Source organism: Alcaligenes sp. Marseille-Q7550 (assembly GCF_965112015.1).
The window spans coordinates 1,816,419-1,873,055 of sequence record NZ_CBCOPU010000001.1 but is presented as its reverse complement, the minus strand read 5'-3'; the positions used below and the strand labels follow the sequence as shown (position 1 = coordinate 1,873,055).

The following is a 56,637-nucleotide window of genomic DNA, read 5'->3' as shown; positions in this document are numbered from 1 at the left end:
GTCCTTCAGTACGACGCCGAGCCGGCACGCGCGCGCTGTCCCGCCCTGTTCGGTGTTGAACTGCAAGTTGCCGATGACTCCCAGAGGGCATGTCCCCAGATCCTTGCGCGTCAGCATCAGTTCCAGCTTGGGCTGGCCCTCCGCCAAAACAGACGGTTTGAGAGCGTGGCTAGTCATGAAGATCTTTCTCGGAAAAAATCAGGCGCTCCTGCCGAAGGCCCGTAACAGAAACGCTGATGACCGGCGCCGCAGCAGGCACGGCCGCTTTCGTCGCATAACTTGAGTAACCGGCGCACGCCGGCTGTTCCGTCATACGCTGGCTCAACCTGTCACAGGATCGGGCCAGGCCGGATCGTCGGATGCCTGAGCGCTCGCAAGATTAGGCCCGGCTGTCTTTCTCTTCATGCAGACGGGCGGCCAACGATTGTTGGATGACATTCAATATTTCGCGGGCGAGGTTTGCTTCATCCGGTTTACCCTCGCCCAGAACCGTCAGGCACTCTTCCAGCCTTTCATGCTGAGCAAGCGGCAGCAGCGGCTGCAACTGCGCATCGGACAAGGACTGGAGCAAAATACCCAGCTTGTGCCCGACACCGGACCCTGAATCCACCTTCTTGCCGGACTTGGGCGCGGTCTCGTTTACAGTGATCAGGTTCACCTGCCCTGCCAATCTGAACAGTTCCTGCCTCAGTTTCTGCCTATCCAGGGGTTTGCAAGAAAGCTGCGCGGCAATCCGGCTCAACGACTGCTTCGCATTGGCCATGGTCAAGCGCTGAACCGCGTCATGCAGGATCAGATTCAGCAGCAGGGACGCCTGCTTGCGGGAGGGATGACTTATATCGGACGAAATCCGATCCAGCACCGCTTCGCGGGCTGCCTGGCTGCCGGCCGCGCCAAACACCAGAGCCTCGAGATCTGCAGGCGTCAAGTCATCCAGATAGCTGGACAGGCAATACCGCCATCCCTTTAGATTGGCCAAATCGCCGCCAGCCAGAACGCCCAGCCGCGCCAGCTCCTGGGCGATTCTGCGCTGGCCTTTGACATCACTTGCCCGAGCCGTCAGGCTGCCCAGCAGATTGCCGATATGGCGGCTATTTTTGCGGATCTGGTTCAGACTCTCGCGCGGCATCCGTGCTCGCTTGGACGAGCTGATGAGCCGAAATGCCCTCGAGGACAAAGAACGGCGCAGATCCGACAGCCACACGCCGACAGCGGTGGCCCGCCTCGTCCCGCCCTGCTTTGCATTGAACTGCAAATTGCCGATAGTCCCCAGAGGACAAGACCCCAGGTCTTTGCGCTCCAGCGCCGGCTCCTGCTTCTGCTGGCTATTCACAAGCGTTGCTGTATGAAGGTGACAAGTGGTCATGGTCATCTTTTCCGAAAAGGGGAGAACATCTAGCTCGCACGCCGTCTGTCGGATGCGTGCAAATCAACGGCGGCCATCGACCCGCGGATGTGATCCAGCGTGGCTATGGCCTGCTGTCGCTCCGGGCTGTCTTCGAGCAGCGACAGGGCCTGCCGGCCCGTGTCCAGCGCTCCGGATCGCAATTGGATCAGCAGCGCCTTTGACTGCTCCTTGGGCAAGGACTGAAGAAGACGGGCCAATTCATAGCCATCGCTCAATTCCGCGCTCGCCGCCCCGCTGCCCTTTACGTCCGCGGACAACTGGATCAGCAAGCCCTTCAGCGTCTGTCCGTCTGTCGGCGCTGCCGACAACTGTTCCGCCAACTGCCACAATGCGTCCCTGGCGCAGTCTTTGGCCAGTCGCTGATCCAGGTGCGCCACAATCTGGCTCAGCACCTGGGACGCCTGGATCCGCAACTTCTCAGGCGAAATCTGTTTCAACACCGCCAGGCGGGCTTCCAGGCTGCCCAGCACCCCGCAGCGCAAAGCCTTGATAGCTGAATCGTCCAGCTCGTCCATGTAAGTGGACAGGCAATATCGTCCCCCACACAGCTTGTTCAGATCGCCTTGCGACCGCCTGCCCAGGTCCGCCAGCCTTTGGGAGGCTTGAAAGTGCGCCTTGGCATCTTCTGCCGGAGCGGTCAAGCTGCCCAACAGATTGCCGATGCGACGGCTGTTCTCGCGCGCCATGACCAAGGCATTACGCTGCGCCCGCGCTTGCCCGAACGGGCGGGTGAGAAAAAATGCCAGATTGGCTCGCAGGCTGGCCAGCAGGCAGCGCGCGCCCGACAGCAATGCGCCGCCGGCACGCCGCATGCCAGCCGGCTCCGCTTTGAACTGCAGGTTGCCGACGGCGCCCAAGGGGCGAGAAGCCAGATCCGCTCTTTCCAGCACCAGATCTTGCTTCTGCGTCTGCAGGCTCGCTATCAATACAGGAAGGCTGAGAATTTGAATGGCCATTGGGATTCCTCTAGAAAAACTCAGCCCATCATGCCAAATGCGGGTTCAGAAACCCTGATTGTCTTGGCAGCGGTTGCCAGCGCATCCAGCGAATCGCGAATCTGTTCCAGCGTGTTGTAGGGCACCTCATCATCGAGCTCCGACAGTGCCTCCAGGCCGCCCTTCACGAGCGTTTTCTCGTTCACCAGAGTCAGCAGCGGCTGCAAATGCTCCCGGGGCAGGGATTGAAAATGGCTGCGCAGCATGTCCTCCAGGGGCGAGCCGTCCTCCGCCTTGCCGGCCGCAGGAGGCACCTCTTTGGCCAATCTGATCAGCGGCTTTTTCAGGTCCTGCCCGCTCATTGAAGGATCGGACAACTGCTTGACGATTTCCAGCAAAAGCGTCTGCACGGTTTGGGCCGAACGCTGATCCAGTTCCATCTGGACCTGATTCAGAATCTGGGATGCCTGCTTGCGCAGCTTGTCATCGTCAGGCGAAACCCGATGCAGTACGAGCACTTGCGCGCCCGGACTGCTCAGTATCCCATTGCGCAAAGCCTGGAGATCCGCATTGCTCAATTCGCCCAGATAAGTGGATAGGCAGTACCGCCCCCCCGGCAGTTCGGTCAAGTCGCCCCGCGATCGCTCGGCCAGCTTCGCCAGCGCTTCAGCAACTCTGTCCCAGCCCTTGCGGTTGTGCGCAGGGGCAGTCAGGCCGCCCAGCAGATTACCGATGTGACGGCTGTTGTTGCGAGCCTGAACCAGATAGCTGTGCCGCGCTTGCTCTTCCTCGGTCGCGCGGACCAGCTTGTATTTAAGCTCGACGCATAGATTGATCAAAGACTTCTTTACTGAGGAGAAAAATACGCCCATTTGGCTGGCGCGCGGCGTTCCGCCCTGGGCCGCCTTGAACTGCAGGTTGCCCACGACGCCTAAAGGACAAGATCCTACATTTTTCCGTTCGAGCTCCAGGTCCAATTTCTGCTGGTTGCTTCTCAAGATGGGAGGATTAAAATTAATAATAGACATGATAGAATTCTTTAAAAGCCTCGACTTTCGCGACGTCGAGGTAGTTCAAACAATGCAACACTTGGACTGCTTTGATCTTGTACGCATGCGACCACACACGCGGGGTGAACTGAACCATTGCGCGCTTGGCATGTTTTGGTTTTGCGGTCGCGCATAAGCCTTTGTCGTCCGCCGGCGCTTCTTCATCGCGCTCAGGTCGAAACCGCCGTTATCTCAACGCTTGAGTAACCAAAATTTTCCAGACGTTCCTTTTTTGGTTCAGCGGTTTGTACGGAGGCTTAGCCGGCCCGGCCCTTTTCACTGTTCGCCAAAGCCGTCAGTCTGCCCAGCAGATTGCCGACGCGGCGGCTGTTGTGGCGAGCCTGGGCCAGGTTAAAAGCGTCAAAGGCTTGACTCGCTGTTTTTTGGAAAATAGCCCACGAAGACCAGCGATGCACGGATCCGATGCAGCATGACGAGCGCCTGCTGTTGCGCCGCGCCATCATCGCTCTCCCAAAGGGCCTTTATGCCCAGATCGAGCACCCCAAGCTCCAACAGGCGCTGCAGCCCCCGCAATTGATTATCGGGCAAAGAATAGAGATAGTCGTCCAGATGGCAGTCGCCGTATTCGATACGGCTCGCTTCCCAGCTTGCCTTGAACTGCTCCAGGCCTCTGGCCAACCTGATCAGCGGCGTCTTCAGTGCATCTCCGTCCACCGGACCGACGCTCAGCAGCCGCCCCACGTCCTTCCCGTCCACCGAACCTAGGAACAGCAAGTCCTCCAGTTTGCGTCCATCCAAGGAATTGACCTCCAGTTGCTCCTTCAGCTTGCCTTTGTCCATGAGGCAGGTGCACAGCCGATAAGCGATCTGACCCAGGGGCTCTTGCACAACCTTCTCATTGAATCGCTCATGCACGTCCTCCGCAATTCGGCCCAGCACCCTGGCGGCCTGGTCGCGCAACTCGCCCTTGGGTATCTTCTTCAGCACGGCTTTGCGGGCGTCGGGGCACGCCAGTATGCCGTTGCGCAGAGCGATGAGATCGGCATCACTCATTTCAGTCAGATACCTGGTCAAGGACTCTCGCCCTCCACGCAGACCGGACAAATCGCCCTTCGACCGCTTGCCCAGCCGCGCCAGAGCCTGAGCGGCTCTGCTCTGGCCCTTGGCATCGTTCGCCGAGGCCGTCAGGCGGCCCAGCAGATTGCCGACGCAACTGCTGTTGATGCGAGCCTGGGCCAGATCCGCGCGCCGCGTCCGCGCTTGCCGGGACGGGCAAGCAAGACGAAATGCCAGGCAGGACAAGAAGCGGCCGATGCCCAAGAACAACTCCTGGACCAAACTGGCGCGCGGTGTGCCGCCCTGCTTTGCATTGAACTGCAGATTGCCGACAAGACCCAGAGGACAAGGCTTCAGGTGCTTGCGCTCCAGCCTTTGCCCGTGGGCCGTCGTGTCTGCCAAACCTGCCGTGGCAGGTATCCCTAGAGCCTGGCTCGACATCGCTATTTTCCCTGTAAGAACTAAACTTAAATACCAAGACCGGATTCAGCGCTTCACAGGACGGTAACCCGCACATCATGGGCAAGGTCCAGCCCGTTGGAAACACGCTCGTTGTGCGCGGCCCCGATAGAGCGGCGAAGCCGTCATCCGCGATTCATCGCTGTACTTGCGGACTGCGGCCGGTGCTCCTGTTGCAGAACATACAAATAGTTGTTCAGGTGGAGGTCGCCGTCCGAAACCCAGCCCTCTCCTTGGCCTGCATTGAGCTGAGCCAGACCGGCATCCAGATCGGCCATTGCCTTTTCCAGTTTCTGCCTGTTCTGCGTCATGTCCTGCCCCTCAAATGAAGTGGTGGACAGCAGCTTGACGAGCTGCATGAAAGCCGCTCGCGTCTTGTTCTTGGCTGGCTGCTGATGCACGGCCGTCCCGATCTGTTTCAAGATGTCGGAAGCCTGGCCACGCAGGCGCTCGGACGAAATCCTCGCCAGCACCGCGCCGCGGGCCTTGGTACTGCCTAACACCCCGTTGCGCAAGGCCTGCAGGTCTGCGCCGCTCAATTCATCCAGGTATTTGGACAGGCAGTACTCTCCTCCCAACAGGCCGGACAGATCTCCCGCCGACGCCTCGGCCAATTGCGTCAGTTTCTGAGCGATCCTGGATTGGGCCTTGGCATCGTCTGCCGCAGCCGTCAACCTGCCCAGCAAGTCGCCGATGCGGCGGCTGTTCTCGCGTACCTGGATCCTGTCGGCGCGCTGCGTCCGCGCTTTCGAGGACATGCAAGTAAGAAAAAATGCCAGGTTGGCCACCAGACGGCGTGCGTTCGACAACATCACGCCGACGCGGCTGGCGCCGATCGATCCGCCGTGTCTTGCCTTGAACTGCAGATTGCCTATGGTCCCCAGAGGGCTGGTCCCCAAGTCCCTGCGCTCCAACTTGACGTCAGCGTCCGCCAGGACAATAGTGTTGAAAGCTTGAATACCCATGATGATCCTCCCCAAGCAAACAATGACCACTGGCCGACCCGTACGCACGACGCATCGCGGTGGCAGTCTTCTTCTTTTCATCGAAAGCGCAGCAGCCGATATGTCAAAGCTTGGGTAACGGACGAACTCCTGTAGTTCCTGCGCCCGCAGCTTCAACGCGCCTTGACTCCGCCAAATGAAAAATCCCCGAGACCTGGAGCAAGCTCCAAGCTTCGGGGACAGTTCGGTTACCATGCGCCCGTATGCACGAAAACAGATGCTTTCAGTATCCAGGCGGCTTGCCGGCTACCTTACTTCTGCTGATGCGCCACGTAGGGAAGAATCAACTCTTGAATAGAATTCAGCGTTGCCGAGACATCCTCTTTTTCGTCCGTCTTGACCTTCTCCAGAGCGGCCAGACACTCATTCAGTTTTTCCGGGTCTGTTAAGCCCAGCAGTTTCTCCCATGTAGCATCAGGCATGAACGGAAGATAGCTGTCCAAGATGTCGAAAGCAGGCGCGCCGTGCACCTCCTTTTTAGCCAGGCTCGAGTTTTCGTACACGCCCGCGTTTAACAGCAACAGCTGCTCTTTCAGTTTCTGCCCATCGATGGGGCTATTCGACAGCAGCTCGGCGATCTCGTCAAAAGGCTTCTTCGCGAAGTCTTCGACCAAGCGCAGAATCAGGGCCGGCCTGATCCGGTCCAGCAGCTCAGATGCTGGGGCACGCAGCTCAGGCGGAAGCTCTTCAATTAATTGAATCTGACTCAAATCGGAGGCCAGCGCCTCTTTAAGCAGCGCCTTGCAGTCTTCAATGCTCAATCGGTGTATGCAACTCAACAGAAAATCCTGCCCCATCCATCGTGCTGCCGTCTTTTCGGCGGACCGCTTGCTCAACCACTCAAGCGCGTTGATGGCTTCGGTCCGAAGGTCCAGATCGGTGGATCGGCCCCTCAAACCGTTCAGCAGATTGCCCACGTGCAGTCTACCTTGCGCAATCAAAGCCAGCTCCTGGTGCAGACGGCGCAACATCACTGACGCATTACCCACCTCATTCGTGCCTGGCTGGTCCGTACCTACATCGTCCACAATCACCTTGCTCTTGACAGCATTGGGCAGCGCCGCCAGACATTCATTCAGAGCGCTCGCCTCCGCCAGAGGCAGCAGCGCCTTCAGCAGTTCCTCGGGCAAAGACGGGAACAATTTGGACTTCAGCATGTCGCCATGTGGCGTGCTGTCCAGCCTGATCAGCAGTTCTTCCAGTTTCCGTCCATCGATTGGACGCGTGGCCAGCAACTGGGCGATCTGCGTCAAAGACATATGCACGGTTTGGGCAAATTGCGGTTCCAGGGCCTCTGTAATCCGATCCAGCGCATTATAGAGAGACTCCCCATAGAGAGGGTGGTCCGCGCTAACTTCATCCAGAGCGTCATAGCATGCATTCGTTTTATCCCGGTGACCCAGAGTCAGCAGCGCCTCCAACTGCGCTTTGGGCAAAGAAGGGAGATAACGCTCCAGCATGGCGATGGCTGGCGAGCGTTCCAGCTCGAGCAGCGCCGCCTCCAGTTTTCGCCCGTCTACGGGAGAGGCGGACAGCAGTCCGGCGATCTGCGTCAAAGGCGCATGTACCGTCTGGACCAGTCGCGGTTCCATGACGTTCGCAATCTGATTCAGTACGTTGACGGCGAGCTTCTCATCCCCCGTACCGCCGGCCAGCGCGTTCAGGCACTCATTCCGCTTCTCCTGCAGCCCCAAAGTCAGCAATGCCTCCAGCTGCGCCTTGGGCAAAGAAGCGAGATAACGCTCCAGCATGGTGATGGCCGGCGGCGAGCTTTCCAGCTCCAGCAGAGCCTCCTCCAGTTTCTGGCCGTCTATGGGAGAAGCGGACAGGAGCCCGGCGATCTGCCCCAAAGATTCTTGCACGGCTTGAGTCAGTTGCATTTTCACGGCAACCTGAAGCCGAGCCAGAGCTTTGCGCGCAGGATCCTCTTGATGCGTCCCCAACTCGAGCAGAGCACGGAGGGGCGCAGTCTGCTTTTTAGGCAGCTCCAAGGTCCGCAGCGACCGCAGCTGTTCCTTGGGCAAAGTAGCCAGATAATGCTCCAGCTCCAGGATATTGCTGGCTGGCGAGCTATCCAGCTCGATAAGCGCCGCCTCCAGTTTTCGCCCGTCCATGGGAGAGGCGGACAGCAGTTCGGCAATCTGCGCCAAAGGTGCATGTACCGATTGAGTCAACTGCGGCTGCAGGGCATTGGCAATCTCGTCCAGCACTTTGCGGGCAGACTGCGGGCCCTCCTTGGCCCCGGCATGGACCAGAGCGCGATGACACTCATACCGTTTTCCCGGCACCCCCAGGGGCAGCAGCGCTTGCAACTGCCTCTTGGGCAACGATTGAAGATAGCGGCCCAGATTGGCGCTGATGGAGAACGAGCTGTCGACCTTGAGCAGCGCCGCCTCCAGTCTGCTCCCGTCTATGGGAGAGGAGGACAGCAGCTCGGCGACCTGCGCCAAAGGTGCATGTACGGTTTGGGCCACTCGCGGCTCCATGGCGTCCGCAAGCAGATTCAGCGCCTTGCCGGCAGGCCCATCAGCCGCCTTGTCCTTGGCCAGAACATCCAGGCACTCCTTCCGTTTGTCCGGGTGTCCCAAGAGCAGCAGTACTTCCTGCTGGGCCTTGGACACGCTGTTGAAATAGGCATCCAGCAGTTCGCCCTCATGCTTCATCGAACTTGCGTCTCTGCTGGCCTTGAACTGTTCCAGGCCCCTGCCCAACCTGATCAGCGGCTCTTTCAGCAACCGTCCGTCCACCGGGCTGTCGGCCAGCACCCCGGCAATTTTCGCCAAGGGCGCCCCTACGACTTGCAGTTCAAACTGCCGCTCCACAGCCTTTTGGACCTGATTCAGCATGGCTTCCGCCTTCGTACGCGACTCACCGTCCGGAATCAGATCAAGCACAGCTTTACGAGCGACTTGGCAACGTGCCGCTCCGTTGTAAAGAGCAATGAGATCGGCATCGCTCAATTCCTTCACATACCTGGACAGGGACTCCTGCCCTCCCGGCAGGCCGGACAGATCGCTCTTGGTCTGACCGGCCAGCAGCATCAGCTGCTTGGCGACCGTGGAGCGAGCCTTGGCGTCGTTTGCCGGAGCAGTCAGGATGCCCAGCAAATTGCCGACGTGACGGCTGGCGTCGCGGGCCTCATTCACGTAAGCGCGCCGTGTCCGCGCTGCCGGACAGTTGCAAGTTGCAAAAAACACCAGATTGGCCACTGTACGGCGTATTTGCGACAGCAGCACGCCGACGCGGCTGGCCCGCTTCGTCCCCCCCTGCGCTGCTTTGAACTGCAGGTTGCCGACCGTGCCCAGAGGGCACGATCCCAAATCTTTGCGCTCCAGCGTTTGCTGCTGATTTTTACCGGTTGAGAGGCTATAGGCTAGAGTAGCCATGATCATCTTCCATGAAAAGTTGGACCCGGAAAATAGAACCGGGATCAGGAACATCGAGCGCCCACGCCATTGCTGCATTCGCCTCGCCGGACTGGCACGCTCGCCGTTATCGCAAAACATGAGTAACTGTCAAGCTCCTGATGTTCCTTCACTTCTGGATGCAATAACCTGCCGGCGCGGCCATAAAAAAAACCCCGGATTCCGGCGCCATGGCCAGGATCCGGGGGACGTTGCAATATCGGAAATCAGCGTCAGCCCTGCTTCTGATGATGCGCCGCATCAGCAAGCAGCGCCTGGTGGATATGGATCAGCATTGCCGAGGCGTCACCAAATTCGACCGCCTCGATGTTCTCCATGGCCGCCAGGCACTCGTCCAGTTTTGCCGGTCGGGCCAAAAGCAAAAGCTCCTGCAAAATCTCCGCAGGCAGGGACGGAAGGCAGTTGTCCAGCATCTCATAAGCACGAGTGCCGTCCCAATCTCCTCTGACCAGGCTCGTGTTGGCATATACGTCCATATCCAGGCTTTCCAGTTGCCGCCTCAGCTGCCGTCCGTCAATGGGGCTGGCGGACAGCAGGCCGGCAATCTGTTTGAGAAACGCCGGCGCAAAATCCTCAGCCAATCGCTGAATCAAGGCCCTCCTGATCTGTTCCAACACGTGAGCTCCCCGGCCGCGCAACTCATCATCGTCAGGCAATGCCATGCTCAGCAATGCTTCACGGCCCATGTCGCTGCCCAGAGGGCCCATGCGCGCAAAAACGCGTTCCGTGGCGCTCAAGCTGCCGATACGCTTCAACAAGAACGCTGGCCCCATCCACAAGTCGGCCAGCTCGCTGTCCAACTGTCCGGCCAGCAACGATAGATCGTTTGCGGCTGCGTGCCGGCCATCCGTCATGGGCGCCGCGTCGCTCAGGCTGGCCAGCAGATTATCGACATGATGCCTATTCTGTTCGATATGAACCAAGCGGCCATGGATGCGATCCAGCAGGCCCGAGACTCCTTCCTGCTCGTCCGTGATGCCGGCCTTCAGCAAGGACGCCCGGCACTCATCCCGAGCCTCCTTGTGCGCCAGAGGCAGCAGAGCCTCCACCACATCCTCGGGCAAGGACAGGAGATGGCGATCCAGCTCGCCAATGAGCAGGCTGTCCAGCTTGCGCAATGATTCTTCCAGCTTGCGCCCATCTATTGAACGGGCGGTCAGCAATCCGGCAATCTGCGCCAAAGAGCCATGTGCGCTTTGAGCCCGTTGCGACTCCAAGGCGTCCATGATTTTATCCAGGGCGTCACGGGCAGGTCCTCTGTCCGCATCGATCTCGGCCAGCGCCGCCAGGCATTCCTCCACTGTGTCCCGGCGTCCCAGGATCAACAAGGACTTCAGCTGCTCCTCGGGCAAAGACGGCAGATAGCGGTCCAACACAATGCCGGCCGGCGAGCTACCCAACTTGAGCAGAGCCGCTTCCAGTTGCCGCCCGTCCATCGGACGGGCGGACAGCAGCTCGGCGATCTGCGCCAGAGGCGCCTGCACAGATCGGGTCAGGCGTGAATGCAGCGCCTGCGCAAATTGATCGAGTGCGTTGAAGGAAGATCCCTTGTCCGTCTTGGCCTCGCCCAGAGCGTATACCAATTCATCGCATTTTTCCGGCAAGCCCAGGGTAAGCAGCTCCTCCCACTGCTTCTTGGACAAGGGCCCGAAATAGATGTCCAGCGGATCGCTCTCATGCTTCAACGGGCTCGTCGCCAAGCTGGCCTTGAATTGCTCAAAGCCTTTGGCCATGCCTCTCAACGACTGCTGCAGCGTGTGCCGATCTACCGGCGTGTCGGACAGCAGCCTGGCGATCTGCCTGAAAGGCTCCTGCACGACTTTTCTCTCGAACCGCGAGCGCACGGCCAGCTTGATCTGCCTCAGCATTCCGTACGCCTGGCTACGCGACGGGCTATCGGGATCAGGCGAAACCTGATCCAGTATGGCGTCAACGTCATTCAATACCCCGCAACGCAAAGCAACAAGATCTGCATCGCTCAATTCGTCCAGATATCGGCTCAGGGCCTCCCGACCTCCCGGCAGGCTTGACAAGTCGCCGCCGGGCGTCTTGCACAATCGTTTCAGCTTTTGGCCGATCAGGGAGTGTTCCTTGGCAGCGCCTGCCGCGGCCGTCAGCCTGCCCAGCAGATCGCCGACGCGGCGGCTGTTTTCGCGGACCTGGACCAGTTGCGCGCGCCTGGCCCGCACCAGCGCGTGCGAAGAAGTGAGAAAAAACACCAGATTGGACAATGAACGGCGGATTTTCGACAACAGCACACCGATGCGGCTGGCACGTGCGGTGCCGCCCTGCCCAGGCTTGAACTGCAGGTTGCCGATGGCGCCCAGGGGACAAGTTCCCAGATCCTTGCGCTTCAACCCCCACTGCTGGTTCGTCAAGGCAGGAGGGCTGCAGGCTGAAATAGCCATGATCATCTTCCACAGAGAAATTGGATCCAGGCGCTGAAACCGGGGGCAGGGATCTGGGCGGCTCCATGCGCTGCCTAGACGGCTTGGCGGATGCGCTCTTGCTCCTGGCGCATGCTGCGGGTGATCAGCGACTGGTGAAGGAAATTCAACATGTCCATGGCGCGCTCAGCTTCCTTCGGCTTGACCTCGACCGCCGTAACCTCCTGCAACGCCGTCAGACAGTCGTTCCATTTTTCCTGTTGCGCCAGGACCAGAAGCGGCTGCAACTGCTCCCGAGGCAAAGACTGAAGGTAACCGTCCAGCATGTCGTAAGCGGGCCGGTCGTCCTCATTCCCCTTGGCCAGGCTCGTGGTCGCGGCCACGCCCCTGGCCAAGCTGATCAATTGCTCCTGCAGTTTCAGCCCATCCATTGGGTGAGCTGCTAGCAGTCCCGAAAGCTGTTCCAACGGCTCCTGCGCAAAATCCTCGATCAAGCGCCGGGTCAGGACCTTCCTGAGCTGATCCATCACCCTGGACGTCTGCTCGCGCATGACGCCGGTCCAATCGTGCTTCACTATCAGCACGTCGACTTCCCGGTTGCCCAATACCCCGTCACGCAGAGCCATCCGTTCAGCGCCATCCAATTTCTTCAAGTAGCTCGACAAGAACTCCTGCCCCAGCCACAGATTGGCCTCTTTGCGCGTCGACTCGATGCCTAGCCACCACAGGGCGTCGGAGATTTCGGACCAGTTCGTTTCATCGTCCAGCGGGGCCTTCAGGCAGTCCAGAAAATTGGCAACCTGAAGTCTGCGCTCCGCAATATCGCCCAGCCATTTGCGGATATTGCTCAACGTATCCTTGACATAGAGAATCTCGTGCTCATCGGCCTTGGTCAGCGCTCCCAGGCACTCATTCCATTTTTCCTGCTGCGTCAGGGTCAGCAATGCCTCCAGCTGCTTCTCGGTCAGGGACCGCAGAGAACGCTTGAGTGATCGGTCAAGCGGTGCGCTGCCCAGCTTGAGCAGGCATTCTTCGAATCTACGCCAATCCACTTGACGGGCGGACAGCAGCTCGGCCATCTGCGCCAGCGGCTCCTGCACGAATTTTTTCTCGCATCGCGATTGCAGGACCGCCGCCATTTCACCCAGCATTCTGGACGCCTGACTGCGCGCCTCGCCAGCCGGAATCTTGTCCAGTAGTGCTTTGCAGGCGTCCTTGTTGCCCAGGACCCCGTTGTGCAGTGCCTTGAGATCGGGGCCTTTCAGTTCATCCATGTAGGTGGACACGCAGTACTGCCACCCCGACAGATTGGCCAGGTCGCCCTGCGACCGATTGACCAGCTGCGCCAGCCCGTCGGCAATACTGGCCTGGGCCTTTTCGTCATTGGCGTGGGCCGTCATATTGCCCAGCAAATCACCGATGCGGCGGCTGTTGGCGCGAACTTGAGCCAAGTAGTCGCGCTGCGCCAGCCGCTCCGCGCCCACGCAGGTAAAACAAAATTTCATGTCTGCCCACAGCTTGGCAAACGAACGCCGCATATCCGACAACCTCACGCCGGCGCGGCTGGCGCGCGCCGTCCCGCCTTGCTCTGTCTTGAACTGCAGATTGCCGATGACACCCAAGGGAGAAGCTCCCAAGTCCTTGCGCTCCAGCGCAGGCAGGCAGGGCATCAGAAAACGGGGGCTGAGGGCTTGAGTAGCCATGGTGATTTTCCTCGAAGAAGTCAGGCGCGGAAGGCGAAACCGGGATCGGGAGCGCGACTCGTTCTTGTCGCAGAAACATCCACACCGCCGGAATGACACAATCGGCGCCAACCCAAGATCTAGGTAACCAAAGAACGCCCGGCGTTCCTCGGCCCACGAGTTCAGCACCCAATAGGCCCAGCCATATAAAAACCCCCGAAGCCTGGAGCGATGTCCAGTATTCGGGGGCTGCTCAATATCAGGGGTCTTTTACAGCCCAAACTCTCGTTTTACGCGGCTACGCTGGCGGTCTGCCCGGCAAAGGCTTGCGCATGCTTGCTCTGGCCAACTGCCAGATCCCAAGAGCGAGCCCAGCCATGACCATATCCCGAGGGAAAAATCAGACCCGAAGGCCAAAACCGGGATCAGGAAGGTTGCCCATTTCCGCCGCGGAAATGTCCATAGCGTCGTCAACCGGGGCGCCCGCCAGGCGCTGCTGCCAATCGAGGGCCAGAGGAACCATGGATTCCAGCATGGCGCGCAGCCTGGCCGTATCGGCATACGACAGCTCCAGACGCCGCGACAGGATGAGCTCTCCGGTGACCTCGTCCAGGCCCAGCGTGGCGCCGTCGGTGTCGTGACCGAACACGTTGGCCGCCAGCATGCGGCGGAACACGTCCTGGCGCGCGTCCGGGTCCGCCGGCGCCTGGCCAAGCACCACGTAACAGTGGATGGCATCGATCAGTGAATCATGTTCCAACTGCACGGTAGGCCCGGCTTCAAAGGCCAGCGCCAGCGTCCCCGCCTCGCTGAAAGCCAACGGGGTACCCGTTTCCTGACCGAACAGGGAAATCAAGCTGTTAGCGTCCATAGATCCTTCTCCTTTTTCGTAAATGGCCCAATCGCCGTCACCTCTCGGCTTGAGTAACGGACACGCACAGAACGTTCCCTGATTCGCGAATTCAGCGGCGGGTGTCTTGAGACGGCCTGAACCTTTTTTATGAAAGGAAGCATTTTCCGTTCAGGAGCCCCCTTGTCCGCGTGCCGGCTCCATCATGAGCAGGGCGACATCGTCCGCCAGCGGGTCATAAGCCACCCCGTAGTGTTCCCGCAAAGCTGAATAAAAGCTGCTGGACTGAATTCCCGCCGCAGGATTCAAGGCCATCCGGCTTACCAGTTCCACGTATAGATCGATATCCACGTCGGAAGAACCTTGTCCCGACAACAAATCCGACAGTTGCTGCGCCATTTCCCCGGCAATGCCGGCGAGCAGGTCTCGGGTCGTGACGATCTGCTGCATTGTTTCCACGCGGCGCCGTGTATAGCCCTGCTGGACAAGAAGTGTCTCCAGCCGGGACGCGATCCTGCCGAATATGCCTTCCAGTTCGGCAAGCTGGTCCATATGTACGATCGCATTGTGCAGGGTGAGGACCTGGGAAGGGGTGCGGGACAGCTCTTCCACCGCCAGCTCGCAGGTTCTTTTGACCATGGCGCGACGCTGCTCCGGACCCGGAGCGCCGCCGGCGAACTGCCCCAGGACCGTCAACCTCTGGACACGCTGCCACTCCAGGCCGGACAGGTCCCGCATTTGCCGTATGAGCGTCGGCATATCGACCGCGTCCCCGGCCAGCGTCCGGAGCACGCTCATCACATGCTCGACAGCTTGCCAGCTAAGGACCCCCACCCGGGCATGAGCAGCGTCGTCAGCCGCTTCCAGATCCAGCTCCAATCCCAAGGAGTGCAAATGTGACGCCCTGCGCAGGCAAGCAAACGTAAAATCATCCAGCCCGCGCAAGGAAGCGGCATTCAGCGGCCCCTCCGGGTTTTGCTCGGCATCGCGGAACAGGTCCAGGCTGCTGCTGGCCAGCATGCGCACATCCTCAGCCATTTCCTTGGGCAGCGGTCCGTAACCCCCCCCGACTTCTGTTCACCACAGTATCCAGTATGCATAGAGCCTTGGAAGCGCCCAGCCGATCCTGCGCATTCACCGCCTGGGCCATCCATGCCTGCAGCTCCCTCAACTCCGGCAGGGACTGTGCGCGGATCGTGCCCGCCAAGGAGGCGCGCAGGTGATCCAGCATGACGAAAGCCTGAATCTCCGATCCCTGATCGAGCAAGCGCAGAGTCTCTTGGAGCAAGTGCTGATCGGGGCCCGAAGGAGTCTCCAGGCCGTACAGCAGCATGCCGGTGCGGCTGATGTCCTGGCGAGCAAGATCCCGGATGACGCGCCGCAGGCTGGTTTGCGGAAACGCAGGATGGGCGGAAAACATCATGTTGGCCGATAGACCGTCTGTTCTCGGCCGGACGCCGGGACCGCCGCCGCGCGCCGTACCACCCTGCCCTGTGTTGAACTGCAGGTTGCCGACTGCCCTAACCGGACTGGATGCCCAATTTTGCTGCCGCCCGCCGTGGGCGCCCGTCTGGCTGGAGGGTAGAATAGTCATGGTGATTTTCCTTGAACCTGGCCCTGCCTGACTATGTCGCGAATGACACGGCTGACGCCAAACCGCATGGTCAAGATTTGGGTAACCAAGGAATATCGGGGGTTCCTTTCATTGCCATCAGAAACTGTGCCGGAACTGCGGCAGCCCGACGACGTCCAGCCGCTGGACATCCGATGACACATGCAAGGTGAAGCGCACCTCGGTCCAGATGGATCTGCCCGGAGGGATGCCTAAGACGACCCGCAAACCATCAGATTGCACGCCTCTGACCCTATCCGTCGCATAGGTTCTGAGTGTGGTCTCAAGGCGAAAACTGCCGTCTTCGTTTCGCACCACATCAAATGCCAGCGCTCCTTGGATCCCAGGGTCAATGTACGTACCGTCGTCCTGCCTGAAGGGATAACCCTCGCCCATGTGCAGCAAGCCGTCCCTTGCGACACGGAGCGTCCCTGCGAACGTCATCAGACGCGTCAGTCGTTCCACAGCCGGGCCTGCGACCTGAGTGAGGGCTTTCAATGCATGCCTCATGGTGCTGCGACGATCTTCCGCCTGCAAGTCGGCAGGCCATGTAAAACGTATCGCTTGGCCGTTCTCGCCGGTCCCCCGGACAGATAAAAGTATGTTGCCGCATCCGATGGCGTCATCATAAAAGGCCCTGTCCACGATAAACGCCCTGACTGCTCCGTTCATACGTAACAAGAGCGTCTGGGCGCTCCCGGACCCTGCCAAGGGCAGCATCCTCAGTCTAGACGCCATTCTTGCGCGTACCCAATCCGCCTCGGACAGGAAGAATTCGTTCGTCCCCCGGTCATAGGCCGCCCTGTATTGCTCACGCAAAGCTTGATGAAAGAGCGTGGACTGGGCTTCTGAGGCCGGTCTTGGGTTTCTCCGCATCATCGGATCCGCGTATGGGCCGATGCTCGCCCCGGAGGAACCAGCTGCCGACGTCAAAACCGTCAATCGCTTGTCGATTTCATGGATCATGCCGGCAAGCAAGTGCCGTGTCGTGACAAGCTTCTTCTTGATCTCCGTGCCGCCTTCTCCATAATCTTCCTGGTCCCGGGCGTTTTCCAGACTGGAGTGCACTGTGCCGAACATGCCTTCCAGATACTGCAGCAGGTCCATATGCCGCAACATATGGCGCTCAATGGAAACGTGATACGGGGCGCCGGATACTTGTCTCATCCCCAGCTTGCATATCCTGTAAGCCAGGTCCCGACGCTCACCCGGACTCGGACCACCACCTGCAAACTCTCCTAGATCCGCCAATTGCTGGACGCGCTGCAACTCCAGGCCGGACAGATGCCGCAACTCCCGTATCAACGTCGTCATGCAAGCCGTCTGAACGTCCAGCGACAGGAAAATGCTCTTCACGTACAGGGTGACGTTCCGGCTAAGCATTCCGACCCGACTGTGAGCGACTTCGCTGGCCGCGTGGAAGTCCAGCTCCAGTCCCAATGAGTGCAGGCTCGATGCCCGACGGAGATAAACAAAAGTAAAATCATCCAGCCTCTCCAGCGAGGCGAGATTCAGCCGGCCCTGCGGATTGTTCTCGGCATCCCGGAACAAGCCCAGGCTGCCTCTGACCAGTTCGCGCACGTCTCCAACCATCTCTTCGGGCAACTGTCCATAGATCTGCTGGGCCTTGTGCACCAGCGTGTGCAGATCATACAAAGCCCTGGAGGCGGCCAGCCTGTCCTGCGCATGCACCGCTTGAGCCAGCTTTACGCGAATTTGCCACAGCCCAGGCTGAACCCGTGCGAGAATCTCCTGCTCCCAGGGCCCATGCAGACGGAGCTGCCTGATGGCGGCCCGATGCTCCTGCGGATCCCAGGTGCTCTGCCTCGGGGCCGCCCCACCGCCCGGCGGCAACCCACCGGCGCGACGGCTGCCGTCGCCCGCCTGCTCCGGGAAGCCGTGCTGCGCCTGTACAGATGCAGGGCTTGCGAGAAATCCCAGGCTGATCGATGAACCGTCTGGTCGCGACAAGCCGCCAGGACCGCTGCCGCGTGCTGTACCGCCCTGCTCTGTGTTGAATTGCAGATTGCCCACGGCCCCATGGAGCCTGACGCCCGGCTCTGCGGTCGCCCGCTCTGGGCACCTGTCCGGCCAGGGGATTGAATATTCATGGTGATTTTCCTCAGGTTGGGCTCAGTTTGTCCATGCCGTGAGCGACGGGACTGACGCACACGCAAATGAACAAGGCGTGGGCAACCGAGGAATACCAAGCGTTCCTTTATCTCGCCGATGTTGTCGGGCGGCGCCTGCTCAGCTCGGACGTTCTGGAGCAGTTCCGATCGCGCAGTTGCGCACGTGAAGCTCGCAGTCCAGGCACTCGCGCAACGGTTGCGTTAGTGAAATTCGCGGTCCATGAACTCGCGCAACGGTTGCATCAGGATGGGGACGATGATTTCATTATCCCTGAACACGCGAAAATAAGCCGCCAGGGCCATGTGGGCGGCGTCCAGCTTTAAATCCAGGATGTGCAGCACGGCCTCCAACTGATCATCAGGCAAGGAATACAGATAAGCGCTCACCGCACGCCGGCCAGGCTGCAAGAGGACCAGTTCCTGATACAGTTCCCGAAGATTCAATTGCGGAGCCGACAGCAACGTGACGATCCGCGACATAGGCTCTCGCACCACTTCTTGAGCCACGCGCTGGTCCATGGCCCGCACCATCTGGATCAACACGCGGACCGCGCCGACCTTGAAGCGGGTTCGAACACGGTCCAGGATCTCGGCAAAGATTTCCTCGCGCAGCAGCCCGGGCCCGCCGTACAGGGCCAGGAGATCGGCGCGCTCCATTCTACCTACGCAGTTGGACAGGCACTCTTCCCCTCCCAGCAGCCAATTCAAATCGCCCCGCGACAACTTGCTGAGCCATGTCAGTTTGAAGGCGCTTAGCGTCATGGCGTGATCGTCGAACCGTGCGCGCAGCACATGAGCCAAAAAAGTGTCGATGTCTTGGCTGATGAGAGTGATCTCATCCTGGGTCGCTCGCACAGGCGCGCGGACGACGGCAAAGACCGCCTCGGCCAATGAAGCTCTCTGAGGCGGGAAGGCGCCGGCACGCCCGCCCTGCACCATGGTGCACGGCGCTGCGACGAACTGCAGGCTGCCAACGGCTCCTGCATGATTCGTTACTCGATTCCACTGCTGACCACTCTGGGCGCCCGTCCGGCTTAGGGGTTGAGCATTCAAAATGTCTTCCTCGAAAAAAGCCAGGCTCGCTCGCCCAATCCGACCCAAAAACGCGGCCCGAAGCTGCCGCAACCACAACCATGGCAGCCCGATCGGCACACGCGCCGCCATGAAAAAACTAGGTAACCGACCAGCGCCAGACGTTCCTTGGCCCATGGCTTGGGGCCCTGTGAAGAACTGCGGCCTCAAGGCCGGAGCGCGCCCGTTCGGCCATGGACGGCGGGGCCTGCATGAAGACGCGTCGGGTCCGGCACAATGTCGTTGACATCAAGATAAAGCCGGAACTGCGGCAGCCCGACGACTCTGACCCACCGGGCATCCGGCGCCACGTGCAAGGTGAAGTGCACCTCAGCCCAGTTGAGAGCGCGCGGATTCATGTTCACGATGACTGCCGCGCCGTCTGCCCGCGCACCCTTGACGCTACGGATACGAATGATTCTGAGCGTTGTCGCCAGGCGAAAACTCCAATCCTCGTTCTGCGCCACATCAAGTATCAACAAGCCGTCTCCCTCCGGCTGAACGACCGTGCCGTCATCCAGCCTGAAAGGCGAACCCCCGCCCATTTCCTGCAAGCTGTCCCTCAAGATGGCGGATATCCGCCCAAGGTCCATCAAGCGCGTCAGTGGTTCAGTCGACGAGCGCGCTACCCGGGCGAGCGCATCCAATGCATAGCCCATGGCACGCGGGCGTTCCCACTCCGATAGACCAGCAGGCCACACGAAACGAATGGCTTGACCGGCTTCGCCGACCCCTCGGACTGACAAACGAATGTTGCCGCGTTCAATAGCGGCTTCATGAAAGGCCTAGCCCACGGTAAACACCTTGCCCACTCCGCCCACCGTCAAGGTGAACGTCCGAGGAGCACGAGGACCGGCAAAAGGGAGCATTCTCAACCTCGGCACCATGGTGGCGCGAGCCGAATCCGTCACGGTCACCGCGGCTCTGCCTTGCGTCGGGTCATACGCTACTCCGTACTGTTCCCGCAAGGCCCGATAGATGGCATTGAATCGGGCGCTGGCATCCGGATCCAGGCTTGCCTGACTCTCCAGCTCCGGGTATTGCGCATTCAATGCCTCGACAAAGTCTTCATACGGCACATTCAGCGGCAGCTCATTCATCTCGTTCAGCAAGGTTGCGGCGGCCGGGCTCGGGATCATTCCTTGTATCGGTTCCACGTACAGGCGGATGTCCGTGTCTGAAGAAGCTCTTCCCGACAACAAGCCCAGCAGCCGCTGGTTCATTTCGTTGTTCATGCCGGAGAGCAGGTGCCGGGTGATGACCACCTGCCTCAAGGTCTCCGCGCCGCCGCTTCTATAGTCCTCCTGGTCAAGAACACTCTCCAACCCGGACGCGACCGCGCCGAAGATGCCTTCCATATCCATCAACAACATCATATGCCGCATCGCATTCTGCACGATGAGGGCCTGGCGGGACGTACGGAACAGTTCTTCCATTGCAAGCTGGCAGGTTCTCCGGGCCATGGCTCGACACTCATCCGGACCCGGACCGCCGCCGGCAAACTCCCCCAAGTCCCTCAATTGCTGGATGCGCTGCAGTTCCAAGCCGGACAGATGCCGCAACTGCGGCATGAGTACCGGTATATCGACCGCCTCCTCGGACACCGTCCGAAGCACCTCCATCATGTTCTCGACGGCTTGCCACCTAAGGGCAGCGACCTGAGCATGAGCGACCGCGCTGGCCGCTTGGCGGTCCAGCTCCAATCCCAGGAAGTGCAAGCTCGAAGCCCGCCGCAGATAGACAAACGAAAGATCATCCAGCCTCTCCAGTGAAGCGACGTTCAGCGGGCCTGCCGGGTTGCGCTGGAAATCCCGGAACAGATGTCGGCTGCCATTGATCAGCGCGCGCACATCCTCAGTCAACGCGTCGGGCAATGGCCCATAAGCCTGTCGGCTCCTGTCCACCAGAGCATTCAGATCATATAAGGCCCTGGCGGCGACGAGCCGATCCTGCGCGTCCGCCGCCTGAGTCAGTCTTGCCTGCAATTGCCGCAGCTCAGGCTGAGCCTGTGCGTGAATCGCGTTGCTCAACGAGGCGCGCAGGTGATCCAGCATGGTGAGGGCCTGGACCTCCGAGCCCGTGTCGATCAGGGACAGCGCCTCTCGGAGCACACGCTGATCTTCATCCGCCGGAGATGCCAGGCTATACAGAAGCATGCCTGCGTAACGGATGCTTTGGAAAGTCCGGCTCAAGGTGTTGCGCATCGCGCCGCCCGGCTCCATATTGAACTGCAGGTTGCCTCCCATGGAACCCGCGACCCGATTCTGCTACCGTCCGCCGAAGGCGCCCGTTTGATTTGGAACTTGGATATTCATGGTGATTGCCCTCGAAAGAAATCAGGTTCACACGCCGGCACCCGCAAACGGCGCGGCCTGTGCCATATAAAGACGCGTTGGGTCCGCCACCATGTCCTTGACATCGAAACAATGCCGGAACTGCGGCAGCCCGACGGTGTCGATCGACTGGCCGTTCTGTGACACGCGCATGGTGAAGTGCACCTCAACACGACTGGCAGTGTTCGGATTCATGTTGACGATGACAGCCGCGCCGCCTGGCCGCACCCCCTTGAAGCCACGGGTGCCATCGATTCCAAGTGTCGTCGCAAGATGGAAACTGCCGTCCTCGTTTTGCGCCACATCAAGCGCCAGCCACCCCTCGCCTTCCGGCAGAACGACCGTACCGTCATCCAGCCTGAAAGGCGACTCCCAGCCCATCCTCTGCAGGCCTTCCCTTACGGCGCGGGATATTTCCCAAAAATCCATCAAGCGCGTCAGTGGCGCAGCCGCCAAGGGCGCTATCCGAGCCAGTGCATCCAATGCAGCCCCCATGGCAACAGGGCGATCCCGCTCCGACACCTCAGCAGGGTATGTGTAACGTACAGGTCGGCCCTGCTCGTCAGCCCCTCGGACAGATAAACGGATGCCGCCTTCAAGAGCGGCTTGATGGAAAGCCTGGCCCACGGTAAATACCTTGTCCTCACCGTTCACAGGCAAGGTTAATGTCCGGGTGAGATGTGGACATGTCAAGGCAAGCGCCACCAGTGCAGGCAGCATTGTGGCGCGGGCCGAATCCGTCACGACCATGGCGACTGTGCCGGACGTCGAGTCATAGAGCACCCCATACTGATCCCGCAAAGCCCGATGCAGAGCAATGGACTGGGCTCTCGCGACCGGGTCCAGGTTGGCCTGCTGATTCATCAAGGCCCTGTAGCGAACCATAAACATTTCGACGGATTCATTGACCGACACATCCGGCCGTTGCGCGGTCATCTCGTTCAAAAGACTCGTGACGGCCGGGCTTGGGTTCAGCCGGTTCACCAGATCATCGTACAGAATGATATCTGCGCCGGGAGGCATCTTTGCCGTCACCAGATCCGACAGTTGCTCATCCATTTCACTGAACATGCCGGCCAGCAGATATCGGGTCACGGCGACCAGCTTTATGATGTCCCTGCCGCCGCCTCTGAAGCCCCCCGGTTCAAGAATGCTCCACAGACTTAACGCCAATTTGCCAAACAGGCCTTCCAAGCCCAGAAGCAGCTTCATATGCCGCATCGCATTGTGCATGATGGGAATCTGATCAGTGGTCCGGGACAGTTCCATCAGCGCCAGCTTGCACATATCCTGGGCCATGGCCCGACGCTCACTGTGGCTCAGGCCGCCGCCGACAAACTCTCCCAAATCCTTCAGTTGGTGGAAGCGCTGCAGCTCCACGCCGGACAGATCCCGCAGTTGCCGCATGAGCTCCAGCAGATTGACCTCCTCCGCGGCCAGCATCCGGATCAGGTCCGCCATATGGACGACGACTTGCCGGCTAAGGGCCTCGACTCGAATCTGAGCGGCTGCGCTGGCCGCATCCAGGTCCAGCTTCAATCCCAAGGCATGCAGGCTTGTCGCTCTGCGCAGAAAGCCGAGGGTAAAATCATCCAGCCTGAGCAGCGACACGATGCTCAGCCGGCCCTGCGGATTGCTCAGGGCATCACGAAACATGCTCAGGCAGCCATCGACCAGCATGCGCACATCCTCAAGCAGCGATTCAGGCAACCACCCATGAGCCTTACGGTTCGTCTCCACCAATATGCTCAGGTGGTATAGGGCCTTGGAGGCGGCGCGCCTGTCCTGTTCGTGCATGGCCTGGGCCAGCCTTGCTTGCAATTGCCGCAGTGCGGGCAAAGCTCGTATGTGGATCTCGCGCGCCCGGAACGCATGCAGTTGCTCCTGCAGGATGGCAGCCTGCTGCTCCTGCGGATTTCTGACATTGCCCGACGGAGCCGCCGGGTCGCCCCACGCCAAACCGCCGCCGCGGTGGCTGTTGTCACGTGCCTGCCCCAAGGCATCGCGCTGCGCCTGAGCTTGTGCAGACGCAGCAATGGCGGAAAATTCAAGGCTGGTCGAAGAGCCGCCTGTTCTCGGCAAACCACCGGGACCGCTGCCGCGCGTCGCGCCTCCCAGCTCCGCATTGAACTGCTGGTTGCCGCCGGCTCCCGCCGAATCCGATGACGGATTCGGCGGCTGTCCGCTCTGTGCACCTGTTTGGCTGGTGGTTTGAATGTTCATGGCGGTTCTCCTCAAGCTTGGCCCCGTCTGACCTCGTCGTGAACGGCGGGGCTGACGCGAAGGTGCATGATCAAGACTTGGGTAACCAGGGAATTCCGGGCGTTCCTTTGTCCGCAAGGTCTGCGCCTGGCGGGCTCGGCCATAAAAAAAGGTTCTTCGAAGAATTCCGGGGACTGACTTGCCAAGTCGATGCCGAACTGGATTTTTGAAGACGCCGTTCAAGGCGCGGGAAGAGCGGACGGGGCTGATGGCTTGCCGGCGCGGCGCGCCGGTGCCCTGGTCGGGGCGCCTGGCCGGGCGCGTCGTTAACTCCGGCGGGTTGCTCGCCTCCCAGGCGAGCAACAAGCGCCGCCGTCGAACAGAACGACGCTTGCACCCCGTCCCCGCGCCCCGCCTGCGGCAAGCCATCTGACCCGCTCCGTCCGCTCTTCCCGCGCCTTGAACGGCTCAAAATGCCGATGACATCGACCCGGCCACAGGCATCATTCATCAAGCAAAAAGCTCAGCGAGATGTGAGGTTGACACAGCTTGCGCGGACGTCCCGCCCCGGCCTGCCTCGCGAGAACCCGAGCTTCTTTCCGCTTGGCCCAAACGGCTCGTCAAACACGGAGGAATCCCCGGAACTCCTCGATGAACCTAAAAAAAACTCCCGCAGCCGGAAACGAGACCAGCTTGCGGGGGCGGTCCAGGCCTGGAACAGGCAAGGACCAGAACGCTTTCTCTTTGCCGCTTTGCGCTCAGGACGGCGAACCCGTCGTCAATTCCTTGACATCAAAACGGTGCCGGAACTGCGGCAATCCTTCAATCTTGATCAGGCGGGCGTCCGGCGACATATGCACGATGCATTGGACCTCAGCCCAGCTGACGGTGTCCGGGTTCATGCTGACGACCACCTCCCGGCCATCGGGACGTACTCCTCTGACTTCATTGAGATCAGCAAACGTGATCGCCGTCCAGATGCGGAAATCGCCATTCATGTCTTGCACCGGATCCAGGTTCAAGGACCCTTCGCCTCCCGGAGAGACAACCGTACCGTCATCCAGCTTGAATGGCGAATCCACGCCCATCTTCTGCAGGCCCATCAACACGGCCTCGCCTATTTCTTCAATGTCCAGCAGGCGGGTGAAGGATTCAAGCGCCGGCCGCGCCACCTGGTCCAGCGCATCCAGCCCCTCTGCCACGACCTGAATGTGTTCTTCCTCCCACATGTGAGCGGGCCACATGAAACATACAGCTTGGCCTGCGCTTCCAGCTCCGAGGAGAGAGAAAGAAAAGTTGGTGTTTTCAAGAATGCTCCCACGGGATATCTTGCTCACCGAAAACTCCTGGTCAGTGCCATTCACAGGGAGCAATATTTTTCAGCAGCGGCGCCCTGTCGGCGTAAAACCTCCTCCAGCACAGGCAACAGCTTTGCGCGCGCCGAGTCTTCTACGAGCACCGCGCCCGTAAACTTCACCGGGTCATAGTCCACCCCATATTGATCCCCCAATGCAGAATAAAAAGAATCAGGCAGGGACCGAGGCTCAATACGCACCTTCGTCGAACCCGACTGCTCGTTATGGTTGTGTATCACGCCGGCCATGCCGCGCAACAGGTACTGGGTCGTGCTAAGTTGGCCCACAACCGCCATATGACTCTCTTTATTGCCCTGCGCATCAGCAATATCTCCCATGACTTGTTCGATCCCGTAAAAACTGTCATGCAGGCCCAATAGCAGATCCATATTCCGCTTCACCTTGTCCACGATGAGGTCCTGGCCGTCGCGGAACAATTGCTTCACCGGCTGTTCACAGACATCCTGGGCCATGGCCAGACGGTCGTCCGCACCCGGTGGACCGAGGAACTGCCCCAAGCGCGCCAATTGCCGGGTACGCTGCCACTCCCTGCCGGCCGCGTCCCGCACTTGTCCGGCCTTGATTATAAATCTGCAAGTTAATTTTCCATCGAGCGGCCAGATTCGCCAGCGAAGGCCCCCGGGCCGTTCTGGCCGCAGTGGCTACGCACCAGTCACCCATGATTGCACAACGTTCCTTTTTTCCCTGGGTCAATCCCTCAACGGCCGGGTTTCGACGTCCAGCGCCCCTCCTTCGGTCAAAACCCGGGATGACGCATCGCTGGGCACATTCGCCTTGCCCAAGGCCACGGATTGTATGTAGGTGGCCCCGACGCGAACCGGACCGGACATCTTCGCCTCGGTCACGGCATCGAAGCGCACGCGCGTCTGCTGGCCCTGGATGAGATCCAGGTACTGGCCGGCAGACATGGGCCTGCCGTCGGAAGGCCAGGTGGCGCTGATGGCCGGCCCGGTATCGGCGGACTGGAGACGCGGCATGGTGACTGGATCGCCCTGGATGGAGACGACTCGCGGACGCAGCAGGAACAAACGCTCCCGGCGCTGAACCGTCTTGCTCTTGTTCGAAAAAAGCGCCCCCAGAAGCGGGATGTCTCCCAGCACGGGGACTTTTTCCGTCCGCTGGCTGTCCTGGCTGCTGTTGTAGCCGCCGATCAGCAGCGTCTGGCCGTCGCCCACGATGGCCAGCGTGCTGATATTGCTCTTGCGTACGGTCGGCAACTTGCCGATGGTCCGTTCCTCCTGGATACGACCGTCCTCGATATCGACGGTCAGTTCAACCCGGCGCTGGTCATGGCTACCTTCGATGTAACGAGGCGTCACCCGCAGCGAGGTCCCCACGGTGACGGGCGTCACCTCGGCAACGCGTTCACCCGTGGTCTGGATGAAGAACGTATCCGACAGGTCGATCAGCGCCCCCATATTGTCCGCCGTCAGAATCGACGGCTGCGACAGGATATTGGCCGCGCCCTTGGTTTCCAGGGCATGCAGGCGCGCCGCCAGGACATTGCTGACGGAAAGCGCGAACGTCCCCGGAGACAGGGTGCCCGGTGGCGTGCCGCCCAGGGGCAAGCCGTCGCTGGTGCTCAGGTTGAAGTCGCCGTAGCCGAAAGACGTCGTGCCGGCCCTCGCCCCCCAGGTGACGCCCAGTTCGCTGACATTGTCGGAATTCACGTCCACGATCATGGCCTCGATCTCGATCAGCGTATTGGGTACGTCCAGCTGCTCGATCAATTCCTTGTAGATAGGGATCCGATCCGGGATGTCCTGCACGATGATGGCATTGAGGCGTGCATCCGCCTCCACGCTCTGCTCGCGAAACCGCAGGCTGGAGCCAGACGCGCCCCGCTGAGGCGCAGCGCCGCCGGCGGCCGACGACGCCCCTGGGCCCTGGTCGCCGCCCGCGCCGTCCGACAGGGCGGTAAAAGCCGGCGGATTCTGGCGCAGCGGCGCCGCCACTGCCGACAAGGCCTCGCTGTTCGCCCCTCCCCCCGCTCCCAGGATCAAGTTGCGCAGCACGGTCGCCAGGCCCGGCGTCACGACGCTCTGGGATCGGTAGCTGACCTCCCGGTCGTTGACCGACGCATGCTTCAGGCGAAACACGGCCACCTGCTGATTGCCGCTTCCCAGGGGCAAGGCCTCGATCATTTTCTGGATCAACGAAACATAGGCGGGCGGCCCCGAGGCCAGCGCAATGCCCTGGTCGGACAAGTCGCCCCAGCCGAAGCGGGCATCCAGCACTCCCAATTGCATCAGGGCCTCGCGCAAGGCGCTGATGGAAGCGCCCGAGGCGCTGACCGATTTCGTCACCATGGCGCTGGCCGGACTGACGAACAGCGTACCGGCGTGGACGAACCAGTTGAATCCGTAGACCCCGCCCAGGCGATCCAGGAACTCGGAGGGCGTGGCCGTGTTGAACTTGCCGTTCACCGTGCCCGATACGCCCGGCGCCAGCTGCAGCGCCAGGCTGAACCCCCCCGCGAACTGCCGCAACACATCCTGCAGGTTTTCCTCCTGGGCATAATAACTATAGGGGGCGGCCGGCCAGTTGGGCGCCGCCTGAACCGTACCCGCCAGGCACAAGGCCAGGGCGCAAGCCGGAATCCATTGTTTCACCATCCTCTCCCCTGCGCGGCCTGAGCCGCGCCTTATCATTGTTTATGTTCTTTACGCGGCGCGCCGCACGACATGCGTCCAGAATGACAAGGCATTGGCGAAATGTCCGACCGCCTCGTCCACTTCCGCGGCGTCGGCATCCGGGCGAACCATTTCCTGCAACCACAAAGCATCTTCCTCCGGGTCGATCACGCAGGCCGAAGGCTGCCGGCTGAGCATGCCGGCCGCGTGGCTGCCTATATTGGCCAGGAAGCGATCGCGGACCAGGCCGGGCGGCGGCAAGGAACACAGGCGCGAGCTGATCGCCAGCCAGCCATTGCGGGCGCCGAGCAAATGAATGCGATATTTGTCATCAACCAGGATGGTCGCTCGGCCGTCGGGACGCATGGCGTCCTGAAGGCCGTGCTGGCTCACGTATCGAATGATCAGGGGATGGTATGCAACAGCCATGGGTTTACTCCGTTGGGTCGTCTGCCAGCTTGCGCACCAGCCGCAGCACTTCGGCGACGGGTTCGACAAGTTCGCTGGGGATAAATTGATCGGGCTCGCCATGGGCCATCAGGGCCCGGGCCAGCGGAATATTCTGCATGATGGGCACGCCCTCCTCACGGGCGGCCCGCACCATCTCGGCCGCCAGGGCGCCTTCGCCCTTGGCCAGTATGATCGGCAGCGGGGTTTCGTCCTGGTCGTAATACAGGGCGATGGCCAGGTGGGTGGGATTGGTCACCACCACGGTGGCCTTGCGGGTGCGTTGCACCGCCCCCTGCATGGCCATTTCCTGGTGCAGGTGCTTACGTTTTCCCTTGATGTGAGGGTTGCCCTCCATCTCCTTGTATTCCTGCTTGACTTCCTGCTTGCTCATCATGAGCTGCTTGCGATGCTGGCGCCGCTGCCAGACGAAGTCGGCCAGGGAAATGATGACGTAGGCGACCGCCACATTCGCGATCAGGGTGAACATCATGCCCCCGACCCCCATTTGCAGCCCCGCCAGCCCGCTGTGCGGCACCGACATCAGTTGCGGCAGGGCGTCGCGCACCACCATGGTCACCAGCACGGACAGGAACGAAATCTTGAACGCGGACTTCAGGAATTCGACCAGATTGCGTTTGGAAAAGATGTTCTTCAGGTTGCTGATCGGATTGAGCTTCTTGCCGGACGGGATCAATTTCTTGAAAGCCAGCAGGACGCCGATCTGCAGGAACTCACTGAACATGCCGACCCCCAGCACGATCAGGATAATGGGCAACAGCAGGTACAATGCCTCGCGCAGCGTGATTTCCAGCGCGGACTTGAGCGCGATTTCAAAAGGCATGCCGGTCAGCCCGGCCGGCACCAGCAAGATCCGGCCCAACGACTCGATGATGTTGGAGGCATTGCCCAGCAGGTAGCCGAACAGGGCCAGGATCAACAGCGTCTGGGTGAAATCCTTGCTGTGGGCGACGTCGCCCTTCTCACGGGCGTCACGCAGTTTCTTGGCGGTGGGCTGTTCGGTCTTTTCTCCGCTCATGGCCGTCTCCATTGGTCATTCAGAAAAGGCAAGATGCCGGGAATGCCGCGCACCGTCTCGCCGGCATACTCGAACAGCGTGGTCATGTACAGGACCAGCACCAGCAGCGCCAGCGCGCTCTTGATCGGCATGGCCAGGAAAAACACCTGCAATTGGGGCGCGAAACGGCTGATCAGCGCCAGGCCCAGTTCCGCCAGAAACATGGCGACGATGGCCGGGGAAGCAAAAAGCAGGACCAGGCGCATGAAGCGGCTGAGCTGATCCAGCATCAGCGGCACGCTGTCCATGCGCAGCACCGGCGACCAGGACCACAGATCCCATAGGCGAAAACTGTCGTACAGCATGGTCAGCATCAGCGTGAAGCCGCCTCCGACCAGGAAAAACACCAGAAAGGCCTGGTTGAACAGAATGCCCAATGGGGAAGAGTCATTGCCCGTTGCCGGATTGAGCACCGCTCCCATGCTCGCGCCGCGCTGGTTGTCCACCACGAAGCCGACCGCCTCGAAGATCCAGAATGGAATCGCCACCAGAAAGCCCAGCACCAGACCCACGAAGACCTCCTTGACCATCAGCAGCAGCAGATCGATCGCCCCCAGATCCAGAGCGGCATAGCCCGGCGCCAGCATGGGGACCAGTACCAGACCCAGCGCGGCGCACAGGCTGTAGCGCACCAGCCCCGGCAGCAACTGCGCGTTGAACAGCGGCAGCATGCTGCACATGGCCAGGATGCGCGGCTGCGTCAGGGCCAGGGACCCCAGGAACATCTGCACTTCCGCGTACGTCGCGCCATTGAACATGGTGGCTTTCCGTCCTTATCGAATCTTGTAGAACAGATCGAACACCGCAATGGCGTAGTTGTAGAGTTCGCCGCTGAGCCAGCGGGCCGTCAACAGCAAGGTGATGAATACCGCGATCAATTTGACGGTGAACGACAAGGTCTGCTCCTGGATCTGCGTCAATGCCTGGAACAGGGAGAACAGGGTCCCGACAATGGCGGCCACGGCGATCGGAGGCAGCGACAGCCATAGCGTCAGGTAAAGAGCCTGAGTCATGTAAGAAACGACGTCGACGGTTCCCATGGGCGCCCCGGATCAGGAGTAAGACAGGACCAGACCCTGGATCAGGCGGGTCCAGCCATCGATCATGACAAACAGGAAAAGCTTCAGCGGCATCGAAATCGTGACCGGCGAAACCATCATCATGCCCATGGCCAGCAGGATGTTGGAGACGATCAGATCGATGATGACGAAGGGCAGATACAAGAGGAAGCCGATCTGAAAGGCGGCGGTGAGTTCCGAGACCAGAAACGCGGGGATCAGGACGATCAGGTTGTCCTGCTCCAGGTCGCGGGCCTGGGTTTCACCCCAGAGCTGACGGGCGGTGCGCACGAAAAAGTCTCTTTGCTCGGGCCGGCTGTTCTTCAGCATGAAGGCCCGCAAGGGTTCCGCGCCCCGCATCACCGCATCCAGAACGGCGCCGACCTGATCTCCCGCCGCCGGCGGCGCCGACTGCGCGGGCGAGACCTGGACGGTGCGCAGCTCCTGCCCCACCTGCATCACGACCGGCCCCATGACGTAGACCGACAGGATGATGGCCAAGCCATAGAGCGCCATATTGGGCGGCACCTGCTGCACCCCCAGCGCATTGCGCACCAGGGCGAACACGACGGCCAGTTTCAGGAACGAGGTCGTCATGACCGCCATCAAGGGCAGCAATGCCAGCAGTGCCAGTATGACGGCCAGGCTGATGGGGTCGAACCCGCCGTTCATGCTTCGACCTTGCCCAGGGTGGCGATGCACACGCCGATGCGTCCGTCCACATCGACCAATGTGCCCGTACCCAGCAAGGCGCCATTGGCCCGGATCATGACCGGACCATCGGCCAAAGGCCGCTGCAGGTCGAAGACGGCCCCCGGCTGCAACTGCCGCAGCTCGGACAGGGGCAGCGTGCGCTCGCCCAGATCGAAGGTGAGCCTAACCGGGATGGCCTCGAGCTCCAGCGGCTCCGCGGGCGGCGCATCCGGCTCCGAGGGTTGCGGGTCGAGGGGAGCGGAGAAATCCTGAGTCATGAGCGTGGTCCATCCTTGGGTCACAAGATAAGAAGAATGTTCGGCCCGCACGCGCAGGCCCTGCCCCTGGGGAATGCACAGCCAGAGCTCGCCGTGCGAATCCACCCAGTATTCATCCAGCAGGATCACGTCCGCGGCGGTCAGCGACTGCAGTTCGGACAGCGGCAGGACCGCCCGGCCCAATTCCGCGCGCAAGCTTACCGACAGATCGGCATCGTCCAGTACGCCCGAGCCACCCGGATTCGCCTGCTTGAGCAGGCGCGCCAGCAGCATCAGTCCCAGATCGTCGGCCTCGAGCACCATCAAGGCCAGTTCGCCGCCGGGCAGGGACCGGGCGCTGAAGGTCCAGGCATGCGGCAAGACCAGGTCCGAGGCATCCGCGGCCACACGCAGCGGATCGGAGGATGACAAGGGCGCCAGGGCGGCCAGGGCTTCACCCAGCGCTGTCTCCAGGGCGGCCTCCTGAAGGACTGCCGGCAAGGTATCCAGGCCCAGGCCAGGCAGCCTGGTATTCACCCAGGCCAGCAAGGCGCCCGGCGTGGCGCTGACACGCAAGGATGCACCCGCCCAGCTCAGGTCGACACGATGGCTGGCCGCCTGGCGCAAGGCGTCCGGCACGCCGGGAGACAAGCCCAGTATCCAGTCTCCCGGCGCAGATTCGGCGCCTTGCGCCGTCGGCAGCGAAACGCGCACGTTGGCGCCGTGCACCGCCACCAGCGTCAGGGCTTGGGCCTTGCCGGCGCTCAGGCGCGGCAGGATCACGGGCTTGGCAAAGGAAAAACTCATCGCATCCATGAAACAGTCATCATCCCGCGGCACCGGCCGCTTCGAACGGACAGAGATCGTCCGGGTCATCCGTATGCACCCGCACGGCGGTCGATCGGCGGAGCGAGCCGGCAAGTTCGTCGGCCAACTGCTGCGCACAACGGCAGAGCGTGTCGCGCGAGGATTCCCGCGAACAGGTAAATTCAACCACCAGATAAGCGGCTTCTTCGTAAACCGACACGGATACCCCGGGCAGGACATCGGCTTTCAGCTCGATGCGCACTTCCCGGCGGCCGCTGCTGCCGTCTCCCACCAACAGGCGATCCGCGGCCACCGACAACAGCCTGGCCAGGCTTTGCGAGGTATCGGCGCCGGCGTCGGCGGGACGAACCGAGTCCGGATACAGAGCAAATGACTTGGGCTGGTCCGCCGGGGCGGCTGCCGCCAAGCCGGGCCCGGGCGGCGCCTGATCGAACCCGTCGGACTCGTCGTCAACAGACCTCTGCACTTGCGGCCGGACTTCCGCCTTCAAATCGCTGCGGACTTCCCGCCGGGCGCTGCCGCCATCACTGGCCAAAAGGCGATCCTCGGACTCTGACAATGGCTCCTCCAGATCATGTGGTTCATCGGTATTGGCGTCATCGGACCGGGCTGCATCGGAAAAAAACGCGAATGGCTTGGGCAGTTCCGGCGGGGCGTCGGTATCGGCGACAGGCTCGGCCAGCGCCTGCTCGAACGCTTGGCGATCCGCATCGGAAGCTTCCCGCCGGGCCTGCGGATTCCCCTCCCCCGGCAAATCGAAGGACCCGGGGCCAAGGCCGATGTTCAGGTCGATACGAGATTCAGCCATGGTCACAAAGGCTCATAGTCGTCATGCTGCTGCCAGTCATTGCGGTCTCTGGCCGTCGAGGCGGCCTCTTCCATCTCCAGGTCCTCCTTGAGCTCCAGCTCGCGCATATGCTCGGCCGCATGCACGCCGGCCAGCTCCACAAACTTCTGGACCACGCGCGCAGCTTCGCGGTGAACGTCGCGGCGCTGATCCAGCGCGACGGACTCCTGACGCTCCTGTTCGACGGCCTGTTCGACGCTGGCCTCCCGGTCGCGTTCGCCCTGGCGCAGTTCGGCCACGCCCTGCATGACGTTCTCGATCTCGCCGACGCGCACCAGGCGGCTGCACAGGTCCTGATACATGTTCTGTTCCCGCTGCACGGACATCTCGCGAAACCGGGCCAATTGCTCCCGCTCCTGGGCGCAGCGCTGTTGCGTCTGAAAAAGCACCTGGCGCTGGCGCGCGACTTCCAATGCGGCCTGATCCTCCCGGAAGCGCTTGATCGCCAGCAGTTCTCGAAAGATATTCATGCCTCAGCCCCTCGCATCAACGATGGCGGCCATGCCCTCCAGCGCCTCGAGCAAGGTCGAACGCTCCTGCGTGCCTTGCTTCAGAAAGCGATTGATGGCGTCGATCTTCCCGATGGCTTCGTCGGTGATCGCGTCCCCCCCTTGCTTGTACTCGCCGATCTTGACCAGCAATTCGACCTCCTGATACTTGGCCATCAGCTCCCGGATGCGTCCCGCCAAGCCGCGGTGCTCCGGCGTCACGACCGCATTCATGACGCGGCTGGCGGAAGCGAGCACATCGATCGCAGGGTAATGGTTGGCGGCGCCCAGCTTGCGCGAGAGCACGATATGGCCGTCCAGGATCGAGCGCGTCTCGTCCGCGATCGGCTCAGTCATGTCGTCGCCCTCCACCAGCACGGTATAGAGCGCCGTGATGGACCCATGCTGATTCATGCCCACACGCTCCATCAGCTTGGGAAGCGTTGCGAAAACCGATGGCGGGAACCCGCGCCGGGTGGGAGGTTCGCCGGCCGCCAGGCCGATCTCGCGCTGCGCCCGGGCAAAACGGGTCACCGAGTCCATCAGGAACAGGACCCGCTTGCCCTGGTCGCGGAAGTACTCCGCAATGGCCGTGGCCACATAGGACGCCTTGGCGCGTTCCATGGACGATTTATCGCTCGTCGCACAGACGATGACGCTTCTGCGCCTTCCTTCCGGTCCCAGTTCATGCTCCAGGAATTCACGGACTTCGCGACCGCGCTCGCCGATCAGGGCGACGACCGTGACGTCCACGTCGGCCCCTTTGACCAGCATGCCCATCAAGGTGGATTTACCGCCGCCCGCGGCTGCGAAAATCCCCATGCGCTGTCCTTCGCCGCAGGTCAGCAGCCCGTCCAGCGCTCTCACCCCCAGCTCCAGGGGCCGGTCGATGATGCGGCGCGTCAAGGGATCCGGCGCTTCGGCGAAGACGGGGTAGAACTTGCTGGCTTCCAGGGGGCCGCGCTCGTCCTCGTCGAGCGGGCGGCCCAGACCGTCCAGCACCCGGCCCAGCAGGCCCTCGCCCACCGGCACCATGTGGGCGCGCCCGGTCGGAATGACCTCGGTGGCCGACGAAATGCCGTACATATCCCCCAAGGGCGTCAGCAAGGCTGCATCGCGCGCGAATCCGACGACTTCGCCCTTCATTTCGAAGTCCTCCCCCGGATTGCGCAGAATGCACACCTCCCCGACCTTGACGGCCGGTACGACCGCCTTGATGATGGTGCCGATGACCTGCGTCACGCGTCCCTTGATGCGCAAGGTGGACGTGTCATGCAAAGCCATTTCCATCATTTCGGTGATGTAGTCGAACTGGCGCATCGTTCAGTCCTCCTAGACCCGGCTGCCCAAGGTACGCTCGAAAGCGGCCCGCAGCGCGGCGATCTGGCCTTCCAGGCTGGCCTCGACCATGCCGATTTCGCTCTCCAGAATGCAGGCTCCCGGCTCCAAACGGGCGTCGGCCACCAGATCTACGTAGCCGACTCCCGGATAGGCGGCGAGGATGTCGTGGATCCGCCCGCGGACCAGCTCGAGGGCGCCCGGGCACAGACGCAGGGGGATCTGTTTCTGGTTGCGCACCACCGCCAGGGCGTTGCGCACGACGATCATGACTTTTTCCTGGTCATCGAAGCCATCCACGACCTTGCGAACGGACCCCATGACCAGATCCACCATCCGATTTTCCACATTGGCAAAATAGTCCACCGTCCGGCCGACGGTCTCGATCATCTTCTCGGCCTGATCGAGCAGCGCCTCCTGCCTGCCGTCCTCGTAGCCGCGCTGGCACTGGGCTTCGAACGCCGCCTGCGCCCCGGCCAGAATCTGATCAGCCTGTTCCTGGGCGTGATGGATCAGGGCTTGCGCCCCGGCCCATGCGGCATACTCCCCGGCGCGCAATACGCGGGTGGACGGAGCGACCACGGCCGCCAGTTTCCGGGACGTCAGCGCAGAGCGGGAAATGAGGAATGCCATACGGGTTCGATGTGTTTGAGAATATCGAGCGCTCGGTCCAGCAGCGCCTGCGGATCGGCCGCCAGCCCCTGGACGGGCTTGTCAGCCATTTTCAGTTCGGCGCGCAGGCAGAGCTCCGGCCCTGCCTCCTGCAAGGCTCCCTGCAGGGCCGCGCGACCGAGCGAATCCACACTGTCGGCGGAAATGTGCCGTTGTTCGGCATCGTCCTGGCTGAATGCCACGCCAGCCTCGTCCACGCCCTGCCGACGGGCGAAATCCAGGACGTCCGCCCCCAGATGAACGGTCAGTTGCCGGATCTGGTCGCCTTCGATCACCTGGCGCAGGCGCCGACCGTACAGGACCGCCCCCAGGTAACGCCCCAGGCGGGCCAGTCTGTCGGGAGGCAGCAGCGCCAGGGCCAGCTCAGGGCACCGAGCGTCCAGAACCGGGCGCTCGAAAAGATCAAGGCGGCGCAAGATCAGCCGGGACCAATGCCGGTGCCACACCATCGCCGGACAGGCGGCCGCCGCAGCGGCCTCGGGCGCATCAAAAGCGCGGTGCCGGCTGGGGTGCAAGGTGGCGCTGGGCAGAAAATTGAATTCCAGCATGCGTGTCGTGAACAGGTCTGCCGCCATCATTCGGACCTCCGTGGAGCGGCTTGGCCCATGCTCGGCTCCTGACGGGCCCGGGGGATGATCCGTCCGGGCAGCCAGCCTGCGCGCCACGCCAGATAGGCCAGGGCCGCCGCCAGGGCCAGGATCGCCAGGACGAACGTCCCTAGAAGCGCCGTCAAGCCGCCGGCCGAGCCTTGCGCGACCTGCAGGCCGAGCACGGGAGTCAGCATCGGCGCGGCCTGAGCCGTGTCGGACCTAGGCTGGGCCGACACCAGGGTGATGGACACCCGGTCCTCGGTCAGGCCCGGAATGGAATGCGTGACCAACTGCCGGATCTGGGGCTTGAGTGCGTCGAACGAGAAGCCGACCTGGTGCTTGACGAAAACCGCCGCCGTAGATGGCGAGGCCGCCTCGCCGACCTCGCCGCGCTCAGGCAGCACCACATGTACCCGCGCCGCCAGCACGCCGTCCATCTGGGACAAAGTGCTGGTCAGCTCCTGCGACAAGGCGTAGATGTATCGCGCGCGCTCCTCCACAGGCGAAGACACCAGGCCCTCTTTCTTGAAGATCTGCCCCATGCCGGCGAACTGTTCCCGGGGCAGGCCGCGCGAACGCAGGATATCCAGCGCGCGCGCCACCTGGGTCCCGTCGACCGAGACCGACACCCCGTTCTTGTCGGCCGTCTTGTCGGCCTTGATGCCGGAATCCAGCAATACGGAAAGCAGTTCATTGGCCTCGCCCTCGCTGATGGCCGAATACAGCGTGACATTGGACCCGCAAGCCGCCAATAGCGACAGAATCGCGGCCATCAGAGCCCAGCGCAACAACTGAAAGCCGTAAGGCCCGAAAGAAAGGAGACGCATCAAGACATCCTGACCAGGGTATCGATATTCTGCGTGGTCCGCGCCACGGCCTTGCCGATCAACTCGTACTGCACGGATACCTGCAACAATTCAGTCTGCACGCGCAACATGTCGCTGATGGCCGGCTGCTTGGACAGTCCCTCCAGGCTGTGGGAGATGTCCTTCCATTTATCGGAGAAGTCGCCGGCGACGCCGCGCAGCCCCGACAGGATCTGACTGCCCAGCGTCGGCGCCGCCTCGAGCGGCGCCGCTGCGAAAGCGGACTGCAAGGCGGCGCTCACGCCATTGAGCCCAGGCTCCTGAACGCCGTTCATGATGGCGTTGAAGCGTTCGGCTGCCAGGCTCGAGGGCTCGACCCTGGCGCCCCCCGCGGTGTTGTTGAGCGCCGGCGCCGCCAGCGCAGTCGATAAAGCGGCAATTTCCATGATCAATCTCCTTTATTATTTTCAGTCGCATCCGCTGCCAGCCCCAGCATGTGCCGAGCCAGCGCGCCTCCCTCGCCAGGGTTCTGCGTCGCCTTGAGCAGAACCTGCCGGCTTTCCGCGCAACGCCCCGCCAACTGCAGAGCCAGGCCGAACCAGGACTGGACGACAGCCTGTTCGTCCGGGTCGAGCAGTTGAACCTCCCGCAGCAAGCGCGCGGCCTCCAACGCCCGGCCGGCATTCAATCGCGCCACCGCCAGCCCAAGCAGAGGGAAAGCCCGATTGGGCCGCTGGCGGCGCAAGAACGTAAATACCCGGTCGGCTTGCGTCACATCCCCGCGGCCCGCAGCCAGCATGCCGACCTCGGTCAGGAAGCGGGCGTCCCGCGCGTCAAGCACAAAAGCCGCCTCGGCCGAGGCGGCTTCAGCCCCGCAGGCTGCGGCAGCCCCGGGGGATGGGTGATTGAGTTCCCTCATAGGCCGGCCTGCTTCTCCGCCAGATCCCTGAGCAACTGGGCGCGCGGCTGAAACGCGTCGAAACGCCCCTGCGATTCGGCAATGCAGGCCAGCACCCTATCCAGTTCCTGCAGGGCGTCCGAGAACTGGCCCAGCATCAGCTGGCATTCCGCCACCTGCATGGAGGGTTCCAGGCTGCCGGGAAACAAGGTGGTCAGCAAGGAATACATCAAGATGGCTTCCTCGTAGCGTCCGCACATCTCCAGGCAGACCGCCAGACCCGCCAGATAATGGCGGCGAGTGGGACCATAAACGGCCAGGATGGAAAACAGCGGCAGCGCCTGGGCATACTGCTCCTGCATCACGTGGGCGTAGGCCAGAGCGTAGATGACTTCAAGCTGTTCGTCCGTCAGGCGGCTGCTGGAAGGCAGGGCCTGCAAGTCATCGTACAGATCCTGGGCAAATTGACTGCGGGGAACTTCAGTCGCTTTCGTGTTGGACATCGGATTCTCCTTTCAGTCGGGATCAAACCGCCGCTCTGCTGTTCATGTTCTGTATGACCTGTCCCATGCTGTCTGACGCGCCCGCCAGCATCTTGCTGACCGCGCGAACGCTCTCATCCATATCCTGGACGATTTTCTTCATGTCTTCCATGCCGTCCTCCATCATTCTTTGCAGCTTCATCATCAACGCCTGCAATTCTTTTTTCTGCGCCTGGATGTGCTCGGATTCCTGTACCGTCTTGGCCCTGTCGATGCTGATCGCGCCGCCGATGACCTGGGCGCCTCCCGACACAACGGTGGCCGTAGTGCTAATCGCCGTGTTGACGATTTTCAACACGGAATTCAAGACACTGCCGGCAACCTGAGCGCCGCTGGCAAGCATGGAAGTCCCCGCCGTCATGGCGATCATGGCGACCCCGACGGCCAGCGCCCCCACAATGGCGAAGGCCATGCCGATATAGGCTGCCGCCTGGTCATTCACCCCGACCAATCCGGCGAATCCCTCGGCCAGGTCGCCCAACAGCGACGGCTCGAGCAGCAACATGATGGGGCTGGTGAGCGCCACGCCCCCCGCGGCGACCTTGCTGATTTTGTCGGCCAGCTTGGAATCCACACCGCACACATCTGTCAAAAACCGGCCCACGGTATTCTTGAACAGATTGCTAAAGCTGATTTCAGGCCCGCCGCACTCTACTGAAATCGCGCTGACCAGCGAGAGCGTCGCGCTGGCGGCTCCGACGGCGGCAACAGCCAGCAGTGGCAGCGCAGCACCGCCGCTCAATGCCGTGGCCACGCCGGCGATAAGGAGCCCTGCCGCGGCCCCCAAGAAAGCGGCGGCCTTGCCCACCCAACCGAAGATCTTGGCAATCTTGCCCTTCTTGGCGGCGGCTTGTGATTTCTTGTTCCAATCCTGGATCAGTTTCTGTTGCTCCTCGGACCTTGCTTTCAATTTGATTCTGGCCGACTCCACACCGGCCTGGGCAGTCTTCATCAAGAGATCGCCGATCTTGCTTTGCAGGTTGCGCAGAAAATCGACCATCTCACTCACATTGAAGACCCGGCTGGAAGGCTCGAGGACTGGCGGACCAAGCGTCCCTACCTGCGCAACCTCGCCCTGCCCCTGGCTGGCGGCTTGCGGCGCATACCTGGCGAGGTCGGCGTGAAGCTTCTCAAGGCCCAGGTCGGCAAGAGAAGGTTTGCCCGAAACAGCGCCGGCCTCGGGCTCTTGATCCTGTCCAGCCGGGGCCGGATTATATCCAGCACCCAATGAAGAAATCGTAGTCATGAAAACCTCCCCTGGAGAGTCGATCAAACGCGGCCGGCGATGGCACGATTGGTTTCGGTTTTAGTCTGCTCTATGGCGGCGATCTTTTCACGAACTTCGCGGATGATTTCCAACATCTGCTGCATGATTTCGCCTGCCTGCTGCGCGGCTTGCTCATGAACCCGGGCGTCAGCCTCAAGCCTGGCTTTTTCGCGTCACTGCTGGCCGCCACGCGCTCAGAAATAGATGAGCCGATCTGCCCAAGACCGGTCATAGCCGTGTTGGCCCCCTGAGCGGTGCCACTGACCGAATCGCCAAACGCTTTCAATCCTGCGCCCGCGTCGCCCCGGGCTATACCCATCATGCTTAACGCACCGCCGCCGACTGCCAGGTTAATGGAAATTAGACCGCCTGCGATTTGGCCGGTTGCCGATAGAATCCCCGCAGCCAAACGCAGGTTCGCGGCATGGCAAATTTCGTCGGCTGCATTGAGCAGACTGGTTATCTGACTCTGCATTTCCGCATTGCGGATTTCCCGCGCCTGATTGCGCATCTGCTGGGAGCACTGCTGAAGCACGGTCATCACCGCAAGGATGTCAAGCAAAACAACGACTGTGTTCAGTTTATCCAGCAGATCGCCAACGGCCGCCTTCTCGCTGGGCACAGGCAGCATCGTAGTCAGCAGCGCCTTGCGATGTCCCGAAGGAGCGCCATTAATTTCCAAACCCGCAGGCTTGGATGTGGATTCCAACGTGATTCCCGCCGTTTTCACCCTTTTTTGCGTCGTCGGGGCCAGAGACTCGGGATTCATTTCCGAAGGAATGCAGCCGGGGGCGAATTGGTTTGCAGTGATGAGATGGGCATTATGGGCTCCAGTGTTCTCGTCTAAATGTGCCGGTTTCCCATATGAAGGGATCGAGTCATCCTTGAGTGGCACGCCGCGACGAAATCGTTCCATGCCATGACGGCTTTTATTTCGTCTTGGGTTCAATAGCGCCGAGCAGCGCTTCGGCGCGAGCCTTGATGGCATCGTGCCGGCCCGGCGTGCACAAGTCGGCCATCATCAATTCCAGCGACTCGCGAGCCTCTTCCGGACGCCCCAGAGCCAGCAGGCATTCCGCACTGTGAAACACGGGCACAGGATCATCCAGACGCATGACGGTCACGACAAGGTACTGCTGCAAGGCTTCCTCGTAGCGTCCGGTCATCTGCATGGCCGAGGCCAACGCGAATTGGTAGCGCGAGTTCATGTGGTCATAGGTCACCAGCAGCGCAAAGATCTTGAAAGCGTCGTTGTATTTCCTCTGGGCATACAGGGAATGGCCGTAGGCATACATGGCTTCGCATTCTTCGGCGGTGATCCCCTTGATCCGGGCCAGCGAGCCGCCCGAGGACCAGAGCTCGAGGATGGTGGCGGCCAATTCGTCCGCATCCTGTTGGGTAAGCCCGGGGTTGGTATGGTCACTCATGGCGACTCCTGTGCAGAGGGGGTTCAGATCATATTGCGCAGCTTGCGCCGGGCGCCGCTACGAGGGCCGGCTGCTGCGAAACTGCGCCGGGACATTTCTTCGGCAACTTCACGCTCGGCATCTTCCAGGTCCTTGCGAAGCAGCTCCTGGGCCTCGGCCTGAATCTTCTCGTTCATCTCGGCGGGGAGCTTGTCGGGATCCAGGCCGTGATCGCGATAGATGTCGGCCGTCGCCGCCAGGTTGCGCTGCACCTGCTCGATCAAGGCGTCGGCTTCACGCATGATTTCTTCGGGGGTTTTGTTCATGGTTCAAGGCCTTAGTTACATTTTATTAATCATGCCCTGCTTCGAGTCTCTCACTGTCTTAATGAAATTGGACATAAGGTCGAAGGCCTCGTTCCTCTTGCCATTCATGTTTTGCACACGGAGCATGTCCATCTGTTGCTGGTTGCCGGCGGCATCGATCAAGCTTTTAATCTTGGCGATGGCTGCGTCTATTTGTCCTTTGTTTGTATTTTTGTCGACGCTAATCCCCGCCACTTTGATGCCATTGTCACCGTCCGCCGTTTCCCCTGACACCGGCGTCCGCTCCCCGGTCCCCTTAAAGGAAAGCTCATTCTCGAGACCCGCTGCTTTAATCGCATCGTTCAAGGGTATCTCGTACCGCCTGGCCTGTTCGCCGTTCCAGTTCGGGATTTTGGCGTCCGAGTTCGTACCTTTGATGGCCCCCTGGAAAACGTTCAACTTATTCAATACCTCGTTATATACGGCTATCTTCTCGTTGCGTTTCTGCATCCCCTCGATCTCCGTTCTCAGCTGCTGGTCCGTCAATTCGACCCGCTTGCTCTGCACTACCAGGAGCGCGGTTTCAATACTCATTTCCGCAGAAAAATAAGACGCAGTCGCCTGAATGCCGGGATTGAAATTGCTTGTTACAGTCATGATGAATCATCCTATGTCTGAGTCTGGGTACCATGCGCAGCCAAGACCTAGCCGCGCGCCTTGCTGAATAGGTGACCTGTCTCTTACACACATTTGACGCTGCCTTGTAACAAGTGACAAACGGCAGGACCGGGCAGAAATGTCCTCCCTCCCCCACAGGAACAGGGAACTATTTTTCCTCGGAAGTTACTACTGCCGGACAGCATCCTGAGGAATCCTTTTTCATGAACCGCATAGATACCGGCGGCATCGCCTCCGGCCTTCCTTCATCGGAACAGCCGGCGGACTTCGATGCCGAACAGTCACAGACCCAGACAGGCGTCCTGATGGGCGAGCACACCGTCGTGCTCAAGGACGGGACAGTCTCCCTCGAAGACTCTGCCGAGGAAATCGGCCTGTACATGGAAGAGGTGACTGAAACCAAGCACCACAGCGAGCGCAGGATCAAGCCCAGCCGCACCATGGTACTGATGCAGCCGGCCGAGATCATCGAAATGCTGGAGCAGGGCCATGACCCTGACACGCAAGCCAAGCTCGAAGTCCTGGTCGCCAAACTGCTGACGGGTCACGCTCTCCCCCGCCGTGAGGCCTCGCAGGCATTCGAAGACGTGTCCCAGCAATACCTGGCCCTGCAGTACGCCTTGCACAAAGGCGAACAGGAAGGCGCCAGCGTCGAACGGCTGGAGTCCCTGCGCGATGCGCTGTCCGACCTGGAAATCGACAGCGGCCCGCAGATCCGCGCCGGCCTCAATTCCCTGGGCAGCGCCTCGGCCTTTGCATCCGACGCGGCGGGCGTACAGACCTTCCAGAACACCTACCGCGACATCGTCCTGGGCGAAAACTCCTTGAGCAAGACCCTGGGCCTTGCCCTGGAACGCTTCGGCGGCAAAGACGTGGCGCGCGGCCTGCAGCAGCTGATCGCGGCCCTGGGCCAGGACCTGTCGTCCACCCGGCCGTCCACCTTGCCCAACCGATTGCAGGCGTTGACCACCGATCTGTACCATCTGCAGGTTGCCGCCACCGTGCTCGAGGGCTGCACGGATCTGTCCAGCAGCCTGCAGGCCAAAGAACTGGGGGCGCCGGACAGCGAACGCCTGATGCGCGACCTGGTCCATCTGACCGGCGAGAAGTGGCTGGACCAGTCCCGCATGAGCAGCCTGACGCAACAGCACGGCATCTCGTCGCCCGAAGGGTGCGTGAGCTTTCTGAGCGGCGTCAAATTCCTGCTGCGCGAGCTTCCCATCCAGGTTTTCCTGGATAACGACGCCCGGCAGGCGACCCTGGACGCCGTCCAGGACGCATTGGATATCGCTATCGACGAGGAAGACCTGCCATGACGGACACTGATAACACCTTGCGGCAGTTCGGCGAGACCGCCGGCATTGCCGACCTCTCTTTCGACAGCCGCGGGCAGGTCGTCTTCCGCACGGGTCAAGGACGCTTGCTGGGACTGGAGCATGCCGGCCCGAACATCCTGGTCTACATCGCTTCGCCGATCCGCTATGAGGCGGGAGCCTGGCTGCTGAAAGCCTGCAAGCGCGCCCATCACACCCATCTCGAAGACTGGCCGATACAGGCGGCGCTGCGCGACTATGACGGCACCCCCTATCTATTGGCGCTGGTTTGCATGCGCGAATCGGAGTTCACCGAACGGCGGCTGCTTGCGGCGCTGCATCATCTGTCGCACTGGCTGGACGCACTGCACAACGAATCCTGAAAGGAGCCCCCCTGATGGCCAACCTGAACGTCGACCGGCACCTGAGCTTCGATCACGGGATCGAGAATATCCTCCATCTGCGGCGGAACGAACCCGAAACACAGGGCCTGCCAGACCGGCGCAATCTGACGCCGTCCAACGATCCCGTCCGCACACAGCTCACGCAACTGCTGGAAAAGCCCAATATCGGCCACGTGCTGGAAGAAGCCTTGCGCCCTGTGATCGGCAACCGCGAACTGCTCACGCCGTCGCGATTCCAATCCGCCCTGCAGAATGTCCTGAAAGACCTGACCGAACTGGCCGAACAGGCCGAGCAGGACGGCGATGCCCGCCGCATCCTGAACCGGGCCATCCGGGTGCTGAAAAACGAAGCCGGCTTGCGGGAGCTGCTGGCCATGTACCGCAGTGCTCTGTATCAGGGATGAACGCTTCTTCATGACCTTTTCGAGTCCCGACGCGCCCCCCCTGCCTTCCAAGGGAAAATTGGGAGAAAACGGCGGCATGCTGCTGGATCTGCTTGCTTACGTGTACCTGGAAAACGACCGCCCCGAAAAGGCGGCGGCCCTGCTGGAGGCTCTTGAAACCCTGGAGCTGGCTGACGCGCGCCGGCGCACCGCCTTGGCCTGGGCGCAACTGCGCTGCGGCAAGCCGAGTGCCGCGCTGGACACCCTGAACCAGGCCGCCCTGCAGGGAGAGACGGGCGTTGCCTTTCATCTGGTGCGCGCCCAGACGCTGGTCGCCCTGGATCGTATCGCCGAAGCCAAAGCCGCCATGCAGGCCTACATCAATCTGCGCGCCAATGGCCAGGACGCGCCCGACTCCCCTTCGATCTAGGTCCGACCATGCAACATACTCTCAATCGCGTCGTCAGCCTGCTCACCAGCCGCAATGACGTCGTCCTGGCGGTACTGATCGTCTCGATCATCTTCATGATGATCCTGCCCTTGCCCACGGCGCTGGTCGACGTGCTGATCGGCACCAATATGACGCTGTCGGCCATCTTGCTGATGGTCGCCATGTACCTGCCCTCGCCATTGGCCTTCTCCTCCTTTCCATCGGTGCTGCTGGTCACCACCCTGTTCCGCCTGGGGATCTCGATCGCCACGACGCGGCTCATCCTGCTGCAGGGCGATGCCGGCCACATCATCGAAACCTTCGGCAACTTCGTGGTGGGCGGCAACCTGATCGTCGGCCTGGTCGTCTTCCTGATCCTGACCATCGTGCAGTTCGTGGTGATCACCAAAGGCGCCGAACGGGTGGCCGAAGTGGCCGCCCGCTTTTCGCTGGACGCCATGCCGGGCAAGCAGATGTCCATCGACGCCGACCTGCGGGCCGGCACCATAGACATGGACGACGCCCGCAAACGCCGCACGCTGGTCGAAAAGGAAAGCCAGCTTTACGGCGCCATGGACGGCGCCATGAAATTCGTCAAAGGCGACGCCATCGCAGGCCTGATCATCGTCGCGGTGAACCTGCTGGGCGGCATCCTGATCGGCACGCTGCAGCGCGGGGTGAGCGCCGGCGAAGCCGTGCAGATCTACTCCATCCTGACGATCGGCGACGGCCTGATCGCCCAGATCCCGGCCTTGTTCATCGCCATCTGCGCCGGCATCATCGTGACCCGGGTGCAGACAGGCGAAGGCGGCCCCTCCAACGTGGGCAAGGACATCGGCGCGCAGGTGCTGGCGCAACCGCGCGCCCTGCTGATCGCCGCCGCCGTGGCGCTGGGCATGGGCCTGATCCCCGGCATGCCCACACTGACCTTTCTGTCCCTGGCCGCCGTCGTGGGGATCGTCGGCTTTGTCCTGCTGCGCGGCACGCGCAAGGTCGTCGACGAAAAAACGGGCGAGATCACGGAGATTCCCGCGCTAGCGGCCGACGGCCAGCCCGCCCCGCGACCGAGTTCCGAGGGCGGCGCGGAGTTCGCGCCCACGCTGCCGCTGATGATCGATGTCGCCGCCGGGCTGCAGCAGCACTTCAAGGCCGAGGAACTGAACGACGAGCTCATCAAGATCCGCCGCGCCCTGTACTTCGACCTGGGCGTGCCCTTCCCCGGCATTCAGCTGCGCTTCAATGAAGCGCTTTCCGAGAACAGCTATCTCATCCTGCTGGCCGAGGTTCCCGTGTCTCAGGGCCAGTTGCTGCCTGACCATCTGCTGGTGCGGGACTCGGAGCAGAACCTGCAGGCGCTGCAGATACCCTACACCACGGACAAGCAGTTCCTGCCGGGCCTGCCGACCTTGTGGGTCGGCGCCGACCAGGCCGCCGTACTGGCTTCCGCCGGCGTTCCCTGCCTGGATGCGCATCAGATCCTTGCCTGGCATCTGGCCTTTGTCCTGAGGAAGTATTCATCGGATTTCATAGGGATCCAGGAAACCCGCTTCCTGCTGACCGCCATGGAAGAGCGCTTTCCGGACCTGGTCAAGGAAGTCCTGCGCATCATGCCGGTGCAAAAGATCGCCGAGATCATGCAGCGGCTCGTCTCGGAAGACATCTCGGTGCGCAACCTGCGCGCCGTGCTCGAGGCCCTGATCGAGTGGGGCCAGAAAGAGAAGGACACGGTTCTGCTGACTGAATATGTGCGCATATTCCTGAAACGGCACATCAGCTACAAGTATTCCAGCGGACAGAACATCCTGCCCGCCTATCTGCTGGCCCCCAGCGTGGAGGAAGCCGTCAGAGAGGCCATCCGGCAGACCTCGGCCGGCAGCTACCTGGCGCTGGATCCAGGCACCACCAAAAAGCTGGTGGAAAACATCAAGACCACCGTCGGCGAAATCTCCAGCAACACCCGCAAGCCGGTTTTGCTGACATCCATGGACATACGCCGGTATCTGCGCAAGATGATAGAACAGGATCTTTATGAACTGCCTGTCCTGTCCTACCAGGAGCTCACGCCTGAAATCAATGTGCAGCCGCTGGCCCGGGTAGAACTATGACGCAGCCAACCGACCATCCCCCCGCTGGCGCCGATCCCGTTGCCGAAGATCCCGCAACAGGCCAGCTCCTGGAGCTGCGCATCCTCTCGGGGATGCATCAGGACGCCCGCTGTCCGGCCCGACACGATGCGCTCATCGGCGCTCACCCTGATTGCGACATCGTCCTGGCGGAACCCGGCCTTCCCGAACAGGCGGTCAGGCTGAAGCTTGGCCCGGCCGGCTGGGGCTTGAGTCAGGATCCGCAGGGTCCGGCCCTGGCCAACGATCCGGCCATTCCCTACAACCAGCCATTGTCCTTGGGATCGATCTGGGTCACGGTCGCGCATCCGTCTGATCCCTGGCCGTCGGCGCCCCTTCCAGTCCCTGAAGAGTCCGGCGAACCGGAGCCGGCGCCTCCTGATGATCCGCCCGCCGCGCCTGACCCGGTCGAGGTCTCCTTCCATCCGGACAGCGATGCTCCGGCCATGACAGCACAGGCCGACCCGTCCCCTGCCCCGGCACAAGCCCAGCCTCGGCATCGGTCCAAGGGCGCCAGGGCCGGCCTGATTGTCCTGGTCGTGGCCGTCGCCACCGCGGTGCTGATGGCCGGACTGATGCCGCTCAACACGCCCGCCTCTCCTCCCAAGCCCGACCCTCGCCTGGCGATCGAGCAGTCCATCGGCAAGATCACGGCTATGATCGAACAGCTGGGCCTGACATCCCGCCTGCATGTGGCGATCACGCCCGAGGGAGCGGTGCTGGTTTCAGGCTGGGTACGCAACGAGGATGAGCGCAACCGACTGGCCTCCGCGCTGGTTCAGATCGGGCCCATGCCGGCCATGCGGGTGAGCAGCGAAGCCGAGGCGCTGAGCACGGCAGACCAGGTCCTGAAGGGCTTCGGAGTCAAATACGAATCCCGCTACGAAGGCGACGGCCGCCTGAGCGTGGCGGGCATAGCCAGCGACCCCGAGGCCCGCTCCATGGCCTTGGAGGCTGTCCGGTCGGAACTGCCCGGAATGACGATCATGGGCAATGGCATCCTGCTGGCGACGGAGGTTGCGCAAGAGCTCAGCCGCGAGCTGGCGGCAGCCGGGCTGGGCGCCGTGGCGCTGGTCTGGCAGCGGCATCAATTGCAAGTCAGCACGGACATGCTGGACGCCGCCCAGATGGGCACGGCCCAAATCGTCCTGGATCGCTTCAACCAGTCACGTTTTGACGTCGCCGCCCTGGCACAATCCGACAAACCCTACGCGGATGCGGTGCCCTTCAAGATACGCAGCGTGGTCAGCGGAGAAACGCCTTTTCTTGTACTGGACAATGGAACCAAACTGCTGGTCGGTGGTACTCATCAACACTACCGCCTGACAAAGATCGACGAGCGCCAGTTGATCTTCGAAGGTCCGCGTCCCGCCATCGTGCTGCGCTGAATGGATAAGGAACATGACGTCAAATGTGACCGAACTGGAAACCCGGCTGGCCGACCCAGGCGGCGCAATCCTGAAAGATACATTGCTCGAACACGCCAGGCGCCTGGAACAGTCCTGGCGCGCCCGCATGGAGGCCGGTCTGCCCCGCGACGCATTCAGCCAGTGGCAGTCGGCGGTCGACGCCGCCGCCGCCGCCTGTGAAATCCTGCAGAACTGGCCCGCCAACGAGGCGTCGCCGGAAGCCCCTCCGGCATCTCCGCTCTTTCCCCTCTCACCCACTTAGGAGCCCATCATGACCAACGGAGTGAGTTTCAATACGCTCAACAACACGATCTACAACAGCATCCTCAGCCAGGAAAGCAGGCTGAGCAGTCAGATCTCCGGCGTCAGCGCCAAGGGGGACGGCGATATCTCGCAAACCGACATGCTCAAGCTGCAGCAGGAAATCAATAAGTGGACGATCATGATCGATCTGCAGAGCACGATGGCCAAGCAGATTTCCGACTCCATAAAAGGCGTCATCCAGAAATCGTCCTGATGCGCGCCGGCCGCCATGGCGGCCGGGCTTGAATCAGACAGACTGCAACAGCACGGCCGGATTTGAACCGCCGGGATCGCGCCTGGGCCCGGCTTGCTGTGTATCCTTTCCCTGCACCCAGTTCTCCGCCTGCTCGAGCAAGGCCTCCAGCGCTTCGATCAAGGCTTCGGCCTGGCAATCCGCGCGTCCCAGCGCAAGCTGCATATGAGGCCGCCCATCAGGGGCCACGCACAGCACCACCCCACGCCCGGCCTGCATGAAATTGGCCCGCGCCATGCGGGCGGCCTGAGCGTCATCGATGACATGATCGGCAAGACGGCATGATAGAAAAACCAGGTCATGGTCGCTTGCATCCACGACCTGAACCAGGTGCCGGCCATCGACCCAGAACTGACAGACCCCTTCAGCGGAAGGAGCCAGATGGGCAATGCCCAGAGCACGACCGAAATCGGCCATCAGCTTAGCGAACATAGAGGTGTCGGACATAGGATAGAAATACCAAAAAGTCGGAACATTCAAGCTAGCGTACCGCCAGGCGGCGGACTGCTCAACCCGCCAATCGGAGCCGCTTCAGCCAGGACATCGGGAGTACCCAACGGGCCGCCGTCATTGACCGCCTCGATACGCGCACGCCAATACGCCGCCGTGCTGACAAATCGCTCGATCCATCCGGCTGCCTCGCCGGGTTCCAGATCGCCCAAGGCGCGCCGGTCCATCAGGAAAATCCATCCCGTGTTGAAGTCGATGCTGAACGTCGCTCCCCCGGTCCCCAACCAGAACAGATTGGCGCCCAACAGCAGCGAATGGACGGCGGCCCTGCATTCAGGTTCGGCTTCCTGCAGCCGGGTGAACAGCATGACGGCATCCTCGCCCGCCTCGTACTGAATGTGTAGTTCGTGGCCATCGATCAGCAGCCCGACGTAATCGTCTTCGTTGGCCGACCTGTCGGTCATATTCAACAATTGGCCCAGTTCGGCAACCAGGCCCTTAAAAGGAAAAATCGCCATATTGCAATCCTAGCGGCTTTGCTTGGGTTTCGGCGTCAGGCCTCGGTGAATCTGTCCAGCCCGCACAGGACTCACAGCCGCATCATCATGACCCGGCTTGAGTTCCCGCTGCAGAAAACCGTCGCCTTTCTGTCTGGAATTATTGAGCCCGATATCCATACCCATGTTCATCCATAAATGCTTGTCGGTCCTGTTTCAGTAACATCTTTGCAGCCGCAGTTCCTTGTTTTTCCTCTTTTTTGCCACAATCGGCCATCAGTGACGACCATGGCTTGCAGCGGGCGTTTTTCCCACTACAATTCCTTGACTTCATGCAGGCGTACATCGCGCCTCTGACCCTGGATTTCATGCAGGCTTTCATCATGCCCCTGTCTACCCAAGTTTTATTCCCCGCTCTTCTGACCGCCGCGCTGACCTTGGCAGGATGCCAGAATCTGCCGTCGGCCTCGCCGCAGGCTTCTGCGGACCGCACCGCGCCCACGGCGGACGACGCCCGTACCGTACAGCCGGTGGCCATCTATCTGGCCCAGTTGCAGCCTGACCCCGCCCTGGCCGCCGTCCAGGTGCCCGAAGGCATGATCTATCTGCAGCCACGCCCGATCCTGACCCGCAAGGACCTGACCGATGCCGCCGCCCTGGCGGATCGGAAAGGGGCGAATTTCGTCGGCCTGCGTTTCACCTCTCAAGGCGCCGAACGCCTGCGCAACGCCAGCCATGAGCATGCCGGCGCCATGCTGGCCGTGGTCATTGGCCGCGCACTGGTGGCGGCGCCCCGCATCGTCGCCCCGCTGGAAGACGGCATTCTGGCCTTCGAAGTCCCGTCCGCCCAAGCGGCCGCCGGCCTGGCCGCCCGCATCCGGGGAGACGCGGCCCGCTGAGAGGCGCCAGCCCAGGAGCTTGCATGCCAGACCACAACGACACTCTCGAGTTGCCTGTTCATTCCCAGGCCGTGGCTCAGGCCCTGGAATGGCTGGAATCCATCGCCGAGCGACAGGAGTGGCCTGCCCGCGCGACTTTCGGTCTGACCCTGTGCCTGGACGAGGCCCTGACCAATGTCGTGTCGTATGCATTCCAGCCCGCCCCCGCCGTCATTGAACCGGCCATCACGCTGGCCTGCCGCGCACATGGCCGGAACATCGTGCTGGAGTTGCGCGACAATGGCCGTCCCTATGACCCCACGGCCGAAACCTCTCCGCCTCTGGCCGCAACCCTGGATGACGCCATTCCTGGGGGACACGGCCTGCGCCTGATGCGCCACTATCTTGAAGATCTCCGCTATCAGCGTCAGGGCGAGTGGAACTGCCTGACCATGGTCATGCCACTGCCCTGATGGAACCTGTCGGGCCGTTTGGGTACAGAGTCCTTGGATTCCACCCTCATAGCCTGAACGCATGCCATCACATTGTCTGCTCCAGGATTCCGACCGCATTCGCGCCTATGTCGATCCTGCCGCCATTGCGCATAATCTGACGCAAATGCGCGAACGCCTGGGACCCAGTCCCGCCCGCATCTGGGCGACCGCGAAAGCCGACGCGTACGGCCACGGGCTGGCGCATGCCATGACCGGCCTGCGTCAGGCCGACGGCATCAGCGTGGAGACGCTGTCCGAGGCTCGCCAGGTCCGTCTTCTCGGCTGGGAAAGCCCCATCCTGGTCCATGCCGGCCTGCTGAGCCGCCCGGAAGTCGAAGCGCTCGATATGCCGCAACTGCACCTGATCATCAGCCAGGTCGACCAACTGGACTGGCTGTCGCACGTACGCCCCGCCGAACCGCCCGCCGTCTGGTTGCGTTACGCGGGCGATACACGCATGGGCGGATTCGACGACGCCCAGTACCGTCAGGCCTATGCGCGCGCCCTGCTCCTGTGGACCCGCAAGCACATTCTGGGCATAGGCCATCTGAACCACTACGCAGGCGCCGAGAACACGGACGGCACACAGGAGGCCGACACCTGCTTTCGCCGCGCCATCGCCGGCCTGGACGGGCCCGTCTCCTGCGCCAATTCGGCCGCCATGCTTCGGCATCCCTTGCAGGCCGCAAGGACCAGCTGGGTCCGGCCCGGCATCACCTTGTACGGTGTCAGCCCGCTGCATGGCCTGACCGGCCCCGACCTGGGCCTGCGTCCGGCCATGACCGTACAGGCCCGGCTGGCCGAAGTCCGGCCGCTGGCCGCCGGGGCCAGCCTGGGCTATAACGGCGCCTTCACCGCGCCGCATGCCATGACGGTCGGATTGGTGACCTGCGGCTATGCGGACGGCTACCCTCGCCATGCGCAAACCGGCACGCCGGTCGCCGTTGCCGGGCGGATCACGCGCCTGCTGGGCCGTCCCAGCATGAACATGCTGGCCATAGACCTGAGCGACATGAAGAACACGCCGCCCGGATCCCCGGTCACCCTCTGGGGGCACGGCCTGCCGGTCGAGACCGTGGCCGGTTACGCCTCGACGATTGCGGCGGAACTGCTGACCGCCCTGACCGCGCGCGTGCCGTTCACGGCTTTGGTGCGCGAGCTGCAAACATCATGAACAGCAGGGTCGCCAGCAGATAGATCGCCCCGGTCAGGGCCAGTCCGGCGCCCATGCCCACCGTCCCGTACAGGCTGGCCACCACCAAGGGCCCGGCCATCTGCCCCAGCTTGTCAGCGGCTTTCACAATACTGGTGGCCCCGGCCGCTCCGTAGCGCTGGACATCCGGCAAAGCCAGCATGTACGGGGATTGCGACGCGCCGATCAGGCAGCCCGCCACGGCCAGCGAAAACACGGCCAGGACAGCCATCGTCAGGCCATCTCCTTCATACAGGCCCAGCAAGCCCAGGCTGCCGATCAGGCCGCCTGCCGCGATCCAGCGTTTCTTGACGGAGGTGCGATCCGCCAGCGCTCCCATCCAGGGCCCCAGATAGATCACGCACAGGCCATAGACCATCAGGATGCGTCCCACGCTGGAGGCCGCCGCTCCCTGGGCTTCCAGATAAACGGGCAAGGCGTAGGACAACAGCCCCACTTGCGCAATGGAAAAAGGCACCACACTGCCCAGCAACAGCAAGCCGAAATCGGGCGTGCATATCAGGCGTACCGTCTGCCGCAGCCGGTGCGTCCCGGCCGTCGCCGTGGCAGGACCTGAATCCGATGCGGCCTGGCGTCCCGGATGAGTCCTGTATGAGCGCATGAGCACCGTCACGCCCAGCAGCGGAAACAGCAAGAACGCCACGCCGACCAGAAACACGGCCCGGAATCCCAACTGCTCCATCAACATGGCCCCCACGGCGGCGCCGGCCAGATGTCCCGCGAACAGCCCGGCCACGACATTGCTCATATTGCGCCCCCGGTAGAGCGCGGGGCTGCGCATGATGACAAAGCCCTGCAACCCCATCCAGGTCAGGCCGTACCCCAGGCCCACCAGGCCGCGCGCGGCCGCGAACCACAACAGGTCCGGCGCCATCGCGCAGGCCAGAAAGCCCAGGCCGCAAACGCCCAGCCCCCCAGGACGGGAAAGGACCAGCCCTTGCGGTCCGTCAGGCTGCCCGCCAGCAAGGCCGTCAGCAGCCCGCCGCACATCTCCACGGAAATCGGCAATGCCATCAGCAGATTGGTCGGCAGGGACAGGCCCTCAGCCGGCAGGCTGCGGGCATACATGGGCAGGAACCCCAAAGGCAGCGCCCAGGAAAACAAGAATCCGAACATGACCGGGCGCCCTATCTGCCCTACATCCTTCCCTTCGTTTTCCTTTTCTCTCGGACGCTGCAGCAAAAAAGACAGGAGCAGCAACATCTCGATTGCCGCTATCACGGCCACCACCACGACAGTAGCCGCATCGATCATGCGCGCCCGCACGCCGGCCGCGACCAGCGTATCATCCAGCACCAGCCGCAGGCTGCCTGCCGGACGCCGCCCGGCATCAGCCATGAGCGGCAGGGAAAGCGACACATCCTCCAGCCCGGCGCCAGCGGGCCGCACCGGCAATGGCCCCTGCGCCCCCACTCGCTCCAGGACGCGGCCCGAATCATCCAGAAGCTCAATGGACTGGATCATCGGAAACGTCCCCGCCAGCCGGGCAAGCGGAGCCTCCACGTCCCGCAGGCGGTCGATGGGAATGCCATACGCCAGCACGCGCTCGAGGTCCTGCCGCAAGTCCTGGGCCAGGGCGCCCGCATTGTCGCGCGTCACTTGCAGGGACACGGTCCGGAACGTGATGATCGTATCGCCGGCGTAGATTCCTTGAGCCAGCATCAAGGCCGCCAGGGGCAGAAGAAAATGCATGCGGCCCGCGCAGGCAAGCCGCTGCGCCGGCACCAGATACTTGTACACGAGCGCCAGACCCAGTCCCGCCAGCAGCGTCACCGCGCACAACATGCCCAGATTGCACAGAATGAGCCGCTGGCTCGCCGCCGTTTCCGGCTTTACGGACAGGAAGGCCACCCCTTGCACCGAGGAAGCCGCGTCGCGCAGCGGCACGGCCACCGTGATGCGATGCTTGGCCATATAGGCGGCCCCCTGGTGGGCGCGACGCACGACCCCTTCCGCCAGGGGAGCTTTCGGGTCCCTGATCGCGCGCAGCAGCGCCGGCGATTCGGGCATCGCCTCCCCTCGCGCCGCAACGAATTGTCCGTCTGACAGCCATACTGCCGCGCCCCCGGCGTCTTGCAACCCTTTGAGGCGCTCATCCAACAGCAGCTCCAGCCCGAAAAACTGCCCGAGAGGCTTGCCCATGCGCAAACCGCCTTCGATATCGGCCGCCATCTGCCGGACCTCGACTTCGACCCGGTCGGCCACCATGTCGCGATTCAGGCGATTGAGCGCTGCAAGACTGAGCGCCCCGATGAGCGTCTGCGCCAGCAGCAGCACGGCCAGACACGCCAAAGTGACCTCGAGCGCCGGACGACGCCGTAAACCATCCTGAATCCGTCGGAAAAACGCTGTACGCATAAATACCAACCCAGGCAGCAAGTAGTAGACGAGATTTTACAATTGAAGTAATTTGTATTGCCCATCTTTCTTCCTCGGCCCTTATGTTCCTGCACTCTCTTCGCAGCAAGATCTTCCTCGCCGTGCTGGGCCTCTTGCTCGTGATAGCCGGTGCGGTCATGCCGGTGACCCAACGGGATGTCACGCAAACCGTCGAAGCCGGCGAACGCCATGCGGTCCAGAACGTGCTGCAGCTGGTGTTGCGCCACACCGAGGTGCGCTGGGAGACCCTGCTGGACGACAAGATCTACAGTGTGCGCACCGGTCGGGCGCAACTGATGGAACTGGGAGCCACCATCCAGTCCGTCCTGTCGAGCTACGAATCCAAGGCGCAGCAAGGGCTGCTCTCCGAGGATGCCGCCAAACAACTGGCCCTTGCCTGGCTCAATCGCCTTCCCCTGGGCGATCGGCGTTACGCCTTTCTCTACGACGACCACCATCAGGTCCTGGCCAGCAGTTCGCCTGCCATGATAGGCCAGGATCTGACCTCCCTGCTGGACATCAAAGGGCGCCCCCTGGCGCAAGCCCTGTACGAAGAAAGCCGATATTCAGGATATGGATTTGCGCTCTACCGCTGGCAGGACGCCCCCACGCCCCATGCGGCCGCGCCCCTGGAAACCCGTTACGCCTACTTCAGCTATTTCCAGCCCTGGAACTGGATGCTGGCGGTTTCCGACAATGCACAAGGCATCATCAACCAGGTCCAGGCCCAGCAGACCCGGATGGAATCCGCCCTGCGAAACGCCCTGTCCGGCCTGACGCTGGCGCAATCGGGCTTTCTGTTCATCGTGACGGACAGCGGTCGCTTCGTGGTGCCCCCGCCTCCGGAGCATGTCGGGCTGCTGCTCGCACCCGAAGAAGCGTCTGGACGCACGCTGCAAGACATCCTGCGCTCTCGCGCCTCCGAGCAGCAGGCCACCGTGCAGCCCGGGGACCAGCCGCCCTGGAGCATCCACACCCTCTACTACAAGCCGCTCAAGTGGACGCTGGCCGCCGCGGTCCCGCAAAGCGACCTGACGGCGCCCGCACGGCGACTCACCCAGCGCCAGGCCCTGATCTTTACGGGCGTGCTGTTGCTGGCTCTGGCTCTGGCATGGATCATGGCCATCCGGATCGCCAAGCCTCTGGACACCTTGACGCGCTATGCGCTCAGCCTGCCCAACCAGGACCTGACAAGCAACGCCCCTCCGCCCGATCACATCATGCGGCTGCCGACGCGCTACCGGGACGAGGTCGGGCGCCTGGCCGCATCGTTCCTGTACATGCGGGACAAGCTCAGCGACAACATCAAGCAACTGGTGCAGGAGACCTCCGACCGGGAACGCTTCAAGAGCGAACTGAACATCGCCCGCGACATCCAGATGGGCCTGCTGCCCAAGCCCCTGCCAGCCCGTACCCTGGAGCACATCGACCTCTATGCCGCGATCCAGCCCGCCAAGGAGGTCGGGGGCGACTTGTATGACTACTTCCTCCTGCCGGACGGCCGCCTGTGCTTTGCCATTGGCGACGTATCCGACAAAGGCGTTCCCGCCGCCCTGTTCATGGCGGTCACCCACACCCTGATCCGGGCCACCGTCGAAGACGAAACCGATCCGGCCCTGATCCTGCAACGCATCAACAACCGCCTGGCCGAGAACAATCCGAACATGATGTTCGTCACCCTGCTGCTGGGCGTCATCGATCTGGCCACGGGCTCGCTGACCTGGGCGAACGCGGGCCATCCTCCCCCCGTCCTCATCGGCGCCGACGGAACCGTGCGTCTGCTGACCGACCGCAGCGGCCCCGCCTGCGGCGTCCAGGAAGACCTGCAGTACCAGCGCTTCACCTGCCAATTGGAACGGGGCGAAACTCTGTTGGGCTACACCGATGGCGTCACCGACGCCACGGATCGCCAGGACACCCAGTACGGCGAATCCCGCATGGTCGCGCGCCTGTCCGCTCCCGTGGCCAGCGCCTCCACCCTGATCCTGGGCCTGCTGGAGGACGTCCATCAGTTCACCGACGGCGCCAGCCCTTTCGATGACATCACCCTCATTGCCCTTCGCCGCCCCTATGCCTAGAACCTGCTCAATCCTGCTGGCTCTCACCCTGGCGCTGCCGGCCGCAACCCTGGCGCAGGCCGTCGGCCCGGCGCAACAGGCTTCCTCCGCCTGGACGCAGCAGGCCGGCCCCGCGGAACAGGCGGTGTTCCCCACCGCGCCGCGCCTCAAGCCAGACGGCGGCAAATGGCGTCTGGGATATATTGAAAGCGGTGATTATGCCGAATATCCCGACACGCTGAGAGCCATCATCATGGGCTTGCAACAGTTGGGATGGC

Annotated in this window: 57 protein-coding genes (2 of these 57 running past the window's edge); 13 read left to right on the top strand and 44 right to left on the bottom strand. The window is 61.9% G+C overall.

The window, feature by feature from the left end; translation table 11 throughout:
- From ACWPWO_RS08990 to ACWPWO_RS08795, 40 genes are all read right to left on the bottom strand, one after another.
- Window positions 1–177 carry the 5' end (the start) of a hypothetical protein gene (locus ACWPWO_RS08990; RefSeq protein WP_454006108.1) on the bottom strand. 783 nt of this gene lie to the left of the window's left edge, so only the first 177 of its 960 coding nucleotides appear in the window; the start codon lies at window positions 175–177; its stop codon lies off the left edge, out of view.
- Between the two features lie 202 nt (window positions 178–379).
- Window positions 380–1,372: a hypothetical protein gene (locus ACWPWO_RS08985; RefSeq protein WP_454006106.1), complete on the bottom strand. Its 993-nt coding sequence runs from the start codon at window positions 1,370–1,372 to the stop codon at window positions 380–382.
- A gap of 23 nt (window positions 1,373–1,395) precedes the next feature.
- A complete protein-coding gene (locus ACWPWO_RS08980) occupies window positions 1,396–2,364 on the bottom strand; it encodes a hypothetical protein (protein WP_454006104.1) in 969 nt (322 codons plus the stop codon).
- Window positions 2,365–2,384: 20 nt separating this feature from the next.
- Window positions 2,385–3,371 carry a hypothetical protein gene (locus tag ACWPWO_RS08975; RefSeq protein ID WP_454006102.1) on the bottom strand — a complete coding sequence of 329 codons (987 nt, stop codon included), beginning with the start codon at window positions 3,369–3,371 and terminating at the stop codon, window positions 2,385–2,387.
- A gap of 381 nt (window positions 3,372–3,752) precedes the next feature.
- The gene (locus ACWPWO_RS08970; protein ID WP_454006100.1) at window positions 3,753–4,850 is read right to left on the bottom strand and encodes a hypothetical protein; all 1,098 of its coding nucleotides are present in this window, start codon (window positions 4,848–4,850) and stop codon (window positions 3,753–3,755) included.
- Between the two features lie 143 nt (window positions 4,851–4,993).
- Window positions 4,994–5,833: a hypothetical protein gene (locus ACWPWO_RS08965; RefSeq protein WP_454006098.1), complete on the bottom strand. Its 840-nt coding sequence runs from the start codon at window positions 5,831–5,833 to the stop codon at window positions 4,994–4,996.
- 290 nt (window positions 5,834–6,123) lie between these two features.
- Window positions 6,124–9,336, bottom strand: coding sequence for a hypothetical protein (locus ACWPWO_RS08960; RefSeq protein WP_454006096.1), 3,213 nt, complete (start codon window positions 9,334–9,336; stop codon window positions 6,124–6,126).
- Between the two features lie 173 nt (window positions 9,337–9,509).
- Window positions 9,510–11,705, bottom strand: a complete 2,196-nt coding sequence (locus tag ACWPWO_RS08955) for a hypothetical protein (RefSeq protein ID WP_454006094.1) — start codon at window positions 11,703–11,705, stop codon at window positions 9,510–9,512.
- A gap of 74 nt (window positions 11,706–11,779) precedes the next feature.
- Window positions 11,780–13,387, bottom strand: a complete 1,608-nt coding sequence (locus tag ACWPWO_RS08950) for a hypothetical protein (RefSeq protein ID WP_454006092.1) — start codon at window positions 13,385–13,387, stop codon at window positions 11,780–11,782.
- Window positions 13,388–13,766: 379 nt separating this feature from the next.
- On the bottom strand, window positions 13,767–14,237 hold the full coding sequence (locus ACWPWO_RS08945) for a type III secretion system chaperone (protein WP_454006090.1): 471 nt from the start codon (window positions 14,235–14,237) through the stop codon (window positions 13,767–13,769).
- Window positions 14,238–14,387: 150 nt separating this feature from the next.
- On the bottom strand, window positions 14,388–15,236 hold the full coding sequence (locus ACWPWO_RS08940; protein ID WP_454006088.1) for a hypothetical protein: 849 nt from the start codon (window positions 15,234–15,236) through the stop codon (window positions 14,388–14,390).
- 10 nt (window positions 15,237–15,246) lie between these two features.
- Window positions 15,247–15,810, bottom strand: coding sequence for a hypothetical protein (locus tag ACWPWO_RS08935; RefSeq protein WP_454006086.1), 564 nt, complete (start codon window positions 15,808–15,810; stop codon window positions 15,247–15,249).
- A gap of 117 nt (window positions 15,811–15,927) precedes the next feature.
- Window positions 15,928–17,862 carry a hypothetical protein gene (locus tag ACWPWO_RS08930; protein WP_454006084.1) on the bottom strand — a complete coding sequence of 645 codons (1,935 nt, stop codon included), beginning with the start codon at window positions 17,860–17,862 and terminating at the stop codon, window positions 15,928–15,930.
- Window positions 17,863–18,161: 299 nt separating this feature from the next.
- Window positions 18,162–19,124 carry a hypothetical protein gene (locus ACWPWO_RS08925; protein WP_454006082.1) on the bottom strand — a complete coding sequence of 321 codons (963 nt, stop codon included), beginning with the start codon at window positions 19,122–19,124 and terminating at the stop codon, window positions 18,162–18,164.
- 74 nt (window positions 19,125–19,198) lie between these two features.
- Window positions 19,199–19,690, bottom strand: coding sequence for a hypothetical protein (locus ACWPWO_RS08920; protein ID WP_454006080.1), 492 nt, complete (start codon window positions 19,688–19,690; stop codon window positions 19,199–19,201).
- A 126-nt stretch (window positions 19,691–19,816) separates the two neighbouring features.
- Window positions 19,817–21,277, bottom strand: coding sequence for a hypothetical protein (locus ACWPWO_RS08915; protein ID WP_454006078.1), 1,461 nt, complete (start codon window positions 21,275–21,277; stop codon window positions 19,817–19,819).
- A 96-nt stretch (window positions 21,278–21,373) separates the two neighbouring features.
- Window positions 21,374–23,587 (bottom strand): hypothetical protein, encoded by a 2,214-nt coding sequence (locus ACWPWO_RS08910; protein WP_454006076.1) that lies wholly within the window; start codon window positions 23,585–23,587, stop codon window positions 21,374–21,376.
- A 737-nt stretch (window positions 23,588–24,324) separates the two neighbouring features.
- Window positions 24,325–24,903, bottom strand: a complete 579-nt coding sequence (locus ACWPWO_RS08905; protein WP_454006074.1) for a hypothetical protein — start codon at window positions 24,901–24,903, stop codon at window positions 24,325–24,327.
- A gap of 23 nt (window positions 24,904–24,926) precedes the next feature.
- On the bottom strand, window positions 24,927–25,394 hold the full coding sequence (locus ACWPWO_RS08900; protein WP_454006072.1) for a hypothetical protein: 468 nt from the start codon (window positions 25,392–25,394) through the stop codon (window positions 24,927–24,929).
- 237 nt (window positions 25,395–25,631) lie between these two features.
- Window positions 25,632–27,557, bottom strand: a complete 1,926-nt coding sequence (gene sctC, locus ACWPWO_RS08895) for a type III secretion system outer membrane ring subunit SctC (RefSeq protein ID WP_454006070.1) — start codon at window positions 27,555–27,557, stop codon at window positions 25,632–25,634.
- A 48-nt stretch (window positions 27,558–27,605) separates the two neighbouring features.
- Complete coding sequence (locus ACWPWO_RS08890; RefSeq protein WP_454006069.1) at window positions 27,606–28,004, bottom strand: CesT family type III secretion system chaperone; 399 nt, start codon at window positions 28,002–28,004, stop codon at window positions 27,606–27,608.
- A 4-nt stretch (window positions 28,005–28,008) separates the two neighbouring features.
- Entirely contained in the window at window positions 28,009–29,061 is a 1,053-nt protein-coding gene (sctU, locus tag ACWPWO_RS08885) for a type III secretion system export apparatus subunit SctU (RefSeq protein ID WP_454006067.1), read from the bottom strand.
- The gene (gene sctT / locus ACWPWO_RS08880) at window positions 29,058–29,858 is read right to left on the bottom strand and encodes a type III secretion system export apparatus subunit SctT (protein ID WP_454006065.1); all 801 of its coding nucleotides are present in this window, start codon (window positions 29,856–29,858) and stop codon (window positions 29,058–29,060) included. Before sctT ends, sctU begins: the two co-directional genes overlap by 4 nt.
- Window positions 29,859–29,873: 15 nt before the next feature.
- Complete coding sequence (gene sctS, locus ACWPWO_RS08875) at window positions 29,874–30,140, bottom strand: type III secretion system export apparatus subunit SctS (RefSeq protein WP_454006063.1); 267 nt, start codon at window positions 30,138–30,140, stop codon at window positions 29,874–29,876.
- A gap of 12 nt (window positions 30,141–30,152) precedes the next feature.
- On the bottom strand, window positions 30,153–30,830 hold the full coding sequence (sctR, locus tag ACWPWO_RS08870) for a type III secretion system export apparatus subunit SctR (protein WP_454006061.1): 678 nt from the start codon (window positions 30,828–30,830) through the stop codon (window positions 30,153–30,155).
- Window positions 30,827–31,924 carry a type III secretion system cytoplasmic ring protein SctQ gene (sctQ, locus tag ACWPWO_RS08865; RefSeq protein ID WP_454006059.1) on the bottom strand — a complete coding sequence of 366 codons (1,098 nt, stop codon included), beginning with the start codon at window positions 31,922–31,924 and terminating at the stop codon, window positions 30,827–30,829. Before sctQ ends, sctR begins: the two co-directional genes overlap by 4 nt.
- A gap of 10 nt (window positions 31,925–31,934) precedes the next feature.
- The gene (locus ACWPWO_RS08860; protein WP_454006057.1) at window positions 31,935–32,744 is read right to left on the bottom strand and encodes a type III secretion HpaP family protein; all 810 of its coding nucleotides are present in this window, start codon (window positions 32,742–32,744) and stop codon (window positions 31,935–31,937) included.
- Between the two features lie 2 nt (window positions 32,745–32,746).
- Window positions 32,747–33,253 carry a type III secretion protein gene (locus tag ACWPWO_RS08855; RefSeq protein WP_454006055.1) on the bottom strand — a complete coding sequence of 169 codons (507 nt, stop codon included), beginning with the start codon at window positions 33,251–33,253 and terminating at the stop codon, window positions 32,747–32,749.
- Between the two features lie 3 nt (window positions 33,254–33,256).
- Window positions 33,257–34,591 (bottom strand): type III secretion system ATPase SctN, encoded by a 1,335-nt coding sequence (gene sctN, locus ACWPWO_RS08850; protein WP_454006053.1) that lies wholly within the window; start codon window positions 34,589–34,591, stop codon window positions 33,257–33,259.
- Window positions 34,592–34,603: 12 nt separating this feature from the next.
- Window positions 34,604–35,242 carry an HrpE/YscL family type III secretion apparatus protein gene (locus tag ACWPWO_RS08845; RefSeq protein WP_454006051.1) on the bottom strand — a complete coding sequence of 213 codons (639 nt, stop codon included), beginning with the start codon at window positions 35,240–35,242 and terminating at the stop codon, window positions 34,604–34,606.
- Window positions 35,212–35,859 (bottom strand): SctK family type III secretion system sorting platform protein, encoded by a 648-nt coding sequence (locus ACWPWO_RS08840; RefSeq protein WP_454006049.1) that lies wholly within the window; start codon window positions 35,857–35,859, stop codon window positions 35,212–35,214. The genes ACWPWO_RS08845 and ACWPWO_RS08840 overlap by 31 nt, the downstream gene beginning before the upstream one ends.
- Window positions 35,856–36,698, bottom strand: a complete 843-nt coding sequence (sctJ, locus tag ACWPWO_RS08835) for a type III secretion system inner membrane ring lipoprotein SctJ (protein WP_454006047.1) — start codon at window positions 36,696–36,698, stop codon at window positions 35,856–35,858. The genes ACWPWO_RS08840 and sctJ overlap by 4 nt, the downstream gene beginning before the upstream one ends.
- Window positions 36,698–37,123, bottom strand: coding sequence for a type III secretion system inner rod subunit SctI (gene sctI / locus ACWPWO_RS08830; protein ID WP_454006045.1), 426 nt, complete (start codon window positions 37,121–37,123; stop codon window positions 36,698–36,700). The genes sctJ and sctI overlap by 1 nt, the downstream gene beginning before the upstream one ends.
- 2 nt (window positions 37,124–37,125) lie before the next feature.
- Window positions 37,126–37,596, bottom strand: a complete 471-nt coding sequence (locus ACWPWO_RS08825) for a tetratricopeptide repeat protein (protein ID WP_454006043.1) — start codon at window positions 37,594–37,596, stop codon at window positions 37,126–37,128.
- Complete coding sequence (locus ACWPWO_RS08820) at window positions 37,593–38,078, bottom strand: SycD/LcrH family type III secretion system chaperone (RefSeq protein WP_454006041.1); 486 nt, start codon at window positions 38,076–38,078, stop codon at window positions 37,593–37,595. The genes ACWPWO_RS08825 and ACWPWO_RS08820 overlap by 4 nt, the downstream gene beginning before the upstream one ends.
- A 22-nt stretch (window positions 38,079–38,100) precedes the next feature.
- Complete coding sequence (sctE, locus tag ACWPWO_RS08815) at window positions 38,101–39,363, bottom strand: type III secretion system translocon subunit SctE (RefSeq protein WP_454006039.1); 1,263 nt, start codon at window positions 39,361–39,363, stop codon at window positions 38,101–38,103.
- A 70-nt stretch (window positions 39,364–39,433) separates the two neighbouring features.
- Window positions 39,434–40,300, bottom strand: coding sequence for a type III secretion system translocon subunit SctB (gene sctB / locus ACWPWO_RS08810; protein WP_454006037.1), 867 nt, complete (start codon window positions 40,298–40,300; stop codon window positions 39,434–39,436).
- Between the two features lie 13 nt (window positions 40,301–40,313).
- The gene (locus ACWPWO_RS08805) at window positions 40,314–40,811 is read right to left on the bottom strand and encodes a SycD/LcrH family type III secretion system chaperone (RefSeq protein ID WP_454006035.1); all 498 of its coding nucleotides are present in this window, start codon (window positions 40,809–40,811) and stop codon (window positions 40,314–40,316) included.
- Between the two features lie 23 nt (window positions 40,812–40,834).
- Window positions 40,835–41,116, bottom strand: coding sequence for a Btc22 family type III secretion system chaperone (btc22, locus tag ACWPWO_RS08800; RefSeq protein WP_454006033.1), 282 nt, complete (start codon window positions 41,114–41,116; stop codon window positions 40,835–40,837).
- A 15-nt stretch (window positions 41,117–41,131) separates the two neighbouring features.
- The gene (locus ACWPWO_RS08795) at window positions 41,132–41,752 is read right to left on the bottom strand and encodes a hypothetical protein (RefSeq protein ID WP_454006032.1); all 621 of its coding nucleotides are present in this window, start codon (window positions 41,750–41,752) and stop codon (window positions 41,132–41,134) included.
- 224 nt (window positions 41,753–41,976) lie between these two features.
- Here ACWPWO_RS08795 and sctW point away from each other — a divergent pair, with 224 nt between their 5' ends.
- Genes sctW through ACWPWO_RS08755 form a run of 8 tightly spaced genes read left to right on the top strand, consistent with a single transcriptional unit; the run spans window position 41,977 to window position 48,352 of the window.
- Entirely contained in the window at window positions 41,977–43,089 is a 1,113-nt protein-coding gene (gene sctW, locus ACWPWO_RS08790; RefSeq protein WP_454006030.1) for a type III secretion system gatekeeper subunit SctW, read from the top strand.
- Complete coding sequence (locus ACWPWO_RS08785) at window positions 43,086–43,469, top strand: hypothetical protein (RefSeq protein ID WP_454006028.1); 384 nt, start codon at window positions 43,086–43,088, stop codon at window positions 43,467–43,469. Before sctW ends, ACWPWO_RS08785 begins: the two co-directional genes overlap by 4 nt.
- A gap of 14 nt (window positions 43,470–43,483) precedes the next feature.
- Window positions 43,484–43,894, top strand: coding sequence for a type III secretion apparatus assembly protein SctX (gene sctX / locus ACWPWO_RS08780; protein WP_454006026.1), 411 nt, complete (start codon window positions 43,484–43,486; stop codon window positions 43,892–43,894).
- Between the two features lie 10 nt (window positions 43,895–43,904).
- Entirely contained in the window at window positions 43,905–44,303 is a 399-nt protein-coding gene (gene sctY / locus ACWPWO_RS08775; protein WP_454006024.1) for a type III secretion apparatus assembly chaperone SctY, read from the top strand.
- A gap of 8 nt (window positions 44,304–44,311) precedes the next feature.
- A complete protein-coding gene (gene sctV / locus ACWPWO_RS08770) occupies window positions 44,312–46,408 on the top strand; it encodes a type III secretion system export apparatus subunit SctV (RefSeq protein WP_454006023.1) in 2,097 nt (698 codons plus the stop codon).
- Window positions 46,405–47,814: a type III secretion system inner membrane ring subunit SctD gene (gene sctD, locus ACWPWO_RS08765; RefSeq protein WP_454006021.1), complete on the top strand. Its 1,410-nt coding sequence runs from the start codon at window positions 46,405–46,407 to the stop codon at window positions 47,812–47,814. The genes sctV and sctD overlap by 4 nt, the downstream gene beginning before the upstream one ends.
- A 13-nt stretch (window positions 47,815–47,827) precedes the next feature.
- Window positions 47,828–48,097, top strand: coding sequence for a type III secretion system protein BscE (locus ACWPWO_RS08760; RefSeq protein ID WP_454006020.1), 270 nt, complete (start codon window positions 47,828–47,830; stop codon window positions 48,095–48,097).
- 9 nt (window positions 48,098–48,106) lie between these two features.
- Window positions 48,107–48,352 (top strand): EscF/YscF/HrpA family type III secretion system needle major subunit, encoded by a 246-nt coding sequence (locus ACWPWO_RS08755; RefSeq protein ID WP_454006018.1) that lies wholly within the window; start codon window positions 48,107–48,109, stop codon window positions 48,350–48,352.
- A 33-nt stretch (window positions 48,353–48,385) separates the two neighbouring features.
- Here ACWPWO_RS08755 and ACWPWO_RS08750 read toward each other — a convergent pair whose 3' ends face one another.
- A complete protein-coding gene (locus ACWPWO_RS08750; protein WP_454006016.1) occupies window positions 48,386–48,838 on the bottom strand; it encodes a CesT family type III secretion system chaperone in 453 nt (150 codons plus the stop codon).
- Window positions 48,839–48,867: 29 nt separating this feature from the next.
- On the bottom strand, window positions 48,868–49,359 hold the full coding sequence (locus ACWPWO_RS08745; protein WP_454006014.1) for a type III secretion system chaperone: 492 nt from the start codon (window positions 49,357–49,359) through the stop codon (window positions 48,868–48,870).
- 311 nt (window positions 49,360–49,670) lie between these two features.
- Between ACWPWO_RS08745 and ACWPWO_RS08740 the strand changes: the two genes are divergently transcribed.
- From ACWPWO_RS08740 to alr, 3 genes are all read left to right on the top strand, one after another.
- Complete coding sequence (locus ACWPWO_RS08740) at window positions 49,671–50,237, top strand: SecDF P1 head subdomain-containing protein (protein WP_454006012.1); 567 nt, start codon at window positions 49,671–49,673, stop codon at window positions 50,235–50,237.
- 23 nt (window positions 50,238–50,260) lie between these two features.
- The gene (locus ACWPWO_RS08735) at window positions 50,261–50,689 is read left to right on the top strand and encodes an ATP-binding protein (RefSeq protein ID WP_454006010.1); all 429 of its coding nucleotides are present in this window, start codon (window positions 50,261–50,263) and stop codon (window positions 50,687–50,689) included.
- Window positions 50,690–50,750: 61 nt separating this feature from the next.
- Window positions 50,751–51,884 (top strand): alanine racemase, encoded by a 1,134-nt coding sequence (gene alr / locus ACWPWO_RS08730; protein ID WP_454006008.1) that lies wholly within the window; start codon window positions 50,751–50,753, stop codon window positions 51,882–51,884.
- On the opposite strand, the gene ACWPWO_RS08725 is transcribed toward alr, so the two are convergent.
- On the bottom strand, window positions 51,850–52,797 hold the full coding sequence (locus tag ACWPWO_RS08725; protein WP_454006006.1) for an MFS transporter: 948 nt from the start codon (window positions 52,795–52,797) through the stop codon (window positions 51,850–51,852). The genes alr and ACWPWO_RS08725 overlap by 35 nt on opposite strands.
- Window positions 52,734–54,215, bottom strand: coding sequence for a PDC sensor domain-containing protein (locus ACWPWO_RS08720; RefSeq protein WP_454006004.1), 1,482 nt, complete (start codon window positions 54,213–54,215; stop codon window positions 52,734–52,736). Before ACWPWO_RS08720 ends, ACWPWO_RS08725 begins: the two co-directional genes overlap by 64 nt.
- A gap of 224 nt (window positions 54,216–54,439) precedes the next feature.
- Between ACWPWO_RS08720 and ACWPWO_RS08715 the strand changes: the two genes are divergently transcribed.
- The gene (locus ACWPWO_RS08715) at window positions 54,440–56,380 is read left to right on the top strand and encodes a SpoIIE family protein phosphatase (RefSeq protein WP_454006002.1); all 1,941 of its coding nucleotides are present in this window, start codon (window positions 54,440–54,442) and stop codon (window positions 56,378–56,380) included.
- A 10-nt stretch (window positions 56,381–56,390) separates the two neighbouring features.
- On the top strand, window positions 56,391–56,637 hold the 5' end (the start) of the coding sequence (locus ACWPWO_RS08710) for an ABC transporter substrate-binding protein (protein WP_454006334.1). Its footprint extends 947 nt past the window's final position; 247 of the gene's 1,194 nt are visible here — the first part of the coding sequence; its start codon is at window positions 56,391–56,393; its stop codon lies off the right edge, out of view.

Coding starts and splice junctions, on each gene's coding strand:
- sctB (WP_454006037.1), bottom strand. CDS start 40,300: ATGGAACGATTTCGTCGCGGCGTGCCACTCAAGGATGACTCGATCCCT.
- ACWPWO_RS08980 (WP_454006104.1), bottom strand. CDS start 2,364: ATGGCCATTCAAATTCTCAGCCTTCCTGTATTGATAGCGAGCCTGCAG.
- ACWPWO_RS08725 (WP_454006006.1), bottom strand. CDS start 52,797: ATGGCGCCGGACCTGTTGTGGTTCGCGGCCGCGCGCGGCCTGGTGGGC.
- ACWPWO_RS08740 (WP_454006012.1), top strand. CDS start 49,671: ATGCAGGCGTACATCGCGCCTCTGACCCTGGATTTCATGCAGGCTTTC.
- sctI (WP_454006045.1), bottom strand. CDS start 37,123: ATGGAAATTGCCGCTTTATCGACTGCGCTGGCGGCGCCGGCGCTCAAC.
- ACWPWO_RS08860 (WP_454006057.1), bottom strand. CDS start 32,744: ATGGCTGAATCTCGTATCGACCTGAACATCGGCCTTGGCCCCGGGTCC.
- ACWPWO_RS08805 (WP_454006035.1), bottom strand. CDS start 40,811: ATGAGTGACCATACCAACCCCGGGCTTACCCAACAGGATGCGGACGAA.
- ACWPWO_RS08920 (WP_454006080.1), bottom strand. CDS start 19,690: ATGGGCTATGCATTGGATGCGCTCGCCCGGGTAGCGCGCTCGTCGACT.
- sctT (WP_454006065.1), bottom strand. CDS start 29,858: ATGTTCAATGGCGCGACGTACGCGGAAGTGCAGATGTTCCTGGGGTCC.
- sctE (WP_454006039.1), bottom strand. CDS start 39,363: ATGACTACGATTTCTTCATTGGGTGCTGGATATAATCCGGCCCCGGCT.
- sctU (WP_454006067.1), bottom strand. CDS start 29,061: ATGAGCGGAGAAAAGACCGAACAGCCCACCGCCAAGAAACTGCGTGAC.
- sctR (WP_454006061.1), bottom strand. CDS start 30,830: ATGAACGGCGGGTTCGACCCCATCAGCCTGGCCGTCATACTGGCACTG.
- ACWPWO_RS08735 (WP_454006010.1), top strand. CDS start 50,261: ATGCCAGACCACAACGACACTCTCGAGTTGCCTGTTCATTCCCAGGCC.
- ACWPWO_RS08715 (WP_454006002.1), top strand. CDS start 54,440: ATGCCGGTGACCCAACGGGATGTCACGCAAACCGTCGAAGCCGGCGAA.
- sctN (WP_454006053.1), bottom strand. CDS start 34,591: ATGCGCCAGTTCGACTACATCACCGAAATGATGGAAATGGCTTTGCAT.
- sctX (WP_454006026.1), top strand. CDS start 43,484: ATGGCCAACCTGAACGTCGACCGGCACCTGAGCTTCGATCACGGGATC.
- ACWPWO_RS08925 (WP_454006082.1), bottom strand. CDS start 19,124: ATGGCGGCGCGTGTGCCGATCGGGCTGCCATGGTTGTGGTTGCGGCAG.
- ACWPWO_RS08900 (WP_454006072.1), bottom strand. CDS start 25,394: ATGGCCCAGGATGTCTGTGAACAGCCGGTGAAGCAATTGTTCCGCGAC.
- sctD (WP_454006021.1), top strand. CDS start 46,405: ATGACGCAGCCAACCGACCATCCCCCCGCTGGCGCCGATCCCGTTGCC.
- ACWPWO_RS08945 (WP_454006090.1), bottom strand. CDS start 14,237: ATGGACGCTAACAGCTTGATTTCCCTGTTCGGTCAGGAAACGGGTACC.
- ACWPWO_RS08970 (WP_454006100.1), bottom strand. CDS start 4,850: ATGTCGAGCCAGGCTCTAGGGATACCTGCCACGGCAGGTTTGGCAGAC.
- alr (WP_454006008.1), top strand. CDS start 50,751: ATGCCATCACATTGTCTGCTCCAGGATTCCGACCGCATTCGCGCCTAT.
- ACWPWO_RS08760 (WP_454006020.1), top strand. CDS start 47,828: ATGACGTCAAATGTGACCGAACTGGAAACCCGGCTGGCCGACCCAGGC.
- ACWPWO_RS08785 (WP_454006028.1), top strand. CDS start 43,086: ATGACGGACACTGATAACACCTTGCGGCAGTTCGGCGAGACCGCCGGC.
- ACWPWO_RS08820 (WP_454006041.1), bottom strand. CDS start 38,078: ATGTCCAACACGAAAGCGACTGAAGTTCCCCGCAGTCAATTTGCCCAG.
- ACWPWO_RS08955 (WP_454006094.1), bottom strand. CDS start 11,705: ATGGCTATTTCAGCCTGCAGCCCTCCTGCCTTGACGAACCAGCAGTGG.
- ACWPWO_RS08940 (WP_454006088.1), bottom strand. CDS start 15,236: ATGCTGGCCAGCAGCAGCCTGGACCTGTTCCGCGATGCCGAGCAAAAC.
- ACWPWO_RS08845 (WP_454006051.1), bottom strand. CDS start 35,242: ATGGCATTCCTCATTTCCCGCTCTGCGCTGACGTCCCGGAAACTGGCG.
- sctC (WP_454006070.1), bottom strand. CDS start 27,557: ATGGTGAAACAATGGATTCCGGCTTGCGCCCTGGCCTTGTGCCTGGCG.
- ACWPWO_RS08985 (WP_454006106.1), bottom strand. CDS start 1,372: ATGACCATGACCACTTGTCACCTTCATACAGCAACGCTTGTGAATAGC.
- sctV (WP_454006023.1), top strand. CDS start 44,312: ATGCAACATACTCTCAATCGCGTCGTCAGCCTGCTCACCAGCCGCAAT.
- ACWPWO_RS08755 (WP_454006018.1), top strand. CDS start 48,107: ATGACCAACGGAGTGAGTTTCAATACGCTCAACAACACGATCTACAAC.
- sctJ (WP_454006047.1), bottom strand. CDS start 36,698: ATGCGTCTCCTTTCTTTCGGGCCTTACGGCTTTCAGTTGTTGCGCTGG.
- ACWPWO_RS08910 (WP_454006076.1), bottom strand. CDS start 23,587: ATGAACATTCAAACCACCAGCCAAACAGGTGCACAGAGCGGACAGCCG.
- ACWPWO_RS08750 (WP_454006016.1), bottom strand. CDS start 48,838: ATGTCCGACACCTCTATGTTCGCTAAGCTGATGGCCGATTTCGGTCGT.
- ACWPWO_RS08840 (WP_454006049.1), bottom strand. CDS start 35,859: ATGATGGCGGCAGACCTGTTCACGACACGCATGCTGGAATTCAATTTT.
- btc22 (WP_454006033.1), bottom strand. CDS start 41,116: ATGAACAAAACCCCCGAAGAAATCATGCGTGAAGCCGACGCCTTGATC.
- ACWPWO_RS08950 (WP_454006092.1), bottom strand. CDS start 13,387: ATGGCTACTCAAGCCCTCAGCCCCCGTTTTCTGATGCCCTGCCTGCCT.
- ACWPWO_RS08745 (WP_454006014.1), bottom strand. CDS start 49,359: ATGGCGATTTTTCCTTTTAAGGGCCTGGTTGCCGAACTGGGCCAATTG.
- ACWPWO_RS08965 (WP_454006098.1), bottom strand. CDS start 5,833: ATGGGTATTCAAGCTTTCAACACTATTGTCCTGGCGGACGCTGACGTC.
- ACWPWO_RS08825 (WP_454006043.1), bottom strand. CDS start 37,596: ATGAGGGAACTCAATCACCCATCCCCCGGGGCTGCCGCAGCCTGCGGG.
- ACWPWO_RS08975 (WP_454006102.1), bottom strand. CDS start 3,371: ATGTCTATTATTAATTTTAATCCTCCCATCTTGAGAAGCAACCAGCAG.
- sctY (WP_454006024.1), top strand. CDS start 43,905: ATGACCTTTTCGAGTCCCGACGCGCCCCCCCTGCCTTCCAAGGGAAAA.
- ACWPWO_RS08890 (WP_454006069.1), bottom strand. CDS start 28,004: ATGGCTGTTGCATACCATCCCCTGATCATTCGATACGTGAGCCAGCAC.
- sctS (WP_454006063.1), bottom strand. CDS start 30,140: ATGGGAACCGTCGACGTCGTTTCTTACATGACTCAGGCTCTTTACCTG.
- ACWPWO_RS08915 (WP_454006078.1), bottom strand. CDS start 21,277: ATGGGAGGCAACCTGCAGTTCAATATGGAGCCGGGCGGCGCGATGCGC.
- sctW (WP_454006030.1), top strand. CDS start 41,977: ATGAACCGCATAGATACCGGCGGCATCGCCTCCGGCCTTCCTTCATCG.
- sctQ (WP_454006059.1), bottom strand. CDS start 31,924: ATGGATGCGATGAGTTTTTCCTTTGCCAAGCCCGTGATCCTGCCGCGC.
- ACWPWO_RS08935 (WP_454006086.1), bottom strand. CDS start 15,810: ATGACTATTCTACCCTCCAGCCAGACGGGCGCCCACGGCGGGCGGCAG.
- ACWPWO_RS08960 (WP_454006096.1), bottom strand. CDS start 9,336: ATGCAGCAATGGCGTGGGCGCTCGATGTTCCTGATCCCGGTTCTATTT.
- ACWPWO_RS08855 (WP_454006055.1), bottom strand. CDS start 33,253: ATGAATATCTTTCGAGAACTGCTGGCGATCAAGCGCTTCCGGGAGGAT.
- ACWPWO_RS08795 (WP_454006032.1), bottom strand. CDS start 41,752: ATGACTGTAACAAGCAATTTCAATCCCGGCATTCAGGCGACTGCGTCT.